Origin of the sequence: Moritella sp., assembly GCF_013215705.1 — a bacterium.
Taxonomy (GTDB): domain Bacteria; phylum Pseudomonadota; class Gammaproteobacteria; order Enterobacterales; family Moritellaceae; genus Moritella.
Genome location: NZ_JABSQR010000026.1, coordinates 1 through 57,671 on the forward strand (window position 1 = coordinate 1; position 57,671 = coordinate 57,671).

Here is a 57,671-nt window from a genome sequence, read left to right on the forward strand (position 1 = left end):
GTGGCCATGACGGGACTTGAACCTGTGACCCCAGCATTATGAATGCTGTGCTCTAACCAGCTGAGCTACATGGCCATCTTAAATCTCATTCCGACTAGCAGTTAACTGTTTCGTTGGAACGGGGCGCATTATGCTAATTACAGCCAAGTTCGTCAACTATTTTTTAGTTTAAAAACATTTTTATCTACGCCTGTTGAAATTCTGTACGAATCCTGTTCTCACTCTATGCTATTTGTAGCAAAACTGCAATTGTTGATAATTTAAAGCGTGTATAGCCAATCATTATTATTGTAATTGAGTTTAATGATTTATTCGATATTTGCTTCTGTTAATCAATACTAAGTGGTGTTATTGAAATAGGGTGTAAGGAGTGCTGAACCAAAAAACGCTGGCAATTGCCAGCGTTTTATTATGCTACTTTAGATATAGTTTTAGATATAACTAAAGGCGTTTAGCATAAGTAAAATTATACGTTGAAACGGAAATGCACCACATCACCATCTTTAACTATGTAGTCTTTACCTTCTAGACGCCACTGACCTGCTGTTTTAGCGCCAGCTTCGCCATTGAATTCGATGAAAGAGTTGTAACCGACAACTTCTGCACGGATGAAACCTTTTTCGAAATCAGTGTGGATCTTACCCGCCGCTTGTGGTGCTGTTGCATTTACAGGGATAGTCCATGCGCGCACTTCTTTAACACCAGCAGTGAAATAAGTCTGTAGTTCTAGCAGTTCGTAACCGGCACGAATTACACGGTTAAGACCGGGTTCTTCAATACCCATGTCTTCCATGAACTCTGCACGCTCGTCGTCTTCAAGTTCAGCAATGTCTGATTCCATTGAAGCACAGATAGCCACGACTACGGCATTTTCTGTTGCAGCAAGTTTGCGTACTTGATCTAAGTGTGGGTTATTTTCAAAACCCTCTTCATCAACGTTAGCAATGTACATGGTTGGTTTTAGCGTGAGGAAGTTCATGTAATCAATTGCGGCTTTTTCGTCTTTAGTTAACTCTAAAGAACGGACCATTTCACCTTCAGCAAGGTGAGCAAGGATCTTTTCGATTACGGGTAGTTCAAATTTAGCGTCTTTATCGCCGCCTTTGGCTTTTTTAGCTAAACGTAGGATGACCTTTTCACAACTATCTAGATCGGCAAGTGCTAATTCAGTGTTGATAATTTCGATATCATCTAATGGTGAAATTTTATTGTTAACGTGAATGATGTTTTCATTTTCAAAGCAACGTACAACATGACCGATTGCATCAGTTTCACGGATGTTTGCTAGGAATTTATTACCCAGACCTTCACCTTTTGATGCGCCAGCCACTAAGCCTGCGATATCAACGAATTCCATCGTAGTTGGCAATACGCGTTCTGGGTTTACGATCGCAGATAGTGCATCTAAACGCTTATCTGGCACTGGAACCACACCCGTATTCGGCTCGATTGTGCAGAATGGGAAATTGGCAGCTTCGATACCAGCTTGTGTTAATGCATTAAATAGTGTTGATTTACCTACGTTTGGTAAGCCTACGATACCGCATTTAAAACCCATGATTTTTACCTTCTTTGCTATGTACTAAAATTGGTTCACACAGTTAATTATTTACCTGTATGTGTTTAATTATTTCTTTTTTTATTAATTATTGCGCTTTAAACGTATGTAAACGAGTCATCGCTTTGGTCATGCCGTCTTTAGCTAAAATATCGATACAGCGCACTGCTTCATCAATTGCCGCATCCATTTGTTCTTGTTCTTTGGCTTGTGCTTTGCCAAGTACGTAACCGGTTACTTTGTCTTTATGGCCTGGGTGACCAATGCCAATACGTAAACGGTAGAATTCTCTGCTGTTGGCCATTTTACTGATAATGTCTTTCAGACCATTATGACCGCCATGGCTACCACCTTGCTTGAATTTAGCCACACCTGGAGGTAAATCCAACTCATCGTGGACCACTAATATTTGCGTTACATCAATGCGGTAAAATTTGGCTAAGGCGGATACTGATTTACCACTTAAATTCATGAATGTGGTTGGGATCAGCAAGCGCACATCTTGGCCTGCCACATCAATACGGGCAGTGTAACCAAAATATTTCGCTTCTTCACGTAATTGTGTGTTGTGCCATTTTGCTAATTCGTTAATAAACCAAGCACCAGCGTTATGACGTGTGCGGCTGTATTCTTGTCCTGGATTAGCCAGGCCGACAATTAAACGAATGTCGTTGCTCATGGTATACCTATATTACTGTAATGATTGTTTAATGAATGTTCGAGCCAGTCGAACCTTACTCATTGGATAAAAAACGCGCTATTTTACCTTGTGTCAGTGCAAAGCTCAACTGACGTATTCACCAAGTTGGATGATAGCGTGTTTATGATTTAGGTATTTGCTGCTTAGAGAAACAAAAAACCGAGTCTGGTAACACCAAACTCGGTTTTTATTGCACTGCTTAAATTAAATGATTGGCTAATTTAATTAGTTAAACATTGCTGAGATAGATTCTTCGTTGTTAACGCGACGAATTGCCTCTGCGAGCATAGGGCTAAGGCTCAATACGCGTACGTTCGCGAGTGCTGCTACTTCTGGAGACAGTGGGATTGAGTCTGTTACCACGATTTCATCAATGCAAGAATCACGTAGGTTCTGTGCCGCGTTACCTGAGAAAACAGGGTGAGTCGCGTAAGCAAATACACGTTTCGCGCCATTTTTCTTCAATGCGATTGCTGCTGCACATAATGTACCGCCAGTATCGATCATGTCATCAACAAGGATACAATCACGGTCTTTAACGTCACCAATAATGTGCATTACTTGTGCTACGTTTGCTTTTGGACGACGTTTGTCGATAATCGCAAGGTCAGCTTCGTCAAGTAATTTAGCGTTAGCACGTGCACGTACAACACCACCGATATCTGGAGATACAATAACTGGGTTTTCAAGGTTCATTTTTTGCATGTCGGCTAATAATACCGGCGTACCAAATACATTATCAACAGGTACATCGAAGAAGCCTTGGATTTGCTCAGCATGTAGATCAACCGTTAATACACGGTCAACACCAACACTTGAAAGGAAATCAGCTACAACTTTTGCTGTAATTGGCACTCGAGCAGAACGTACACGACGATCTTGACGCGCATAACCAAAGTAAGGGATCACAGCTGTGATACGGCCAGCAGATGCACGACGCATCGCATCAACCATAACGATAAGTTCCATTAAGTTGTCGTTCGTTGGCGCACAAGTCGATTGTAGGATGAAGATATCTCCACCACGTACATTTTCTTCAATTTCAACGCTAATTTCGCCATCGCTAAAGCGACCAACTTTAGCTTTACCAAGTTGGATAAATAGACGTTCTGCAACTTTTTGTGCTAGTTCTGGTGTAGCGTTACCAGCAAAGAGTTTCATGTCGGGCACGGTGTAACCTCAGGTAATCGATGTATTTGGCTGGGATATAATTATACTCCTAAACAGCGGACTGTTTAGTAGAGATCCCCAGCATTAATCTCTTAGAATTCGGTAACAACTTATGTAACATATGTTCGGTGCTGAACTAAAGTTAAAACCTGTCTTACTAAATCATGCAATTCTCTCTTGCTAAATCGTACAATAGCGGCGATTTATTTAAGCCCTTCGCAAGATAAATTTGCATGTGTTTAGGCGCTTTAGCTAATACTACTAATGCGTCAGACTTAGTTTTAAATTCAGAGAAAACACAGCAACCGGAACCTGTCAGTCGAGATGGCGCATATTTTAGCAACCACTCTAATGCTTTTGCAACCTCGGGATGACGTTTTTTCACAGTTACTTCAAAGTCATTTTGCCATTCGTCTTGTAATAACTGATTTAGCGGGCGTTTTGGCGTGTTGCGGGTTAACTCTGGATCGGAAAATAATTTTGCTGTATTGACCTGTGTGTCAGGAACAACAATAAGATAATAGTTTTCATCTACCTCTATGGAGGTCAGTTGCTCACCTATTCCTTCAGCAAATGCGGCATGACCACGGACAAATACGGGTACATCCGCACCAAGTGTTACGCCAATCGCCGCGAGTTGTTCTACATCGAGGTTTAATTGCCAAAGCAGATTTAACGCGACTAAGGTTGTTGCTGCATCTGAAGACCCGCCACCCAGTCCACCACCCATTGGCAGATTTTTGGTTAAGGTAATATCGGCACCAAGTGGTAATGGTGAGTGTGCTTTCAGCGCCATTGCCGCTTTATAGATGATATTGTCGGTAACTGCAATGCCAGGTATATCTGGGGTAATGGTAATGCCATCGCTGTGATTTACATTGATTGCTAACTCATCACCGATATCAACAAACTGAAATAAGGTTTGCAGTTCGTGATAACCATCACTGCGGCGACCATTGATGTATAGAAAAAGGTTTAACTTTGCAGGTGCTGACCAATGACTAATCTTGTGTTGCATTTAACTTCCAGTTGCGAGTGGTGATTTTTATGCGCATATCGGCTTGTTTGATGATGATATTTTTTGGTAACCAAATATTATCGACTCGTTGATATTTAGTATAACTGATGTGCCAGCCGAGTGGATGATTAGCTTGGGTTACTCGGCCGTAATTATCGAGTTGCACATCGTCTGTTAATGGGTCGCCAATGATCCAAGCTCGTAATTCATTTACCGGAATGGGGATTGGACTGAGTTGATTAATCAGTGTTTGTGTATTATGGCCTTGGTATTGGCGGTCATCATCGAGAATTAATGTTGAAATGTTATCACGGCGTTTAATGGTGAGGATATGAATACCAAAGGGACCTGTGAGGTTAATATTGAAATCATTGACAAATTGTTGCCAGTTTAACGTCGCCGAGTTACGTGAATTAGGACTGATGAACGCAATTTGTCCTTGCAGTTGCCAAGTCCGAATAGTTTGTAATTGAATTTGATGTTGCTGCCATAATTGTTGCGGGTTACCTGCTGGAGGTTGTCGCTGTGTCGTCGTACTACAGGCACTCAGTAATATACTAACAATCAAAATGTAAATAGAACGCTGAAATGTCATAAGAGACTCAAAAAAATAAAGTAATGATGATAAAGAGCAAACATGAGCTTATAAAAACAGATATGGTTGATTTTGTCACTTTAAAAATTCATACTTTTTGCGTAGAATAGTCTCCCTATCTATTTTTACAATCATTCACTGTAAGTAATACATGACTCTGTTAGCACTTGGTATAAATCATAATTCGGCACCTGTATCACTTCGTGAAAAGGTAGCTTTTTCACCTGACAATATTGAGGATGCCTTTGCCAGCATTGTGGCGAATGGGGTAGCCTCGGAAGCGGTGATTGTTTCAACCTGTAATCGTACTGAAATATATTGCAAAATTGAGCAAGGCTTACCTGAACGCGTGACTCAGTGGTTAGTCGATTTTCATCGGCTCCCTGCTGATGAATTAGCGGATTGTACTTATCGTTACTACGACGGCGATGCGGTGCGTCATTTAATGCGTGTGGCTGGCGGGTTAGATTCACTGGTATTAGGTGAACCGCAAATTTTAGGGCAGATAAAACAAGCCTTTGCGAAAGCAAAACAGTTGAATGCTGTTGCTCAAACCTTGGATAAGCTATTTCAAAAAACCTTTACTGCAGCGAAGCGCGTGCGCACCGAGACTGAAATTGGTGCGAATGCGGTCTCGGTGGCATTCGCGGCGGTGAGTTTAAGTAAGCATATCTTTGATGATTTATCTAAAACGCGGGTATTACTGATTGGCGCCGGTGAAACCATTGATCTGGTTGCGACGCACCTTGCCGAGCAGAATGTCAGTGAGATGATGGTGGCGAACCGTACTTTATCCCGTGCGCAAGTGCTGGGTGACAAGTTTGGTGCCCGCACTATGACGCTCGAAGAGATACCACATCATTTACATAATGCCGATATTGTTATCAGTTCGACAGCCAGTCCCTTACCTATTATTGGTAAAGGTATGATTGAAAGTGCATTGAAGCAGCGTAAACAAAAACCGATTTTTTTAGTTGATATCGCCGTACCACGGGATATTGAAGAAGAAGTGGGTGAGTTAGGTAATGCTTATCTTTATACCGTCGATGACCTGCAAGGTATTATCGAGCAGAATAAAGAAGCGCGCCAAGATGCGGCTGAGCAAGCAGAGCACATTATCACTGAAGAAGCTCAGCTGTTTTCTGAATGGATAGCGTCATTATCAAGTGTTGATTCTATTAAAGAATATCGTAATTCGGCGATGATTGAAAAAGACATATTACTTGAAAGAGCCATCGCAGCGATGAAAAATGGCACGGATGGTGAGCGCGTGCTTACCGAGTTAGCGAATAAATTAACCAACAAGTTGATCCATGCGCCGACACAAGCCTTAGTGAGTGCGGGTAAGCGTAGTCAAGATGACGAACTATTATTAGTGCGCCGTGTGGTGGGGCTAGAGTCGTAATCACGTCTTTAAAAATAAGCCGTTGTTGATTATCCTTATCCTTATCCTTATCCATTAGCAGCTGCATCCATTAGCAACTGCTCAGTCTATTTCAAATATTGTCACGCTGCGTTGTTATTCCTGCTCGCCTTCGCTTCGCTTGTTGATTGTGCATCTTGAAGTAGCTTGGGTATATATTCGCTAAATCCCAGCTAAATTATCGGAAAGCAATCGACTATTTCCTTACATGTAGGTATCCTTGCCGATCACAACAACGAAATAATCCATATTCAATTGCTGAAGCAGCCTATGTCAGACTTCAGCGATCTATTTAACGGTAATACGAGAGTAAAGATGAAAGCATCGATCATTACAAAATTAGAAGCCTTAATTGAACGTCACGAAGAAGTTCAAGCATTATTAGGTGAGCCAGAGATCATCAGTGATCAAGACCGTTACCGTGCACTAACAAAAGAATACGCGCAATTAGAAGAGTTAGTTTCTTGTTTTAAAGAATACCAAGACGCAAAAGAAGATTTTGAATCAGCTGAAGAGATGCTAAAGGATGAAGATCCTGACATGCGGGAAATGGCTGTTGAAGAATATAAAGAAAGTAAAGCAACGGTGGCGCGTGTCAGTGATGAATTAGAAGTTTTATTGTTACCTCGTGATCCAAATGACAGCAATAACTGTTTCTTAGAGATCCGTGCTGGTGCTGGTGGTGACGAAGCCGCAATCTTTGCAGGCGACCTGTACCGCATGTACAGCAGGTATGCGGAGAAAAAAGGCTGGCGTTTAACAATCATGAACTTAAGCAACAGTGATCAAGGCGGTTACAAAGAAGTTATCGTTAAGATGGAAGGTGACGCAGTATTCGGCACCATGAAGTTTGAATCAGGTGGTCACCGTGTACAACGTGTACCAGAAACTGAATCGCAAGGTCGTATCCATACGTCAGCCTGTACTGTGGTGGTTATGCCAGAGGTCCCTGAGGTAGACGCGATTGTCATTAATACTGCCGATCTTAAAGTCGATACGTTCCGCGCATCGGGTGCGGGTGGTCAGCACGTCAATAAAACCGATTCTGCAGTACGTATTACCCACATTCCAACGGGTACAGTAGTTGAGTGTCAAGACGAACGTTCACAGCATAAAAACCGTGCACGTGCGATGTCAATTCTACAAGCTCGTATTCAAGCGGCTGAAGATGAAAAAGCACGTCTTGAAGAGGAAAGTACTCGTCGTAGCCTAGTAGCAAGTGGCGATCGCTCTGAACGTATTCGTACTTATAACTATCCACAAGGTCGCGTTAGTGATCACCGTATCAATCTAACACTTTACCGTCTAAATGAAGTGATGGAAGGTGAGTTAGATGTATTGATCCAACCTATCATCCACGAACATCAAGCTGATCTGTTAGCGGCGCTTGCTGAAGCTAACTAGGTGTATCGAGAACTGTGAAAACAATTGCACAATTACTGCAGAGGGCTGTCAAGCAGCTCACTGACAGCGAAAGCCCGAAACTGGATGCTGAAGTCATTCTTTGTTTCCTGTTAGAAAAAGATCGCAGTTATCTTTTTACTTGGGATGACAAAGTAATGGAAGATGACATTATTCGTCGTTTTACTGCGCTTATCATGCGCCGTCAGGCGGGTGAACCTGTTGCTCATATTCTTGGTTACCGTGAATTTTGGTCATTAGAATTAGAAGTATCTGCTGATACGCTAATTCCAAGACCTGATACTGAAGTATTAGTCGAACAAGCGCTTGCTTGTATGCCGAGTCACGCTTGCCAAGTATTAGATTTAGGCACGGGTACGGGTGCTATCGCACTGGCTTTAGCCTCTGAATCACCACAAGCGACAGTGACCGCAATTGAATATCAACAAGGCGCGGCTGCATTAGCACGTCGTAATGCCAAACGCTGTGGTTTTGATGTTGCGGTATTGCAAGGTAGTTGGTTTGAACCTTTAAAAGCCAGTCAACGCTTTGATGTGATCGTCAGTAATCCACCTTATATCGACGCGCATGATCCTCACTTAGCAATGGGTGACGTGCGTTTTGAGCCGTTAACTGCGTTAGTTGCTGCTGATAATGGACTTGCTGACTTAAAGCATATTATCAGCCAAGGTTATCAGTTTTTAACCATGGATGGCTGGTTGTTAGTTGAACATGGGTTTGAGCAAGGTGCTGCAGTGCGCGCACTCTTTACCGCATCACATTATCACCAGGTTGTTACGCATAAAGATTATGGTAATAACGATCGTATTACTGTCGGACAACGAAAAGAAGCTTAATCATGAATATTGTTATTCCGCTGCACATCGCGACGCTATTATTAAGCGTGCTGATGTATTTTGTTAACTTTGCCTTCACAGTGAAGCAATCACCATATCTTGAACACGCTGGTTTTATTAAATCACGTAAGGTGATCGATATGATCACCGTGATGATGATTGCGTTAGTGTGTATGGTTTCAGGTCAAGCACCGTTTGTTGATACGGTGATGACAGAAAAATTAGTGTCGACACTGGCTATCACCTTTATGGTGTATATGTCATTACAGCAGGATAAAAATCTATTTTTCCGCTGTGTTGCGTTTGCCGGTAGTATCGGCTGGTTATTTTATGTGTTTTCGTTAGCCGTTTACGGCGAAGCATATTTGCTGAGGTAGTGATGGAATTAGATGCAAATGCAACGCTGACAGAAACAGAACTGGCAGAAGATGTAGCAATAGATAATAACGCTATTGATAGTGATAGTGAGCAGCTTGAAGAATACGATGATGAGCTCGCAGAAGAAGTACTGATGATTGATAACGTCATGCTCGCAACACTATCTGCCATCGAGGAAATAACTGAGAAACCGTTACTCGAGCAGGCGATAGTTGAATTGGATGAGTTAATTGAACTTATCGAAGTTGATATGCAAGGCTTTACCTGTGACGTTGAAAAACGTGACCAGTTATTGTATTTGTTTTATCAACAACTTGGTTTTGCAGGCGATTGGCGTAAGTGGTTAGAGCTAGACAGTGTATTACTCCATAAAGTCATTAGCAGCCGTAATGGCGTTCCTCTGTCACTCGGTACGGTATTCATGTACTTTGCAGAGCATTTTGAAGTGGATGTGACTGGGATCATATTCCCTGGTCAATTTGTATTACGTTTCGGTAGTGAGCAAGACGGAATATACGTTGATCCTGCAGATGGACAAGCACTGAGTCGGCATAAACTGCAGGTTCTATTACGCGGTATTGAAGGTAACCATGCCTTATTATCTGACGATGATTTGTTAGCCGCCAATAATGAAATGCATTATCTGCGCTTATTACAAGTGCTCAAAGCAGCGTTGATCCGTGATGAACATTTTTCCTATGCACTGCGTTGTATTGATTTAATTTTAGAACTTGAACCTGATGAACCATATGAAATTCGCGATCGTGGCTTTTTGTTGCAACAGCTTGATTGCAAGAAACTCGCGAGCGAAGACTTTGCTTATTTTATTGAACAATGTCCAGACGATCCGATCACCCGTGTTTTAAAAGCACAAATAGATGAGCTTGCTGCGACTGATGATACAATTCATTAAAATTAACTGACTTAAAATGGACCTTTTAAGGTAACAATTATGAATGCAAAAATAGTAAAAATTGGTAACGATATTATTTGTGCCAACAATCACCCATTTGTGTTATTTGGTGGTATCAATGTATTAGAAGACGAACTGACGACGTTACGTGCTGTAGAAGCGTATAAAACAGTAACAGATAAACTCGGTATCCCGTTTATATTTAAAGCGTCTTTCGATAAAGCTAACCGTTCTAGTATCCACTCTTTCCGTGGTGTTGGCTTGGAAAAAGGCTTACAAATTTTTCAACGGGTGAAAGCCGAATTTAATGTGCCAATTATTACAGATGTGCATACTGAAGCACAATGTCAGCTGGTTGCTGATGTTGTTGATGTGATCCAATTACCAGCTTTCCTTGCGCGTCAAACTGATTTAGTGCAAGCAATGGCGGCAACTGGTGCTGTGATTAATATTAAAAAACCACAGTTTATGTCACCGCATCAAGTAGGCAATATCGTTGATAAGTTTGCTGAATGTGGTAATGAACAAGTGATTATATGTGAACGTGGTCATTGCCATGGTTACGATAACCTGATTGTAGATCCATTAGCATTTGGGGTAATGAAAGAGCTTACTCAAGGTACGCCAATCATCTTAGACAGTACCCATGCAACGCAACAGCGTGATGCCGGTAGTGCTGCGTCAGGTGGCCGTCGTAAACAAGTGCCTGAATTAAGTTATGCGGGGCTAGCGACAGGTATTGCAGGTCTATTTATTGAAGCGCATGAAAATCCAGCACAAGCACGCTGTGATGGTCCTTCTGCATTACCGTTTGCTAAGTTAGAAGCATTTTTAGCACAAGCAAAAGCGATTGATGATGTAGTGAAGAGCTTTACTGCGATTGATATCGATTAATTTCAGGCATAAAAAAAGCGCTGTAATGATACAGCGCTAAACAACCTTTGACCCGATAATACAAATGTATTAAGAATATGATCAAAGGTTTAAAAATAAGTAGTTTCTACTTAAAGGCCTAAACCAAAAAGTTTAAGCAAACAAACACAACATTACATAACAAAGACTAACTTATATAAATAATACTAATTATCTAAAACATCGAGAATAAGTAAAATAAGTATTATGTCCTATATACATACGCGTACTATAGTAATTTTCTAGCCATATGACAATTGACAAATTATAATGTTTCGCATTAGTTTTTCTCATCTAACTGGACGCCACTATGTCACGCAGACTGCCGCCATTAAATTCGCTACGTGTTTTCGAAGCTGCCGCCAGACATTCTAGCTTCACCCGCGCCTCTGAAGAGCTCTATGTGACGCAAGCTGCTGTCAGCCATCAGATTAAAGCGTTGGAAGAGTACCTTGGAATTAAACTGTTTCGTCGTCAAAACCGGGCGTTATTTTTAACGGAAGAAGGCCAAAGTTATTTTCTTGATATTAAAGATACCTTTTCTTCATTAGTGGATGCTACTGAGCGTTTATTAGCCAGAGGCGCGAAAGGTTCGTTGACGGTTAGTTTACAGCCGAGCTTTGCGATCCAATGGTTAGTGCCTCGATTATCTTTGTTCTCTGAGCTGCACCCTGATATTGATGTACGTATTAAAGCGGTTGATATGGATGACGGTTCACTGACTGATGATGTCGATGTGGCGATTTATTATGGCCGCGGCAAGTGGAAAGATTTAAACGCGCAGAAATTACATACCGAATATTTAGTGCCGGTATGTTCACCGCGTTTACTCAACGGGGTAAAACCACTAAAAACCCCTGGTGATCTTAAGCTCCATACGTTATTGCATGATAGCTCTCGTCGCGATTGGACTGCTTGGTTTAAGCAAGGCAATATTACCGATATTAATGTTAACCAAGGGCCTATTTTTAGTCATACTTCGATGGTATTACAAGCCGCAATACATGGCCAAGGCGTCGCGTTAGGGCACAGTGTATTAGCGCAACCTGAGATTGATGCGGGTCGTCTTGTGCGTCCTTTTACCGAAGTATTAGTGAGTAAGAACGCGTATTACGTGGTCTGCCGCGAAGAGCAAGATGAACTTGGTAAAATTGTGGCATTCCGTGATTGGATGCTGTCTTTGGTCGAGGAAGAACAACAAGACTTTGTGGAGAATTAATTTGCACTGAAGTCACTAAATCCTTGGCGTTATATCGTCAAGGGTTTAGACTGTGCGGCTTTTGTATGCAAACCAGTGCAAGATATGCCGTATTCTGCACTGGTTTGCGTATATACCCAAGCAGCGTCAAGTACCTTGGGTATTTGTTATGTATTAGTAGTCTCGGTATTGTATCTATACTGAGTATATATCGTCAGCCATGTTGATGACGAAAATGAGGTTATTAGAAAATGAATGGTATTTTATTATATTGCCGCCCTGGTTATGAAAAAGAATGTGCCGCTGAAATTCAAGTACGAGCGACTGCCATGGAGGCGTATGGTTTTGCTAAAGTAACGCTGAATTCGGGTTATGTTGTGTTTGAATGTCATTCTGCTGAAGATGTAGATTCAATAGCGAAAAAATTACCACTTTCATCATTGATCTTTGCCCGTCAAATGATCGCACTACATGCACGTGTTGATGATATGCCACTTTACGACCGTGTTAACCCTGTTGTTGCTGCCTGTGAGGGTATCGAATTGATGGGTGAACTCCGTGTGGAAATGCCAGATACCAATGAAGGCAAAGAGTTATCTAAATTCTGCCGTAAGTATACTGTGCCACTACGTCAGTCGTTGCGTAAAGGTAATCACTTATTACCTAAAGAAAATAAAAACCGTCCAGTACTGCACGTGTTTTTCATTACTAATACCAGTGTGTATATTGGTTACTCATACAGCTTTAACAACTCGCCGTTACCTATGGGTATCATGCGTCTTAAGTTTCCATCGAAAGCGCCAAGTCGCTCGACGCTGAAACTGGAAGAAGCATTCCATACCTTCATCCCTGCGGACCAGTGGGATAGACGTATCGGCGGTGCAATGCGCGCGGTTGACTTAGGCGCTTGTCCTGGCGGTTGGACGTATCAGTTAGTCCAACGTAGTATGTTTGTTGTGGCGGTTGATAACGGTGCGATGGCGGATAACCTGATGGAAACCGGCCAAGTGAAGCACTATGAAGAAGATGGTTTCAAATATGAGCCGGCTAAAACCACGATTGCGTGGACCAACCGTAAATTAAACGGTAATAAGGTGAAGGTTCCTGAAAATCCACCGGTTGATATGCTGGTATGCGACATGCTTGAAAAACCAGAGCGTGTTACTCGTCTGATGTGTAAATGGTTATTAAACGCATGGTGTAAAGAAGCTATCTTTAATCTTAAGCTACCATTAAAGCGTCGTTATCATACATTGGAAGACTGTTTGGCTATCTTAGATAAGCAACTTGATGATCGCTTTGTTATCCAAGCTAAGCACCTTTATCATGATCGTGATGAAGTGACTGTACATGTAGCTTGGTCAAACTTTATTCCTGAAGATAAATAAGACAGTAAGGACCATTTTAATCTATGGTCCTTCGCGCTGAATTATTAATGCTTTAAGCCATTAAATATCACGCCCGTGAATGTTTAATGGCTTTGTTATTTAAACCGGAAGCGAAAATAAAGCTGAGGGTCTTTGCCACGTACTTTAATCCCAATAATCGCCCCTTTAATCCCCATATTATAATAAGCTTCGTGTTGTAACATACCGTTGGACTTTACTTTCGTTTTGATTGTCAGCCGCTCATAATCGAGCTGTAGATAAGGGCTGCGTTTCAAGCTGTAGTGTAAATTTAAACTCAGTCTACCTATGTTTTTAAGCCGGGGAATAAAAAGCCGGGTGATATCGGGATCAATCCACATATTGAGAAGCTGAAGTTGCGCGGTTCGTTTGCGTTTATGGTTACTTTTTTTGATCACCAATAACGACTGTTTGAATTCAAACTGCGGTGTAGGCTGTGTTAAAGCGGCCAATTGAGTTTGCTGCTGATAGGCAGATAATTGCTGTCTTGTTATTGCTGTCCCTAACTGACTTTCCGTGGCGAATGTAACCCTGCTTAATAAACCGATTAACAGTATCAAAAAAAGAAAGTTAGATATCATATATCACCAAAGTTGCTGATGAAAACTTAACTATAGCTCGGTATGAATAAATTACTAGGAAGGCAATAGGCTGTAATGAGGACTTGTTTGATCGTGTCGTGCGAAGATGCTGGTGGATGATAAAGCTGAATATCAGCTGCTTAACAGGTCAAAATATGAAGGTTAAGCAACTGAATTATTCAATGAGTAGAATTAGGTAAGCTCAGACTCATCTTGCGTTTAAAAACCGTTATAGGCGTTCTAAAATCGCTTGTGTGAAGTCTGTAGTACCGTGCGTACCGCCCAGATCACGTGTTGTTCTATCACCTGATTCAATGACATCACGTACCGCGTTACGAATATTTTCTGCTTCAGTTTTCATGTCTAAGTATTCTAACATTTGAATAGACGCTAAGATCACAGATGTTGGGTTCGCTAGGTTTTTACCGGCGATGTCAGGTGCACTGCCATGCACAGCTTCGAAAATAGCGATGTCTTCACCGATATTTGCGCCTGGTGCCATACCAAGACCACCCACAAGACCCGCACATAAGTCAGATAAGATATCACCAAACAAGTTAGTGGTCACGATCACGTCGAAACGTTCTGGGTACATAACCAAGTTCATGCAAGCGGCATCAACGATCATCTCTTCTGATTCGATCTCTGGGTAACGCTTAGCTACTTCACGCGCTACTTCAAGAAATAGACCGGATGTTGTTTTTAGAATATTGGCTTTATGGATCGCCGTTACTTTTTTTCGATTTTCTGCTTTAGCAAGTTCGTATGCGGCAACACAAATACGCTCAGCACCGGCTCGTGTGATGATACTTTTTGCTTCAGCTGAGCTTCCGTCATCAGCAATAATTTGACCTGCGCCAGAGTACATACCTTCGGTATTTTCACGCACGGTAATAATATCGATATTTTCGTAGCGGCTACGCGTGCCTTTAAAAGAGATGACAGGGCGTAAGTTAGCGTATAAATTAAAATGCTTACGTAATGATACATTGATTGAAGTGAAACCAGCGCCGACAGGTGTCGTTAACGGGCCTTTTAACGCGACTTTATTTTTTTCAATTAAATCTAATGTTGCTTTTGGTAGTAGCTCACCTGAAGTTTGTAGGGCCGCAAGACCTGCATCAGCAAAGTCATATGCGAAGTTACAGCCAGCTTTATCTAAAATTTGAATTGCAGACTCAATAATATCCGGACCAATACCATCACCCGGGATCACTGTAATTCTTGTTTGTGTCATACATATTCCTTATTTAATTGAGCTTACTTTCAAATGAAAATACTTTGTTGCCGTATGGTAACAAAGTATTACTCGATTGTTAATCAGGTGACTGCTGTAATTTGGCTAAATAAAGAGTTTTACAGGGTAGATAACGCATTTGTTAGAGATAGATCCAGATTTTAACTTTTTTTATACTATTAACGCTTAGTGTACACTCTCGATTTCTAACAGTAAGCGTGACTGTCTATGATTAAGGTTGATATCTTAAGTCTTTTAAATTAAAGCCGAGAGGAATATCAATTTTCAACTGGGCTAATTGCTGAGTAATGTAAGCCATCTCTTTATGGGTGTCGAGTTTTTCACGCAGTTTGGGTTTTAACTCTTCACTGGCATAAATAGCATCTAAATTAATATGTTGTGTTAATAACTGGGTTGCCGTTTTCGGGCCAATACCGGCGACACCAGCTAGGTGACTTCCACTGATGCCCACCAATGCCCAATAATCGGCAAGTTGCTGTGGTTGAACGCCAAACTTATCATCGATAAATGCTTGGTCTAACCAACGCTTGTTAAAATAATCACGAATTTGAATATAAGGTGTTAATAATTGGCAGTAGCCTTTATCCGTCGAGATAATGGTCACTTGCTGTTGTTGTGCTGACATTTTAATGGCGAGGGTGGCGATTAAGTCATCTGCTTCATCTTGCTCTGTTAATAACGAGTCAACATTTAATTCCCACAGGTCGTCTTGGATGAGTGAGAGTGCTTGTTGTAAGCTTTCTGGCATCGGTTTGCGGTTGGCTTTGTATTCTGGATAGATGTCATGACGCCAGCCGGTTTGTTCTGCATCAAACACGGCGACAACGTGAGTCGGTGCGGTGATTGATAGCAGTTTTCTCACTGCGTGCTTAATTGTTTCACGGGTTGCGCTAATTTGCGCAACAGGATCGTTACTTTGATTAAGTTGTACTGCATGTACTCGACGGATCAGGTTTAACGCATCGATAATTAATAAGTGATTTTGGGTCATATCCGTGTTTCGTCAAAGTTAGCTAGGTTTAATTATTTCATAACAAGGCTCATATTTACTACCAGGAAGCTTCATTCTGTTCTGTTTTATGAAGTTTTTTAATAAATTGTCCATTAATTGCATTAATTTTGGATCACCTTGCAGCTTAAACGGCCCGTTTTTTTGAATTGCTTTGATCCCTGAGTCTTTCACATTACCGGCGACAATACCTGAAAAGGCTTTACGCAGGTTCATCGCCAGCACTTCAGGTGCTTGTTCAAGGTTCAGATTTAAGGCTGCCATGTGTTGATGGTCGGGGATAAACGGCAGCTGAAAGTCTAACTCAACTTTGAGACTCCAATTATAAGAGTAGGCATCGCCAATCGCCCGGCGGTACTCGTAGGTTTTTTGCATGGCTTTTTTCATGATCTGCGCGGCACTTGGCGCATCATCAATAATAATTTGATAATATTTTTGTGCATCAAAACCCAACGTCGCACCGATAAATTCATCAATCGTGGTAAAATATTTTTCACTTTCTTTGGGACCTGTCAGCACGATAGGCAGAGGCTGGCGTTTATTTTCGGGGTGCATCATGATGCCAAGTAAATACAATAATTCTTCAGCGGTGCCTGCGCCGCCTGGAAAGATGATGATACCGTGTGAAAGGCGAACAAAGGCTTCTAAGCGTTTCTCGATATCCGGTAAGATCACTAATTCGTTGACGATAGGGTTTGGTGGTTCTGCTGCAATGATGCTCGGCTCAGTTAAACCCAGGTAACGACGTTCTTTCACGCGTTGTTTCGCATGACCTACGGTCGCGCCTTTCATTGGTCCTTCCATTGCGCCGGGTCCACAACCCGTACATATATTCATCTCGCGCAAACCGAGTTCATGACCCACCGCTTTGGCATATTCATATTCAGGTGAACGAATAGAGTGCCCCCCCCAGCAAACCACCATATTCGGATCTGAATCTGATTTGATCACGCGCGCGTTACGTAAAATGGAAAATACTTGGTTGGTTAAAAAAGAGGATAATTCTTTTTTTGGTACCGGGAGTTTCTCAATGTAGCTATGTACATAAAGAATGTCACGTAACACTGAAAACAGATGTTCTTGAATACCCCGGATGATCTCGCCATCGACAAAGGCCTGTTCTGGTGCGTTGTGCAGTTCGAGTGTGACGCCACGTTCCTGTTGTACAACACTGATATCAAAATTTCGGAATGCTTGTAAAATTTCACTACTTGAATCAGTACGAGAGCCGGAATTTAATACAGCTAGCGAACAATTACGGAATAGTAAGTATAAATCGCTGGTGGCTTTTTGTTGCAATCGGTCGACTTCAAGCTGTGATAGCAGGTCCATACTACCCACAGGTTTGATGTGTGTGATCATAAGCTAAACTCCTGTCAGAGACGTTGGTGATAAGCAGGTATAATCGGTAATTAGAGCATGATTATGGCGAACCTTATCACCGCTGGTCTCATTAAGTTTAGATCCTAATGATAACTTTATCTCGCCCCGAACTTTTTGCTTCATATAACGCTTTATCTGCACGCTCGAAAGGGTCAACAGTTTCCTTATCATCGAGTGAGAATTGCGTGACCCCAATTGAGATGGTAATTGAGATCTGTTTACCTTTAAATCTAAACGGTATATTTTTGATAGTATTACGTAGTTTATCTAACATAACCTGTATTTCACTTGGCGCTACGTCGGCCAGTAATAACACGAATTCTTCGCCACCAAAACGGGCGATAAAATCTGAGCTTTTAATTGATTTTTGTAATGCGCGAGCCACGATCTTAAGTGCCTTATCACCGGCGATATGACCAAAACTATCATTGATATTTTTAAAGTGATCAATATCGATCATCGCGATGGTGGTATTGGTTTTATAACGTTGCCAACGTTTAAATTCAAGCTTAAAGCGCTCATCTAATGCGGTACGATTATAGACTTGTGTTAACGAATCTAGGTAGAGTTTATGCTGTTGTGCTTCGAGTCGTTGTGTATGCAGTAAGGTTTCTTTTTTAAGCTGTTCAAGTTGACTTTGAACCGCTTGAATTTGTTGTTCTAGCAGGAGCTTTTCTTGTAGCAATTGCTGTTGTTGTTGGATACTGCTGGATATTATTTCTAAACCCTGTTGCACATGTAACTTAGTTTCTGCTAAGTTGTCACTGGTGCTGATATCAAGTTCTAAAATATCAATGCGTTCTTTCAGGTTTGCCAATAAACTGATCTGTTTTTTATTGATATTGTTGCTATCAATTAATGAGTTATCAAACTTATAAGCGATGTTATTGAGTTCTTCAACAATGCTATGTAAAAAGGTTTTAGATGCCATACGCTCTTCACGCGCACCCTCAATGATGTTGTTGATGATCTGTAAACAGGTATTAACCAGTTCATGACCGCTAATCCCTTCTAATAAACGCTGACGAATTTTCTTGAGATTTGAACCAAAGCCACCGGCGAAATCAAGTTCATTGATTAAACGTTGTAAATCATCACATATCTTTTCATGGACTGTTGCTGCAATATTATTATTGTTGGTCTCTTTTAAATTTTTGATCGCACTATGATAAATGCAGAAGAGTGATTGAACCTTAGTTTGTAATACGGTCACGGCCGTGGCTTTGGGTTCCGCTAACACTAATTGCAGTTCTGCAGTGAGTTTAGGATCGTGTTGTAATAAATTAATTAATGATGTAGCTGCTTGAGATACGGCACTATCAGCAATTTTTAAGGTATCAGATAATACGTTAGGTTGTAGCATTACCTGACGTTCAACCTGCTTGATTTGGGTGATTAGCTCATCGTCAGAAGCGCTACGTTCAAGAGTTGCTTTCAGTTTGCTCACTTCAATGTTTAGATCGTGATCGATACCTCGTGTTGCACCAAGCAAACGATTAATAAATGCTAATAACATTGCGGTGTTAATTTTTGTGTAGCCGTTAGCATCACGTTGTCGTGTTGCTGAATGCGAATCTTGTGATATCTGCATGAAAACTCTTCACATTGGTTAAATCAAAGATGAAGATTAGCTTACCATTATATATACATCTATAAAATAGTTTGCTCCTAAAATGTAAGCTTACAGCCAATTAATATCATTTTTGTCAGTTGATGATATTACTTTTACTAAGCCTTTTTCGATTGCCTGCTTTGAACGATTCCAAATATCACCATGGAAAAATGCCGGTTGTGTATAGGTTAGTGCGCTTAATTGCACCCAACTATTTTGCTTGTTTTTACGACTTAGTTGCGTAGCACCTGACAAGGCTAAGGTCGCAATATTTAACAGTTTTTTGCTGTCTATTGCGGTAGGGTATTTGAATAAGAAAGGGTGGGAAACCATCCCTATCGAAATATCTTTGTTAAAATTAAGTTGGCAATCAAACTGCTCGAACCAGTCTAAAATATAATTAGCTATGATCGCCGGGTCATAATTTTTGTTTACTTTTCTAACCAATAATAACTGCGTATCATTTAACTGGAATAAACGTTCTGAATCATGAAGTTGTTGTAACAAATAAGTGCCTAATTCGGTTTCGATTTTATTGACGAGTGAAAGGCTATATTTCTGACGTAAAGGTTGCAAAAAATCGAGACTGATAATGGCACAGCTATGGACGCTGTTTTGCTTATCGGTATATTCCCAATCAGAGTAAAATCGTGCTTCTTGTAGTGGTGTCGGGATATATTGTTTCAGACTGTTGATATTATTTAGGCCAGTATTGGGATGAATGTTGTAGTTATTCTCGAGCTGTTCGACATCTTGTCGTTGTGATTTCATTTTTTGATTATTGACGTAGTACAGATAAAGAATAATCAGCATAATTGCTGCCAGTAAAAACACGTTAATCATCAAATTATGTTTTGCTTGTTTAAGTTTGGTTACTTGTTTTTGTAGCTGGTCTATTTTTTGCGATTTTATTTCATTATTTTCTTTGTGTTGATTGGAGACGGGCAATGCCTTTTTTGCGTCAAAGTTAGACAGTTTATTGTAACGCACGAACTGTTTATAGCTATCGAGTGCTTTGGCGTATTGGTCGGTTTCTTCATAGGCGGTGGCGAGGTAAAGATAGACGGTTTCGAACTGTTTGCTATTGTTAAGTTTACGGGCTATCACTAACGCTTTATTTAAACGTGTTAATGCCGCGTCGTAATGTTGCTGCTGGATCGCTAAATTAGCCAGATGTACGAGCGATTCAAGTAATAAGGTGCTTTGGCCATTAGTGTAAAACAGTTTTTCAGCATTGGATAAATACTGTTCGGCCAAGCTAAAGTTACCCATTTGCAGGTAGGTCTTGCCAACTTCGAAATAAACGGCGTTTAATCTGTTCTTGTCATTAAAAATTTTCAGTAAATCTAAGGCGTTAAAATAATAAACTAACGATAAGTTATATTCTTTAATTTTGCGGTGCATACTGGCAAGGGCTAATAAAGAATCAGACAATTGCAGTTTGTTACCGAGGTTTTGATAATATTGCGCGGATTGATTGGCAAAGTTGATTGCCAATTTAAAATTATCTTGAGCAATATACGCCTGACTCATTTTTTTAGTCAGTAGACCATTCAGTGTATCGTTATTATCAAGCAATTTCTGTAGGGCTTTATTGTAAAAATTTATCGCCAAGGTTAAGTTATTTTGTTGCTGGTAATTATAACCAATAGCATAAGCAGCCCAAGCTGCATTATTTGTTAATGGTGCTTTGGCTGCAAACGTTTGAGCTTCGCGAAACAGTGCCATTGACTCCTCGTAATTGTTGAGATTTAGCGCTATTTCACCAGCAATAATCTTGAGGGTAAAATAACCGTTTGCTGTCGGATTATAAGTATTGTCAGCAACACTGCTGAGTACTTGCTCAATGGTTTCTTGGGCAAGTTGAAAATTAGCCAAGGTCGTTGATTGCGCTAGAATATGACTTTTTATTAATAAACTTTGTTGTCTTAAATGTAAGGGAACGTTATGTGTTTTGTTGACGAGCATTTTATCCAGGATGACGACTGCTTGATCGATATTGTTGGCATAGAAATAACATAAGGCTTTTTGTTGTTTAATCAGTACGAGATCAGAAGGGGTGACCGATTTTTCTCTGATTTGACTCACACGTGAAATAGTGCTGAATACGTCTTTTTTTTGTATTTGCAGGTACTCATCAATAATTTGAATGCATTGATAAGGTTGGCTGTATTGTACTACTTGACTGCGTTTTAGCTCATTAGGCAACATGAGCTGGTTAAATAAGCTTGCGGTTGCAGTGGTGCTAAAGAGAATAAATGCAAGAACATAAAAAAAACGTAAGATCATGTGTTTCATATCGACTAGAAAGGCAGCCATCACATTCTTATGATTACATGTCCTTATTAAATATTAGCCTTCCTTTGCTAATTTAGGCCTCGGTCTGAGTGAGGTTGAAATTGCTATACCCAAGTTATTTCTGCTCATCTCCCGTAGGGCAAGCCGACCGAAGGCATCTTCGGCGTTATGAAGTCTTGAATATACTCTTCATTCGGTTTGCTGATTGTGCATCTTGAAGTAGCTTGGGTATATATGATCAATAAGGGAATTTATATACCCAATTGATTGCAGCTGTTAAATACTAAACTATTTTTCTGCTTTTGTTAATAACGGGATATTTAAAAAAAGACCCCGTATATGTCATGTTACTGACGGATTAAGCGAATATTATCTATCTTAGCATCAGAATTGGTTCTAAATGGATTTATATCCAAGCCACCTCTGCGGGTGTAGCGTGCATATACAGTTAATTGCTCTGGTTTACAGAAGTGCATGATATCTGTGAAAATACGTTCTACGCACTGTTCGTGAAACTCATTATGCTGACGGAATGAGATTAAATAACGTAATAATGCTTCTTGGTCGATCTTATTACCCTGATAGGCAATATAAACACTGCCCCAATCGGGTTGATTCGTCACGAGGCAATTCGATTTTAATAAATGGCTGTAAAGTACTTCATCAACGTTATCATTGTTGTCTGCTGCAGATTTTAATAACTTGGCATTAAACTCATAATCCTCGACATCGATATCAAGGTGATCAATACAGCTACCGGTGATCTTGGTAATTTGGCTTGGCGCCTTATCTAAGTCATCAAACACTAGCACTTCAACAGGACCTTGTGCGCATGCTGCTAGATCACGTTGTAGTGTTTCAGTGACTTCATCTGTTGAACCAAAGCGCGTTTGGTTGAAGCTATTTAAGTACAGTTTGAATGATTTTGATTCGATCAAGTTTACTGATGTGGCACAAACTTTCACTTCAGCAACAGCAACAATAGGCTTACCTTTGCTATTTAACCAAGACAGCTCATATAAATTCCATAGATCACACCCGGTGAACGGCAGTTGATCGGATAGTGCCAGATCATCACGATTCAATTGTCTTGGTACCGGTTGTAACAAGCTTGGTTGATATTGAGAGATATACTCCGTTTTTTGCCCTAAGTTTAACTTATCTAGTGCCGTTGAATCTTGGTAACGGTTTGCTGGTGTCATGGTTACTTCTCGTCTGTTGCAGATAATTTACTTATCAATAGCCAGATTGTAATAAATTTTACTGCGGAGTGATATGCTAGAGCAGATTTAATCATTTTTATGGGGAATGTAATGACTGTAGCTGTAACCGATGCGCTTATTGCTTTTTATGCACGCTGTGAACAACTGTGGCAAGCACAAGACTACTTACCACAACAAGAGTTCGATCCTGAGTGGGATTCACCGTGCTTTATTGAAGCGTCGACTAGTGTACAGTTACGTGCTGAACATAAAGCTTGGTTGCCGGTGAAACGTGATGAGATAACGTCATTTAGTAATATTGAGTCGGCGCTAAATATTGAGCTTGATCCGCAGATCGCCGATTTTTTTGGTGCTTATTTTAGTGATCACATGCCCGCTAGTTTTAATGATGAGGTCATTGAATTGGTACAGGTGTGGAGTGCAGCTGATTTTGACCGCTTACAAGAAAATATGATTGCGCATTTGATGATGAAAAAAACATTAAAGCAGCCGCCAACACTGTTCATTGCTAGCTGCGTCGATGAGATGCAGATTATTGCACTAGACAATGTCAGTGGCGAAGTGGTGCGTGAAACCTTAGGTAAAGGTATTACAGCGGTATTAGCCCCTGATCTGGCTAGTTTTATTAGTCAATTAACACCGGTGTTACTCGAGCAATAAATAGCGGCTCACTGTCAGTCTACAGTGACTGTTATTGCTAACGTCTCATTGTGACTACATGCAGCATACTACCAAGGTAAGTTGGATAATAAGCGGCAAGGGTCGCATTTAAAATCAAAGATACCGTGTAATGGTGTTGTTAGTTTCCATTCGCCATTACAACTTGGGCAACAGCGTTGTTCTGTTTCATCTGTTTGTTTAGCCGCATCAGCTAAATGATAAAGATAATAATAGGTGGGTGTATTGGTTTGTTGTTCAATATCTTTCGCCAATTGCCAGCCGGTATTATTTAACGGGCTGTTTATATCCGTTAATACGTCGCTACATGCTTGTTGTAGCGTCGTGCCGTGCATTTGTAATTCATCCGTCGAGCTCCAATCCACTTGCCAGCGTAACAGCGCTTGATGATCGTTTGCTTTCGGTGTTGGCAATTTGTACAGTGGGATCGGCGCAAGATGTTCACCGCAACGCAAAGGTGAGCAAGTGCTTAGGTAATGGGTGTACAGTACTTGCCATTCAGGCTGTTGACAAGGGTCGGTATTATCTGAATGTAAATCCATGCCTGTCAGGCGGATTTTAGGCGCGAGTAAACCGGCCTCACTCAAGGTCTGTAAGCATTTTTCAACAATACTTGAATGATGCCTTGGATGTAAACTTTCTTCTTCGGGACAAACAACACGGGTAATAAAGACGCCGTCATCGATACTGGTTGGAAATTCACGACCTAATATTTGGCCGTTGTAACGTAAGGCATCAATAAGTTGGGTTATGGCGCCATCAACAGCTTCAATGGTGGTGTCTTGGTAACATTCAAAAGTCAGTTCTGCAGTAAACAAGGTAGTCTCTCTGTGCCAGTTATTGTGTTAATAATGCTTTTTTTAATGCGGCTATTTCGGCTTTTAGTTCGTTCATTTCTTGACGTAGTGGTGCAATCTCTTCGCGTACTGATGCGATAGCGGTCGTAATAAGCACTGCGGTTGGGTTTGCTACATCTGTGCTGGTGGTTGTAGGTGTATTTTTTGGTGGCACGATTGCATTCGGATCAAAACGCCATTTTTTCAGAGTCTCAATAATATCGCGCATAGTTGCTGGTTGTACGAGTCGTGATTTAATCAGTGCCATTGAGGGCTTCTTGCCTTCGAGAGCCAGTTGGTTTGCGGCATCGACAATATGTTGTAGGCTCATGGTATTTCTTCCTTAGTATCCTAGTCGTTGTAATTCTGGTTTTCATCGGTGACAGCTATATGTCAGGCTATCAACGCAGCATGGCATCAAGGTGGTCAATGACTTCTGCCCAGTCGGCATCTTCGTAAATTGATTCTTTGAGAAACATCGCTTGAGAGTTGTTCCAAAACGGGGCTTCAAATAGTAATACGCCCGCGTCGAGTTTATGCTGACTAATAAAGCGTTTCATGCTTAATTCATCATTATCTAACCCAAGTTGCGCAAATAACAGTTCTAAGGTTTGCGTGGCTAACAGCATCATCTGGCTCCAGTGTTTTTTTTCAGTATAGCCAGAGATGAGCAACAACGTTAGTTTATCACGGTTAATCTATTGCATAAGGCGGGACGATAAACTCTAAGACAGTTGGTCCGGCCATCACAAGGCAAGCTTGATAAGCATTTTCACCATTGCTACTAAACTCGAAATTAAATTTATAACGAAATAAACTGCCTTTGTGCGGATACCAAGAAATACCGGCTTGTGCCGTTGATAACCATTGTAGTTGTTGCTGTTGGCAATATTGCTTGATCAGCGCATTGGCTAATTCTGCTTGTTTACGCAGGTGTGAAAAGATCACAACCCCGATAAACCCAACGACGATGACTAACAAACTGCCCATATTTTAATCACTCCGTGATAGCTGTTTTATTATTGATGCTTTGCCAGCAGTGCTGGTTATGCTTAGCTGCGTTGTTGACGAAAACGCTTAGCTACGTTGCTGGCGAAACAGTAGGCCAATTGCGCTGCCAAGGGTATTGGTGCGGTTTGGATTACGCAACATGGCTAACACTTTATTACGTAGACTTGGTATTGCAATTAAGTCGGAGAACAGATAAATAAACAGTTCTTGACCTTGCTGTTGTTGTACCGCCGCTTCAAAGAATGCCAATAGTCGTGCTTCGTCATCAAGATCATGCCAGCAGCGACCAGCTAATGCGACAATCGTTTGGCTAATATCGTTATGTTTAAATAACGCAGGGTAAAGGTCTGTGCGTAGTCCCTGTGCCGGTGCGCTTGATAATGCACGGATTAGCATAGATAGGCGTACATCATTTGGTGTCGCTAATGCGGCTTCTTGACTAATTAATGTTGCGATTGCTTCACTTATTACCGTTGGCAGGGCTTCGTGCTCAAGTGCCAGGCAAAGTGAATATAATGGCTCTGTGGGTAATTTTGGTAATGCAGCGGCGACGTGCTGCGTATTATTATCACGATCTAAGCGCGCAGCGATATCGCAAATACCTTGTACACCCACTTCTTGCCACTGCTCAAATCCAAGCTTATTGGCAAAGTAGTTATGCGCCGTTGGATAGTATTTACTTTCTGGGCGAATGAAATCACGGTTGATAACGGCATTTAACATCGCCACTTTATCTGTGCTTGGTTTAAATACATACGGATTTGTTGCGAGTTGTTCTTGCTGTTCTTCACTTGGGGTCTTTTCTAACATCAGACCAAGCGATTCAACTACCATGTTAAGGAAGACATTACGCGTCCCTTGGATGAGTAGACCTTGCTCATCAAGTGGGAACTTAAGAAACCAGATGTAGTGCTGATTATGTTCGTTTTTGTTCCAGAAGGTAATGGCAAATTGAGCATGGCGTTGCAGTGGCGCAGGGTAAGCTTGCTGTGCCGATTCAAATTGCATAAAGTCGTCGGTAGAAATTTTGCTGATCTTACGGCCCATGTCATATACGCGAAACTGAGTCTTTGCTTGTAACAGAAATTCCGATAGCGTATTGAGGGTATGCGTATTTGCCATGATCTAATGTATCCGAGTTAAAAGTGGGGCCTAAGTATTGGCGTATTATACGCAAACCTTATCAAGATGCGAATGAGATTACGATGCGCTTTTGTATCTGGTCGCTGCTGGCGTATAATGCTGCTAAATTTGTTTCATGAGATAATAGTATGACGATCTATCTGCAGGTCCAGCAGTTATTAGCGGCGATTGAAGCTGAATTAAAAAATACGTCATTGTGGAATAAGGTTCCGCCAAGTACAGACGCGCTTGCGAGTACCACGCCATTTTGTATTGATACTATGGCTTTTGCAGATTGGTTGCAATTTGTGTTTTTAGTGAAAATGAGCAAGCTGGTAGCGATGCAAATGCCTTTGCCTGAGAATATGGCGATACAGCCAATGGCGGAAGAAGCCTTCAAACCACAGACCGCGGATACCCGTAAATTGTTAAGCCTGATCTTATCGTTTGATCAGTTGTTAAATAAAAATAGTTAAATACAGCTAGTTAGGTAATAAAGCATAATGTTAGATATTTTATATCAAGATGAATACTTGGTGGCGATTGATAAACCGGCGGGTTTGTTGGTGCATCGCAGTTGGTTAGATAGTCATGAAACGCAGTTTGCTATGCAGATGGTGCGTGATCAGATTGGTCAGCATGTTTATACTGTGCATCGTTTAGATAGACCCACATCAGGCGTGTTGTTATTTGCATTATCAAGCGAAGTAGCAAGGCAGATGAGCGAGATATTTCAGGCGCATGCGTTAACCAAACGTTACCTTGCGGTGGTGCGTGGTTGGATCAATGAGGCGGGGACGTTAGATTACGCCTTAAAAATAGAGCTGGATAAGATTGCCGATAAACAAGCCACGCAAGATAAGGACGCGCAAGAAGCGGTAACGCATTATAAACCCTTGCATCAGGTTGAAATTCCGTATGCGATAAGTAAAAATCACCCGACGAGTCGTTATTGTTTAATGGAGCTTGAGCCACAAACCGGTCGTAAGCATCAATTGCGTCGTCACATGAAGCATTTATTCCACCCTATTGTGGGCGATACTACCCATGGTGATGGCCGTCATAATGTGTTTTATCGTGAGCACTTTGAATTGCCACGTCTGTTACTAATTGCAAAATCATTATCTTTTATCCATCCGGTAACTGCCCAACCAGTGCATATTGAAGCCGCTGTTGGTGACGAAGTATTAGGGTTATTCGAGCAATTTGGCTGGCCTGCACAAGAAAGTGACTATCACCCGAAAACACCCGTAGAATAGCGCGTTGTTAGGCTGTTAACGTACCGATAAACTTAGGTTACACTTCGTTACGTAAGTTTATCGGTAAAGCTGTTATGGTTGTTGGTTGTATTTTATTTCATAAATCTGCGCTAACACGCCAATCCCTATCGTTTTACTGTGTTATTGGCTAAATATCCGCTTTGCGGTACATTTCCTAAAACAAAAAACGCCTATGCAATCACCTTGGTTGTTTATGTACTGACTCCGGCATTAAAAAGTTGCTCCAATTGTACCGTTTTGTACCATTGTGAGTGGCTATTCAAATCTAAACAGCCGATCCGCTAATTGTTATGAGTATTGTTTTTAGCAGGCTATAGTTAACGCAACAAAGGAAGCTAACCATGCATCCTCAACAAATTTCAACTGTATCAGGTCGCTGTTGCAGTACCATTTAGTTTGTTCACTATTAGGAGTGAGAGATGAGTAACGCATTTGCAAATCTACAGAAAGTAGGTAAGTCATTAATGTTACCCGTATCGGTGTTACCGGTTGCTGGTATTTTATTAGGTGTTGGTGCCGCTAATTTCAGTTTTTTACCTGAAGTCGTTTCACAATTAATGGAACAGGCCGGTGGTTCAGTGTTTGGCCAAATGGCTCTACTATTCGCTGTCGGTGTGGCCTTAGGTTTCACTAAAAATGACGGTGTTGCGGGCCTTTCTGCCATTGTTGGTTACGGTATTATGACGGCAACGCTAAGTGTTATGGCTGGCGTTATGGGCGTCGATAAAATTGATACTGGTGTACTTGGTGGTATCCTTGCTGGTGGCTTAGCGGGTTGGGCATTTAATAAATTTTATCGTATTCAATTGCCTGAATACCTAGGTTTCTTTGCTGGTAAACGTGCAGTGCCGATTATCACTGGTTTCTGCTCGATTGCCCTTGGTGCATTACTTTCTGTTGTTTGGCCTCCAATTGGTTCAGTTATCGCTACTTTCTCTGATTGGGCTGCGCACCAAAATCCAACTGTGGCATTTGGTATTTACGGTGTAGTTGAACGTGCACTTATCCCATTTGGTCTTCACCATATTTGGAATGTACCATTCTTCTATGAAGCTGGTACTTGTAGTAACAATGCAGGTGAAGTGGTTCATGGCATCATGACTTGTTTCCTAACTGCTGATGATGCATCACGTGCTGCAGGTAATGGTTTCGGTCAACTTGCTGGTGGTTACTTATTCAAAATGTTTGGTCTTCCTGCTGCTGCTATCGCCATTGCACATTCAGCTAAACCTGAAAATCGCGCTAAAGTATTAGGTATCATGGCATCTGCTGCATTGACATCATTCTTAACGGGTATTACTGAACCAATTGAATTTGCATTCCTATTTGTTGCGCCTGTACTTTATGTTATTCACGCTTTACTTGCTGGTTTAGCTTATGTAATTACGAACTCAATGGGCATTATTCATGGCCATACGTTCTCGAATGGTTTCATTGACTTCATTGTTCAAGCCCCACACGCTCAAAAAATGCCATTACTTATTGGTATCGGTATGATTTATGCGGTTGTCTACTACGTTGTATTCCGCGTCGTGATTAAGCTGTTAGACCTTAAAACACCCGGTCGTGAAGATGAAAGTGAAGAAGTTGCTGCTGCGCCTGTATCTACTGATGCAATGGCGGCGGAACTGGTTGCTGCATTCGGTGGTAAAGATAACATTACTAACTTAGACGCCTGTATCACGCGCTTACGTATTAGTGTTAACTCGATTGACAAGGTAGACAACGAGAAGCTGAAAGCACTAGGTGCAAAAGCTGTTGTCGTTGTTGGTTCCGGTGTACAGGCTATCTTCGGCACTAAGTCTGATAACCTACGTACGGATATGGAACACTATATCAATACGCTATAACTAAACATTCAGCCTGTTCTAGGCTGCTGAGACGAAAATGGCATCAATAATTATGCCATTTTTTTCTCTGTGACTCTGTATTCCTTCTGTTCTGTATTTTACCATCCTTGAAAGATACAACTTAACCGACTCTGAGATAGATCTGGTCATCATGCATTATCCATTAAAAGGTGTTTCATGTTAAAAAATATGTCACTCAAAAATAAACTCGCACTATCAGCTAGTCTGGCCATTATATTGGGCGGAATACTGGTCGCTTCAGTATCATTTTGGTCTTCGTTACAACGTTTAGATGTTGAAATTGAAGAGCGATTAAAAGGCTCTTCAGCTTCATATAATCAATACGTTGCCGATTGGATTGAATCGAAAGGCGTCATTTTAAGTTCGTTGTCTGATGATATAGCGCCGGAAACGCTTGAGAAATATTTGCAACAAATGGCGCGTTCGGGAGAGTTTGATAATGTATTTGCTGCATTTCCAGATGGCAGTCAAAAGAATGCCAATGGGATCATACTACCGGCAGGCAATGATGATCCTCGCAAATGGGGCTGGTACATTAATGCTAAAGCGGATCCTTCCAAAGTGTTTATGGATAATCCAACGGTTGCGGCGGCTACCGGAGCCAATGTGGTCTCTTTAGGTAATTTACATCAGTTGCAAGGACAACCCGTCGTGATTGGGGCTGATGTGGAAATTAATGATATTTTACAGAGCATGAAAGCCGTCATATTACCTGGTGATGGTTATATGTTTATTGGTAATCAGCAAGGTACTATTTTTGCTCACCAAGATATTAATTTATTGAATAAAAACATTGCTTCGTTAGGTCTGGATTTTGCTGAGATCCAGAAAATATTACGTGCTCCCCATGTTGAAAAAATAAAGGTTAATGGCAAAGACACCATCGTTTATGCCGAATCGATTAAAAATAATGATTTATTTATTATTATGGTCGTTGATTACAATTCCGCTGTAGCACCTTTGTACGCCGCAATATGGAGCCAAGCAATTGCCACGCTTGTTGTTGTTGTCGTTTGTACCTTTTTATTCAATCTGTTGTGCGGTATGTTATTTCAACCGCTGCGAAGCGTATCTGATGCGCTGGCTTTGATTGCGCAAGGTGGAGGTGATCTTACCCAGCGCATTGAGATCTATGCCAACGATGAAGTGGGTGATTTAGCCAATAATTTTAATATGTTTGTAGGTAGTCAACAACAATTAATCCAGCACATTCGTACTCAATCGGAGACGTTAATAACGGAATCCATCGAAGGCGAGCGTCAGGCTAATCAATCTGCGAGTGATCTTAACCATCAACAGCAAGAAATTGAAATGGTGGCGACGGCTGTGACTGAAATGGCTTCTGCAACTCAGGAAATTGCTTCGCATGCAGAACAGACTGCCAGAGCGGCACAAGATTCGACAGGCAGTACCCACGAAGGACGCCAGTTGGTATTAAACTCAAAAAATTCAATCAATAATTTGGCCTCTGAAGTGTCTGAAGCGTCGAAAGTGATTGCTGACTTAAGCCAGCATGCTCAGGACATATCAACCATACTCGCGACCATCCAGGGGATTGCAGAACAAACCAACTTATTGGCACTGAATGCTGCCATTGAAGCGGCTCGAGCTGGTGAGAAAGGACGTGGCTTTGCTGTTGTAGCGGATGAAGTTCGTGTGCTATCACAACGAACACACTTATCTACAGAAGAAATTAAAGCAACGATTGATACTTTACAATTGACGACGGCAAAAGCGGTTAATCTCATGGACAGCAGTTCGAAATTGGCTGTTTGCTCAGTAACCGATGCAGATCAAGCTGCCCATGCATTGGAAGAAATTAATAAGTCGGTGTTATTAATCAGTGATATGGCGACTCAGATTGCCACCGCTGCTGAAGAGCAGACGCAGGTCACTAGTGAAATTTCACAGAATGTTATTTCAATTAAAGATGTGACCGATACGTTAGCGTTAGGTGCCAGCCAAAATCTAGTTCAATCGCAACAACTCAATCATCAAGCGAGCGAACTAAACGGCAAGGTAGCCACCTTTATTGTGTAAGAGAGTGGAAAATAAATTGCAGTGATGTAAACCTGATGCAACAAATGATGTATACCGTTCACCAAGCTATTCGACTCATGTCATGCATCAGCACGATTTTCAGGGACAAAAAAGCCCAGCATTACTGGGCTAACAATTTATATAAAGCGGATAGTTATTTACACAAAAATAATCGCTATTATATAAAAAAACTAGTTGTTTGAGTGTAGTTCTGCGTTTAGTTCAACCGCTGATTTATTGGTTAAACATTCAATCGTGCCTGAGATTGAATTGCGACGGAATAACAAGTCATCTTTACCCGCCAAATCACGTGCTTTTACAATTTCGACGGCTTGATTACTTGCATCTAATATTTGTACTTTAGAACCTGCAGTAATGTATAGACCAGACTCGATAGTACAACGGTTACCCAGTGGAATACCTAAACCAGCGTTGGCACCCAGTAAGCAGTTTTCACCCATAGAGATAACTAATTGGCCACCGCCACTTAATGTCCCCATGATAGATGCACCGCCACCGATGTCAGAACCGTTACCAACCATCACACCAGCTGAGATACGACCTTCAACCATGCTCACACCTTCAGTGCCAGCATTAAAGTTAACAAAACCTTCATGCATGATCGTTGTGCCTTCACCAACGTGAGCGCCTAAACGTACACGTGCAGTGTGAGCAATACGTACACCTTTAGGTACCACGTAATCTGTCATCTTAGGGAACTTATCAACACAGCTTACTGTTAATACTTCACCGGCAAGACGCGCTGCAATTTGGCGCTCTGCAAGTTCAGGTAAATCAATCGGACCTTGGTTAGTCCATGCAATGTTATGCAGTAGGCCAAAGATACCGTCTAATACAGTGCCATGTGGCTTCACTAGGCGATGTGAAATCAGTTGAAGCTTTAGATAACCTTCTGCCACAGATGCTGGCTTTTCGTCAGTTGCAAGCACAACAAGCACTAGCGGTTGTTTACTGTTTGCTGCTGCCGTTGCAAATTTAGCATTCGCGGTATCATCATTGGCAGTGAATGCCGTTGCAAGTTGCGCTGCTTGTGCTGACGTTACTTCAATAACTTTATTCTGCCCTTGATAATTAACGACTTCGCTAATATCGGCAACCAGTTTATCACTTGGGTTTAGCAGCGGGTTTGGGAAAAAAGCTTCGATAATTTTACCTGTTGTATTTTTAGTAGCACTACCGAAAGCGAGTGAGAAAGTGGCCATAACTGAGAAATCTCCATTTAAAATAAGGGCGTGATATTCATACATCACGCCAGACTTTTATATATTACTGTTAGTTCTATCACATTTGTCTTTGTTGTTTCAAAGAAAATTGTCATTGTTATTTTCAGCGTAATTAGTTATCGGCCAATTCGGTGATCAGATTATGGCGTAATTCTGCTTGCTGTTCTGGTGAGAGCGGTTGATTGTTATGACCCGAAATAATAAAGAAATCTTCTGCGCGTTCACCAATCGTTGAAATTTTGGCATTATGCAGCACAATATTTTCGGAGCTCAAAATAGCACTGATCCGGGCCAGTAATCCTGGGGTATCTAAGGTGATGATCTCGACAAAGGTACGTTTTTTCTTGGTGGCTAAAAACGTCACTTGGGTTTTTACTGAGAACGGTTTTATTTGCCGTGGAATACGCTGTTTTCTTAATATCGGCGCTTTACCTATCTTTAACACCGCCTCTAATGCTGCTTGCAATGCATAGACACGATCCGGGGCGAGGAAATCACCGGTTTGATCCAAGATCACGAAACTATCGAGTACATAACCATTACGGCTTGAGGTGATTTTCGCATCATGAATGTTTAAGTTTTTATTACCTAAGGTAGATACAGCCGAAGCGAACAAATGCTTATTGTCTTTGGCATAGATAAACACTTCATTACCACCGCGGGTACTATTCTGACTGATTAGCACCAAAGGAAGTGTCGGGTCCTCATGATTGAGGATACCTGTGGTATGCCAACAGATCTGACTTGGATCATTACGCAAAAAGTACTCAGAACGGAATGTGTTCCACAATGCTTGGATCTGCTCGAGACTAAAGCGGCTGTTTTCTAAAAAGGCCAACGCTGTATCTTTATTATTGCGGATCCTGAATTTAGCATCCAGCGGATTTTCTAAGCCGCGACGCAAAGCTTGCTGCGTTAAGAAGTACAATTCACGCAGCAGTGAACCTTTCCAATTATTCCATAAGCTATCATTAGTGGCACAAATATCCGCAACAGTGAGGCAGTAGAGGTAGTTTAAATGTTCTTGATCACCAATGGTTCGGGCAAATTCGGTAATGATCTCGGGATCATGAATATCACGGCGTTGCGCGGTGACCGACATCAATAGATGGTATTTGACCAATCGGGATACCATTTTTCGGTCGGCCTTGTTGATCCCGTGCTTCTTACAGAATGCACGTGCGTCTATGGCCCCTATTTCGGAGTGATTACCTTTTTGGCCTTTGCCTATATCATGGAAAATAGCCGCGATGAGTAATAATTCTGGCTTTTCTAAACGCGGGTATATCTCACAGCATAATGGGTGAGTTACTTTGGTTTCGTCGCGTTTAAAGGAATCAATAATTTTGACTAAACGATGAGTGTGTTCATCAACAGTATAGTTGTGGAATAAATCAAACTGCATCTGCCCGAGAATGCGACTCCACTGTGGTATATAGGCGGCGATGACACCATACTTATGCATTAAGGTAAGTGCTAAACCACTCGCATTAGGGTGTTTAAGTAGCTGCATAAATTGTTCACGGCATTCGGGAATATCTTCTAACCACATCGTTAGCTTGCGTCTTGCATCGCGTAATTCACGTATAGTAGCGGCATAAATACCTGTGATATGTTCGTTATCGGCAATATGATAAAACAACTCAATAATCGCTCTGGGACGACGGGTAAATAGATCGGTGCTGGTGGTATCTATTAAGCTGCCGCGCAGCTGAAAGTCCGCGGTGATATTACGCACATCCATCCCCACGTGTCCGAGGATCGCTTGGTTAAATAGCTGTAACAGCATTTCATTGAGTTCGGTAACGCGACGAATTGTTTGGTAGAACTGCTTCATCATAGTTTCAACAGCCTGATTGCCTTCACCGCTATAACCGAGTGCTTCAGCGACCGTGGTTTGTCTGTCGAAGAGCAGGCGGTTATCACAGCGTTTTAAACCAAGGTGCAGCGCAAAGCGCACTCGCCATAAGAAATTCTGGCAACCTTCCAGCTCGTGGTATTCACCTTTGGTTAAAAAACCATGATTGGTTAATTCTAAGAAACTGCTCGAACCGAAATGGCGACGGGTGATCCACAAAATAGTTTGTAAATCGCGTAACCCACCAGGGCTGCTTTTAAGGTCAGGTTCTAAATTATATGATGAGCCTTTGAACTGGTGATGACGCGCAAGCTGCTCTTCATGTTTGGCTTGGAAAAAATCTTGGCTTGGCCAAAATGTCTCAGGATCAATGATATCCTGTAATTGTGCGTAAGTGTCTTCAGAACCTGTGATCAAGCGCGACTCTAAGAGGTTGGTCGCAATCGTGATATCCGCTAGCCCTTGTTCTAAGCATTCATCAATGGTGCGTACGCTATGACCCACCTCTAAACGTAGATCCCATAACATGGTGATAAAGAGTGATATTGCTTGCTCTTGCTCTGGTGTTAAGACGGATGCAGTGGTGATGAGCAAGTCTATGTCTGATTTAGGATGCAATTCGCCACGACCATAACCACCAACCGCGACGAGTGCTAATGCCGGATGAGTCGAGAGGCTGAATTTTTGCCAAAGTCGATTGAGTAATTGATCCATGTATTCTGCACGGCAAGATACTAACGCAATAATATCATCACCATCAAAGAAGCGTTGTTCAAGCCAGGACTGAAATTCTTGCATGTGTGATTTACAATGACTAAGTGTTAACTCTTCATCTGAGAGTAATGCGGGAACATATTGAGTTGGATCCATGCGACGCCTTCCTGGAGTTCGATAGAAAAATGGGAACCGCAGGGTGCAGTTCCCATGTTTACTGATGATAAAAATAGCGTTTATTTACGACTCGTTTTAAGGTACGTGTACTAGTTCTTCAAGATACGTGGGATTGTTTCTTCATCACGTAATGTCATAATTTCACAACCGTCTTTAGTGACAACGATGGTATGTTCCCATTGTGCTGAATTTTTATTGTCTTTGGTTAATACCGTCCAGTGATCATCGGCAACGTGGTTGTGCTTTTTACCCGCATTGATCATCGGTTCAATCGTGAAGCACATACCTTCTTTAAGTATTAGGTTCTGGTTGCTTTCGTTGAAGCGTGATTTGTAATGTAATACTTGTGGTTCTTCATGGAATTTTTCACCAATGCCGTGACCACAATATTCTTCTACGATGGAATACTTGCGTGTTGGGTTGGCTTTATTGTGAGACTTGATTTTTTTCTCAATGATCTCGCCAATGCGGCTTAAACGTGTACCCGGTTTTACTTGACGTAAACCTTCGTATAACGCTTCTTGTGAAATGCGGCATAATTGCTTATCACGTGGTGACACCTCTCCAATTAAAAACATCTTTGAGGTATCGCCATGTAGGCCATCTTTGATCACGGTAATATCCAAGTTAATAATGTCGCCATCGACTAATGGACGATCACTTGGTACACCATGGCAAACAACGCTGTTAATTGATGTGCAGATCGATTTTGGAAATGCAGTATCATCATTTTCATCGTAGCTTGGGTAAAATAATGGTGCTGATAATGCGTCGTTTGCTAAAGTGAATTCATGGCAACGATCATTTAACTCCTGAGTGGTCACCCCGGCAACTACAAACGGTTCTATCATTTCTAGTACCTGTGCAGCTAAACGGCCTGCAACGCGCATTTTTTCGATTTGATCTTCAGTTTTAATGATTACGCTCATTTTTCACTCTTCAATATATAGGTGTTTTGTTTTATAGCTATGATTGTAACGCTAATGCGAGTGATAAGCATAAATTTTTCTCTGATACTCGGGTGCTTATTCACGTTATTACTATTTATAGGTATTTAAGACAGAGACATAATTAATTTTATGACGAGAAATATTGCTATAACCCGTTAAAATGAAGCATGCGTGTTACGTTAAATCTCGAATTTTGCGGTAAAAAGAGCACCGCAAAATTTGTGCTATTTATCTAAATATGGTATAAAGCGCGCAATGAATTTAGTAAATGTCAGTAACTGGTTATTTATTAAATCTCATACACATAAATTTATATAAATCACACACACATCGTCACATTTGTCGGGGTGCTTTTATTTTGTTTGTTAATTGCCTGCTTTAGCTCGCTTTTAGTTAGAAATAAAGGTCGAAAAAATGGGATGTGTGGAGGCCTAACCCCATACAAATTTAAGGAATTTAAAATGTCTACAGTATCAATGCGCGATATGCTACAAGCCGGTGTTCATTTCGGTCACCAAACTCGTTACTGGAACCCTAAGATGAAGCAATACATCTTCGGTGCTCGTAGTAAAGTACATATCATCAACCTAGAGCAAACTGTTCCTCTATTCAACGACGCACTTGCTTTTATCAAGAACGTTGCGGACAAAAAAGGTAAAGTTCTTTTCGTTGGTACTAAAAAAGCTGCTGGTGAAACAATCAAAGAAGCTGCACTTTCATGTGACCAGTTCTACGTTGATCACCGTTGGTTAGGCGGAATGTTGACTAACTGGAAAACAGTTCGTCAATCAATCAAACGTCTTACTACTCTAGAAGCACAAGCACAAGACGGTACATTCGAGCAACTTACTAAGAAAGAAGCTCTAATGAACACACGTGAAATGATCAAACTAGAGAAAAGCCTTGGTGGTATTAAAACTATGGGCGGTTTACCTGATGTTCTTTTCGTAATCGATGCTGACCATGAGCACATCGCTATTAAAGAAGCTAACAACCTAGGTATCCCAGTAGTTGCTATCGTTGATACTAACTCAAACCCAGACAACATTGATTTCGTTGTACCTGGTAACGATGATGCGATCCGTGCTATCAAACTTTACGCTGGTGCAGTAGCTTCATGTGTAAATGAAGGCCGTAATCAAGACATCGCAGCACAAGCTGAAAGCGACTTCATCGAAGAAGCTAAATAATACAGCTTTTCGATTTAATCGATGCTCTTATTAACTAAGTGCACTATTTAGTTAACAGGAGCCGTATGGCTCCTGTTTTTTTTTGTATAAGAAATTGAGGAAATTACCCATGGCAATTACTGCTGCAATGGTTAAAGAACTGCGCGAACGTACAGCTGCAGGCATGATGGATTGTAAGAAAGCTTTAGTTGAAGCTGAAGGCGATATGGAACTTGCAATCGAAAATATGCGCAAATCAGGCGCTGTAAAAGCGGCTAAAAAAGCGGGCCGTATTGCTGCTGAAGGCGTTGTAAAAACTAAAATTGCTAACGGCGTTGCTGTTCTAGTTGAAATCAACTCAGAAACAGATTTCGTAGCAAAAGATGTAAGCTTCCTAGCATTTGCTAACCAAGTTGTTGACGTTGCTCACGCGGGTGAATTTAACACTGCTGAAGCACTACTAGCTGCTAAATATGACGCTGAATTAACAGTTGAAGAAGCGCGTGCTAACCTAATTTCTAAAATTGGCGAGAACATCAATGTTCGTCGTTCAGTTATAGTTAAAGGTGATAACATGGCGTCTTACATACATGGCGGCACTATCGGTGTTGTTACTGTACTTAAAGGTGGCGATGAAGCATTAGCTAAGAAAATTGCTATGCACGTAGCAGCAGCTAAGCCTGAATTCGTTACACCTGGAGATGTGCCTGCATCTGTAGTTGAAAAAGAACGCGCTATCCAAGTTGAAATCGCTGTAAACAGTGGTAAGCCTCAAGAAATCGCTGAGAAAATGGTTGTTGGCCGTATGAAGAAATTCACTGGTGAAGTTAGCCTTACTGGTCAAGCTTTCATCATGGAGCCGTCAAAAACTGTTGGTCAACTTCTTAAAGAAGAAGGCGCAGAAGTTGTAACATTTATCCGCATCGAAGTGGGTGAAGGTATTGAGAAAGCGGAAGATGATTTCGCCGCTGAAGTTGCAGCTACAGTAGCAGCAGCGAAAAAAGCATAATTTAATTATTGCTGAAGATTAATACAGACCGCGGCTCAGGCTGCGGTTTTTCCACAATTAGGATAAAGAGATCATTATGACTACCAACCCGAAACCTGCATATCGTCGTATTTTATTAAAGCTTAGCGGTGAAGCGCTGATGGGAGACGAGAATTTTGGTATTGACCCTAAAGTGCTGGACCGCATGGCACAAGAAATCAAAGAAATTGTTGAGTTAGGTGTTCAAGTTGGTTTGGTTATTGGTGGCGGAAACCTATTCCGTGGTGCAGGTCTGGCTGAAGCGGGGATGAACCGTGTAGTGGGCGATCACATGGGCATGTTAGCAACTGTGATGAATGGCTTAGCAATGCGTGATGCACTTCACCGTGCTTATGTGAATGCTCGTTTAATGTCTGCAATTGAATTACGTGGCGTATGTGACAGCTATAACTGGGCTGAAGCAATTAGCTTATTAAAAACTGGCCGAGTAGTAATTTTCGCTGCGGGTACGGGTAACCCATTCTGTACAACGGATTCTGCTGCGTGTTTACGTGGTATCGAAATTGAAGCTGACATTGTATTGAAAGCAACAAAAGTTGACGGTGTATACTCGGAAGATCCAGTGAAAAACCCTGATGCTGAATTTTACGCTACTCTTGATTATCGTGAAGTTGTAGAAAAAGAACTTAAAATCATGGATTTATCTGCATTTACCATGGCGCGTGACCATGATTTACCGATGCGTGTATTTAACATGAATAAGCCAGGTGCTTTACGTCGTGTTATTATGGGTGAAGCTGAAGGCACATTGATTTCAAATCAAGCAAAGAAATAAAACTGGATCTCAAATTCAGTAAATAAATACAATAGTTTAAAGTTTAGAGGGATTATAACAAGACCTCTAAATTGAATTGATTTACACTAAATAAGTAAATTCTCATCGATAAAGCAATGCTGACCATTGCTCGACAAATTTAAGGAAGACGTTGTGATCAACGAAATTAAAGATGACGCTCAGGCCCGTATGGGCAAAAGTATCGACGCATTGAAAAGTCAACTATCTAAAGTTCGAACTGGCCGTGCACACCCAAGTATCCTAAACGGTATTACCGTTTCTTACTACGGAACTAATACACCACTTAACCAAATCGGTAACGTTGGTACTGAAGATTCACGTACATTAAGCATTACTGTATTTGATGCAACAATGGTTAAAGCCGTAGAAAAAGCAATCATGATGTCTGATTTGGGTCTTAACCCACAGTCTGCTGGTACTAATATTCGTATTCCATTACCTGCACTTACTGAAGAACGTCGTAAGAGCTTAATTAAAGTTGTACGTGCTGATGCTGAACAAGGCCGTGTTGCTATCCGTAACATCCGTCGTGATGCTAACGGTGATATCAAAGCACTACTAAAAGAAAAAGAAATCGGTGAAGATGATGATCGCCGTGCACAAGATGAGATCCAAAAAATGACTGATACCTGTATCAAGCAAATTGATACTATATTATCAGACAAAGAAAAAGACTTAATGGAAGTGTAATTTACTTTACGCTTTTTAAGACGCCGTGTTTCGATACGGCGTTTTAATTTTTAATGGATAATGATCGTAATGGTAAACTCAACTGAACTTGAAACGTTAGTTAATGACTCTAAACCTAAGCACGTTGCTATCATCATGGATGGCAATGGTCGTTGGGCGCAGCAGCGTGGCAAAATGCGTGTTAAGGGCCACCACGAAGGTGTTAAGTCTGTTCGTCAAGTTGTGAGTAGTGCATTAGCAATCGGGATCGAGTCGTTAACGTTATTTGCGTTTAGTAGCGAAAACTGGCGTCGCCCGGAAGCGGAAGTTAGTATGTTAATGAAATTATTCATGACAGTGTTAACGCGAGAAGTTAAAAAGCTGCATAAGAATCAAATTCGCCTAAAAATTATTGGTGATGTCTCTGCATTTAGTTCTGCCATTCAAACCAAGATTTCTGAAGCTGAAGCGTTAACGTGTAATAACACCAAACTAACGCTCAATATCGCGGCCAACTATGGCGGTCAATCTGATATAGCAAATGCCGCTAAACAGATTGCTATCGCGGTTCAAAGCGGTGAAATAAGCTTAGATCAAATTGATGATAAAATGCTGGGGCAACATATTGCTATGGCAGAACAGCCAGCCGTCGATTTGATGATCCGTACTGGTGGCGATCACCGAATTAGTAACTTTTTGCTGTGGCAGTTAGCTTATGCAGAATTATATTTCACTGACATCCTATGGCCAGATTTCGACAATATTGCCTTTGAAGATGCTATTTTTAATTTTGTGAATCGAGAACGTCGTTTTGGCGGCACTGGCGAACAGGTCAGAGCTATTTTAATAAAGCAGCAATAAATACATATAAATAAACGCTTAGATAGAATTCTGGGCGTTTTTTAATAGGAGCACAACTTTTGCTTAAGCAACGAATTACCACCGCATTAATTTTAGCGCCATTAGCGCTTGCAGCTATCTTTCTGTTACCTCTACAGTGGTTTGCGCTTGCCATCGCGGGGGTGTTTATCTTAGCCACCAAAGAGTGGGCGGTATTGGTCGATAAACATAACAGTAAATTACCGAATGCGCTCATTGTGGGCTTCTCACTTATTCTGGGTGCGACATTATTAGTTATTCCACCCGATGTGCGTAATATCTGGCACGTCAGTAATGGCGAAATAGTATTGGTACCGTTAGTCAGTGGTATTTTAGTTGTTGGGGCTGTGTGGTGGTTAATTTGTGCTGCGTTAGTGGCTACGTATCCAAACAGTGCCAAAGCATGGACTAAAAATACCCTGGTGAAAGTTGTCCTTGGTCTGGTGACCTTGGTGCCGTTTTTCTGGGCGATGTTAGCTCTACGCTCTTATGATTATGCCCACGACCAGCTGTCGGGTGCATGGTTAGTCATGCTAGTGATGTTCTTAGTATGGGGCGCTGATTCGGGTGCTTACTTTATCGGTAAAAAATTCGGCAAGAACAAACTGGCGCCAAAAGTGAGCCCTGGTAAAACGCGCGAAGGCTTTTTTGGTGGTATTGTGGTATCAATGATTATTGCGCTAATTGCTGCAGTTGTGATGGCCGTTTTACCTTCAGGGGAACTTGATAGCAGTAAGCTTGTCATAGTCCTGTTCACGTGTTTTGTTACGTCAATTTCATCAACATTAGGTGATCTTAACGAGAGTATGTTCAAACGTGAAGCGGGTGTAAAAGACAGTGGTACCTTATTACCCGGTCACGGTGGTATTCTTGACCGCATTGATAGCTTGACGGCTGCATTACCGGTATTTGCTGTTATTTACTTAGTTTGTTTTTAAAGGAGCGTTATTGTGATTGGATTAACGATACTGGGTGCTACTGGCTCAATTGGTAAAAGTACCCTTGCAGTTATTCGTCAAAATCCTGAACGCTTTCGGATCCAGGCTTTAACCGCTAATCGCAATGTTGCTGAGATGCTGGCGCAATGTTTAGAATTTAAACCTTGCTATGCGGTGATGCTCAATGACGTTGCGGCAGCTGCGTTGGCGCAACAACTAAAATCACTTAACTGTGCTACGGAAGTGCTGTCTGGCATGGACGCGTTATGTCAGGTTGCCGCGCTTGATAACACTGACATGGTGATGGCTGCTATTGTTGGTGCCGCAGGGCTTATGCCAACCTTAGCCGCCGTTCGTGCCGGGAAACGTATTCTGCTTGCCAATAAAGAAGCGCTAATAATGTCTGGCGCATTATTTATGGAAGAAGTAAAAGCCAGTGGTGCTGAATTATTACCGATCGATAGCGAACACAATGCAATTTTCCAAGCTATGCCGCTGGCGGTACAAACTAACCTGGGTTTTTGTGATCTGGTTGCAGAGGGCATAAGTAAGATCTTATTAACCGGTTCTGGTGGTCCATTCCGTTATAGCGAGATTGCTGATTTAGCTGCGGTTACACCAGCACAAGCTTGTGCACATCCGAATTGGTCAATGGGTCAGAAGATCTCCGTTGACTCCGCCACCATGATGAATAAAGGCTTAGAATATATTGAAGCTAAGTGGTTATTTAATGCTGACGAAGCGCAGATCCAAGTTGTTATTCATCCCCAGTCTGTTATCCACTCTATGGTGCAATATACAGATGGTTCGGTAATCGCACAAATGGGTGAACCAAATATGTGCACCCCAATTGCCCATGCTATGGCTTATCCGCAGCGTATTCCTTCCAGTGTTAAACCTCTCGATTTTTTCGAAATGGGTGAATTGACCTTCTTGAAACCTGATTATGCGCGTTACCCTTGTTTAAAATTAGCCATTGATGCTTGTTATCAAGGCCAAGCGGCCACGACAACATTAAATGCAGCAAATGAAATGGCGGTAGACGCTTTCTTAACTGGGCAGATTGGTTTCACCGATATTGCCCGTGTAAACTGTACCGCCTTAGATGGGATGACTGTTTCTGAACCTGATAATATTGATGCATTGGTTGATATCGATGCAATGGCGCGAATCGACGCACAACAAATAATAAACAGAGTAGCAAAATGATATCGTCTTTATGGAATTTAGGTGCATTTATTGTTGCACTGGGTATTTTAGTTGCTATACACGAATTTGGTCACTTTTGGGTAGCGCGTCGCTGTGGTGTTAAGGTATTACGCTTCTCGATTGGTTTTGGTAAAACGATATGGATGCGCACGGGTAAAGATGGCACCGAATATGTGATCGCAATGATCCCGCTTGGTGGCTTTGTTAAGATGCTCGATGAGCGTGTTGATGACGTACCTGAAGCATTAAAATCACAATCATTTAATCGTAAACCTGTGCTAGCGAGGATCGCTATTGTTGCCGCTGGGCCGTTAGCAAACTTCGCGTTAGCGATTGTGGCGTTTTGGCTTATGTTCATGATTGGCGTGCCGAGTGTAAAACCGGTGATTGGTGAAGTTGCTCCGCATTCTGTTATGGCAAAGGCGGGGGTGACCAATAAAGCGATTATCACCGCGATTGATGGACAAGCAGTTCAAGATTGGAATGATGTTAGTCTTAAATTAATTGAACACATGGGCGAGCCTTCGATGGCGATGCAGTTATATCTTGAGGACACTAACTACACTGTATCTCGACAAGTTGATTTACGGGATTGGCAATTTGATCCGGAACGTGAATCACCGATTAGTAGTATGGGGTTAACGCCTTATCGACCAGCTGTGAGTCAAGAGTTAGCGGAAGTCATTAAAGGCAGTGCGGGCGAAAAAGCGGGTCTATTAGCGGGTGATAAAATCATTGCCGTTGAGCAGCAAGCTATTGATGATTGGTCTGTGTTAGTTGCCATAATCCAGCAAAGCCCTGATCAAGTGTTAGCTGTCACTATCCTTCGCAATGGTCAACAGTTAGCATTAAATGTGATACCAACAGGCAAACCTGGCCCCGATGGTGTGTTAAAAGGCTATTTAGGGGTTGCGCCTGTTGTAGCCAGTTACCCCGAAAATTATCTTGTTGATATTCAATATGGTATTCTAGATTCGGTACACCAGTCTGTGGCGCGAACTTGGCAGCTTACTGCGCTGACATTTAAGATGATTGGTCGTTTAGTGACCGGTGAACTTTCGCTGAATAACTTAAGTGGACCGATTTCTATTGCCAAGAGTGCTGGTGCTAGTGCTGATTATGGCTTGGTTTATTTCTTAGGTTTCCTTGCCTTGATTAGTATTAATTTAGGTTTAATGAATTTAATGCCACTGCCTGTACTGGATGGTGGCCATCTAGTGTATTACACATTTGAATTGATCACAGGTCGACCTGTATCTGAAAAGATCCAAGAAGTCGGTTTTAAAATTGGTTCAGTCATGATTATGCTATTAACGGGACTTGCCTTATTTAATGACTTTGCTCGTTTATAAGTCATTGAATTGCGTTTTAGGGATTATTTACTCAGAATGATAATAAATAAATATTTAGTTGGCGTACTATTTTCAAGTGCTTGCTTATTTACCAGTACGGCAGCAACTGCAGCTGTAAATAACTTCATTATTGAAGATATTCAAGTCGAGGGCTTACAACGTGTCACGCTAGGTGCGGCATTATTGAATATCCCATTGCGAGAAGGCGATAGCGTCAGTAGCCGAGATACCGCGTTAGCTGTAAAAAAACTCTACGCATCAGGTAATTTTGATGATATTGAATTGTATCGTGACGGTGCGACGCTCGTCTTTAAAGTAACTGAATTACCGACTATTAGTAGTATTGAGTTTGTGGGTAATGAAGCGATCCCTGAAGAACAATTACAAGAAAGCCTTAGTTCATCCGGTATTCGTGTTGGTGAGCCTATCGATCGTACTATTATTCGTTCTGTCGAGCAGGGGTTGCAAGAATTCTATTATGGTGCGGGTCGTTACAGTGCGCAAATTAACACCATTATGACCCCTTTACCACGTAACCGTATTGACATTAAATTTAGTTTTGTTGAAGGTAAATCAGCGGAAATTAAACAACTTAATATCTTAGGTAACACCGTTTATTCTACGACAGAATTGAAGCGATTATTTGAGCTGAGTGATGTTGTGCCTTGGTGGAATTTTATGGCTGATCAGCAGTATCAAAAACAGCTGCTCGCTGGTGATTTAGAAAAACTACGTAGTCATTATGTTGATAACGGTTATATCCGCTTTAAAACGGAGTCAACACAAGTATCAATGACGCCAGATAAACAAGGTATTTATATCACCCTTAAAGTGAATGAAGGTGCGCAATATAAGCTGGGTAATATTATCTTAACGGGTGACCTACTAGACAAAGAACAAGCGTTACGTGGTTTATTAGCACTTAACTCTGGTGAGTTATACAGCGGTGCAAGTGTAACGGCAACGGAAGAAAGTCTCAGTCGTTATTTAAGTCGTTTTGGTTACGCTTATCCAAAAGTATCTACTTATCCAGAAATCAATGACGAAAAACATACCGTTAACCTCACCATTGCTGTTGAGCCGGGTCCACGAATTTATGTACGTCGTATTAACTTTGCCGGTAATGACGTCACTAAAGATGAAGTATTACGTCGCGAAATGCGTCAAATGGAAGGTACTTGGTTATCTAACCGCTTAATTGACCGTTCTAAAGTTCGTCTAAATCAGCTTGGTTTCTTTGAAACAGTCAATACCAATACGGTACGAGTACCCGGTGAGATGGACGTGGTTGACGTTAATGTGCAAGTGAAAGAACAGCCTGCCGGTTCATTTAATGCAGGTATTGGTTATGGTTCAGAGTCCGGGTTAAGTTTAAATGCCGGTATACAACAGGATAACTTTTTTGGTACAGGTAACAAAGCGGGTATTAGTGTCAGTACTAATGACTACTCGACAAATGCCAGCTTAAATTATACCGACCCATATTTTACGGTTGATGGCGTGAGCTTCGGCGGTAAGGTTTACTTCACGGATTTTGAAGCATCAGAAGCGGATATTGTTGATTATAACAACCGTACTTATGGTATATCGGGGTCCTTAGGCTTTCCGGTCAACGAAAATAATACCTTAAGTTTTAGCTTAGGTTATGAGTGGAATAAGATCTCGCAAACTACGACGTATGCTCAAACAGAGCTCTTTTGGAACATTTATGATGAGCAGCGTGATACGGATGGTAACTTTGTGGTATTCCAGGGCTTTGATGTGTCAGCGTCTTGGCGCCGCCGTACCTTAAACCGCGGAGTATTTGCGACATCGGGTTCAGAACAAAAAGCGAACTTTACCATGACGGTACCGGGTTCGGATGTACAGTATTTTAAAATGAGTTTTGATAACAAATATTATGTACCGTTATCAAGCAATCACCGTTGGTCAATATTGATGCGTGGCCGCGTAGCTTACGGTAATGGTTATGGTAAAACAGACGGTGGCAGTGATCATATCTTACCGTTTTATGAAAACTATTATGCCGGTGGTTTCTACTCAGTGCGTGGTTTTAACAGCAATACCATTAGTCCAAAAGGTATACAGACGACCCCAGGTACAGGTAATAATAGCGGTAATGAAAAATATGTAACAACGGACTCTTCCGTTGGTGGTAATGCCTTAGCAACAGCCAGTTTGGAACTTATTTTCCCAACACCATTTTTAAGTGAAGAATATGCCAACCTAGTGCGTACTACAGTGTTTGTTGATGCGGGTTCAGTATGGGATACTGAATTTAATTCAAGTGACTATCGAAGTGAAGACTGTGAGAAAGGTTGTGAATACTTTGGCGATTATTCTGATCCTGCGCGATTACGTGCTTCTGTGGGCGTTAGTTTGCAGTGGTTATCACCAATGGGGCCGTTAGTATTCTCACTGGCCACGCCATTGAAAGAGTACCAAGGCGATAGAACCGAAGTCTTTACTTTTAATATCGGTACCACTTTCTAAGCTAACTCATATTGATAAAGTGCGTACTTTCAGCACTGAAAGTACGCTTTAAATTGAAAATTCACTAGGGACTAAAATGAAAAAATTTATTAAAGCAACGGCATTGGCACTCACTCTAGGTGCATCATTTACTGCAAGTGCAGCGGGATATGCGGTTGTTGATGCAGGTAAGATCTTACAACAATTACCACAACGTGAAGCGATTGGTAAACGTTTAAACGAAGAATTCCAAGTGCGAGCTATCGAACTGAATAAATTACAAAAAGAGTTAGTATCATTAAACGAAAAGCGTCAACGCGATGCGGCATTAATGACCTCACAAGAACAAACTAAACTGGTTCGTAAATTAGAAGAGTTAAATGCGCAGCTAAAATTAAAAGGTAGAGCATTTAAAGAAGATCAGCAGCGTCGTGGTCAAGAAGAAAATAACAAGTTGTTAGTATTATTACAAAGCGCGATTGAAACAGTTTCTAAGCGTGAAGGTTATGATCTTGTGTTCACTAAACAAGCCGTGTTATTTGTCGATCCAAAATTAGATATCTCTGACAAAATAATACAAGAATTAAGCAAGTAATTATATTTTACAGCGCAACAAATGTAGTAAAATAGCAGCAGAATTTTTATTGAATAGAAAGGTTTCACATGGCAATGACGTTACAACAAATAGCAACGGCAATTCAAGCTGAGTTACACGGCGATGGCAGTATCGAGATTAGTAGCATTAATTCGATGCAAAATGCACAGCCAGGTAGTATTACTTTTTTAAGTGATAGTAAATACAGCGCCCAATTAGCGACAGTTGCAGCGTCTGCCGTTATTGTTAAACCGGATGATCTTGCCGCATGTAATACCAATGCATTGGTCATGAAAAACCCCTATGTTGGTTTTGCTTTAGTGGCACAGTTACTTGATACCACACCAGCACCAGCTACAGATATCGCCCCGAGTGCGGTGATTGCTGAAGATGTGGTGCTGGGGGATAATGTGGCTATTGGTGCTAACGCGGTTATCGAGACTGGCGTAACACTTGCAGATAACGTGATAATTGGTGCCGGCTGTTTTATTGGTAAAAATAGCCGCATTGGTCAGAGCACTAAATTGTGGGCAAATGTTACTATTTATCATGATATCACCATTGGCAGTGATTGCTTGTTCCAAAGCGGCACTGTCATCGGTGCCGATGGTTTTGGTTATGCCAATGATGGTGGCCGTTGGATCAAGATCCCACAACTCGGTCGTGTTATCATTGGTGATCGCGTTGAGATTGGTGCGTGCACTACGATCGATCGTGGCGCATTAGATAATACCATTATTAGCGACGGCGTGATTTTAGATAATCAATGTCAAGTCGGGCATAATGTAGAAATAGGTGAAAACACCGCGATCTCAGGTGGTACTCTGTTAGCAGGAAGCTTAAAACTAGGTAAACAATGCATGATTGGTGGAGGTAGTGTTATCAATGGTCATATGGAAATAACCGATAACGTTAATATCACAGGTATGTCGATGGTAATGCGTCCGATTGATAAAGCGGGTCTTTATTCATCGGGTATTCCGGCACAAGCCAATCGTGAATGGCGTCGTCAAACTGCCCGTATAATGAAAATTGATGATATGCATAAACGACTATCTAAATTAGAAAAAGCTAAATAAACAAAGCTTCTTTGCTACAGGAATGAAAATTTTGAGCGAACAAAAAAATACAATTGAAATACAAGAAATCATGTCCTTTCTACCACACCGGTTCCCGTTCTTACTGGTTGACCGTGTATTGGATTATGTACCGGGTAAGTCGATACATGCAATTAAAAATGTATCGGTAAATGAGCCACAATTTACCGGCCATTTCCCAACGAACCCTATTCTACCGGGTGTTTTAATTTTAGAAGCCCTCGCACAGGCTTCGGGTCTGTTAGGTTATAAATCTGATGGCGGCCCTAGTGATAATGAACTGTATTATTTTGCCGGTATCGATAAGGCGCGTTTTCGTAAACCTGTGGTGCCTGGCGATGTAATGCATCTACATATTGAATTAATTAAAGAACGCCGTGGTATTGGCTTTTTTACTGCGATTGCAAAAGTTGACGGTAAAGTAGTTTGTGATGCGGAGATCATGTGCGCAAGACGAGAGGCCAAATAGTGATCCATGAAACAGCTATTGTGCATGAAAGCGCAAAAATTGGTAACAATGTAAAAATTGGTCCTTGGACTACCATTGGCGAAAACGTTGAGATTGGTGATGATTGTGTGATCGCTTCTCATGTGGTTATTAATGGTCCTTGTAAAATTGGTAAGGGCAATCGCTTTTTCCAATTTGGTTCAATTGGTGAAGAGTGCCAAGATCTAAAGTACGCGGGTGAAAACACCCGTCTTGAGATCGGTGATAACAACGTGTTCCGTGAAGGCGTTACCATTCACCGTGGAACAGTACAAGACCAAGGTTTAACCAAAATTGGTAGCAATAGCTTGTTTATGGTGAATGCGCATGTTGCGCATGATGTGATCATCGGTGATAACTGTATTTTTGCTAACAACGCGACATTAGCGGGTCACGTACACATTGGTGACTTTGTGATCTTTGGTGGTCATGCTGCGATCCACCAATTTGGTAAAGTGGGTTCTCATGCCTTTATTGCCGGCGGTTCGGTTATCATTAAAGATATTCCACCGTATGTAATGGCATCGGGTCACCATGCGAAACCTTTTGGTATTAATTCTGAAGGCCTTAAGCGCCGTGGTTTTGATGCTGAGGCAATTAAAGCCGTTAAGCGTGCTTACCGGGTATTATTCCGTCAAGGTAATACCGTAACCGAAGCGTTAGTTGCATTAGAAGAAAGTGCCAATGAACAACCCAGTGTTGCTTTGTTTACAGAATTTTTAAAAACCAGTGAACGTGGTATTATTCGTTAATCGTATTCTTTATAGATAGCTTACAATGACAACGAAACCATTACGTATTGGTATTATCGCCGGAGAAGTCTCCGGCGATATTCTAGCTGCCGCCCTGATCAAAGAAATTAAATCCCGTCACCCTGATGCCATTTTCGAAGGTATTGCTGGACCTCGCATGCAAGCGCTTGGTTTTAATACACTGTTTGAAATGGAAGAGCTATCTGTATTTGGTCTAGTGGAAGTGCTGGGTCGATTACCACGATTGTTTAAAGTAAAACGGGAAGTTCTTGCCCATTTTAAACAAAACCCGCCCGATATCTTCATTGGTGTCGATGCACCCGATTTTAATATTCCCATTGAATTAAACTTAAAAGCAAACGATATAAAAACCGTACATTATGTCAGCCCTTCTGTTTGGGCATGGCGTCAAAAGCGTGTATTCAAGATTAAAAAAGCCGTGGATATGGTGCTCGCCTTTCTGCCATTTGAAAAAGCATTTTATGATGAATATGATGTACCCTGTCGCTTTATTGGCCATACTATGGCCGATTCCATTCCATTGGAAGGCGCGGATAAACAGGCTGCTATTGCAGAACTAAAACTCGATCCTAAGCAACGTTACGTGGCTATCTTACCGGGTAGCCGTGCTGGTGAAGTCGGACTATTGTCGGCAAGTTTTTTAGAAACAGCTATTTTATTAAAACAACGTTTTAGTGACTTAAAGTTTGTTGTGCCGATGGTGAATGAACAACGTAAAGCACAGTTTCTCGCGATTAAGCAAGAAATAGCCCCGGAGCTTGAGGTGATCGTGCTCGATGGTCATGCGCGTGAAGCAATGGCGGTTGCAGATGCGGTACTCTTAGCATCTGGTACTGCCGCGCTCGAAACCATGCTGATGAAGCGTGCAATGGTGGTGGGTTATCGTGTTAAGCCGATTACGTATAAGATCATGCTGCGCTTGATGAAAGCACCGTTTGTGTCATTACCAAACTTGTTAGCAAAAAAAGAAATTGTCGCCGAGCGTTTACAAGATGATTGCCAACCCGAGATATTGGCAGACGAAATGGCCAAACTATTAGAAACAGACAATGCTAAACTGATGGCACACTTTACCGAGCTACATAAATTGATCCGTTGTGATGCGGATAAGCAAGCTGCGGATGCCGTGCTTGAATTGATTAATGCTAAAAATAATGCAACGCTAAAGACAGGTAAATAATATGTATGATGAAGTAATTTACCCTGAGGGGAAACTTGTTGCTGGTGTTGACGAAGTAGGTCGCGGCCCATTAGTCGGTGATGTTGTCACCGCTGCTGTGATATTAGATCCTAACAATCCTATTGTGGGGCTTACTGATTCAAAAAAATTAAGTGACAAGAAGCGTCAATTGCTCTTTCCTGAGATTAAGGAAAAAGCATTAGCGTGGAGTATTGGTCGTTGCAGCCCAAGTGAGATTGATGAACTTAATATCTTACAAGCAACTATGGTGGCAATGCAGCGTGCGGTTGCTGGACTTGCTATGCAACCAGAGCATGTGTTTATTGATGGTAATCGTTGCCCCACATTACCGATGCCTGCAGAGGCCATTGTGAAAGGCGATTTACGCGTGGCAGAAATAAGTGCAGCGTCGATCTTAGCAAAAGTAGTCCGTGATGCTGAAATGGATGAACTGCATGAACGTTACCCTGAATATGGTTTTGCGCAACATAAGGGTTATCCAACCAAAGCCCACATGGAAAAGTTAGCTGAGCTTGGTCCAACAGAAGAATACCGTAAAAGTTTTAAACCTGTGCAACGTGCGTTAGGTTTATTAAAATAAAGTCTGGTGGCTTCGCGCCACTTTACCGTTATTGTTTTTAATTTTATTTTTATCTACTCTCAATTAGCAGAAAGTCTTAATTATGGCAGAACCTCGTTTTATTCACCTGCATTTACACTCTGAATTCTCGATGGTGGATAGCTTAGTACGTATGAAACGTCTAGCGCCCCGTTTACAAGAACTCAATATGCCAGCGATCGCATTAACCGATCAAACCAATATGTGTGCCTTGGTTAAATTCTATGGTGCGATGCAAAGGGCCGGGGTTAAACCCATTCTTGGTGCGGATTTTTGGGTGCAGAGTGAAGAGTATCCAGAAGAGCAGTTTAAGCTAACCGTATTAGCCAAAGATAATAAAGGTTATAACAACATCACGGTGTTGATCTCCAAAGCTTACAGCCGTGGCCATGTTGATGGTCGAGCTATTATTGATAAAGCTTGGTTAGCTGAGCATGCCGAAGGCATTATCTTATTATCTGGTGCGCGTAATGGTGATATAGGTAAAGCTCTATTAAAAGGTAATGATGCATTAGCGCGACAGTGTTTACAGTTTTATCAAACTCATTTTGCGGATAGTTATTATCTTGAATTGATCCGTACCGGACGTCAGGATGAAGAAGCTTATCTGCACATGGCAGTTGATTTTGCCCGCCAGCATCAGTTACCTGTTGTTGCCACCAATGATGTGGTGTTCTTACATGCAGATGAATTTGACGCCCATGAAATTAGGGTCTCAATTCATGATGGTTATACACTAGAAGATAAACGTCGTCCTAGGCTATACAGCAAAGAACAATACTTACGCAGTGAAGATGAAATGTGTGCGTTATTTGCTGATATTCCAGAAGCGCTGGCTAACTCCGTTGAAATTGCCAAGCGTTGTAATGCCACAGTACGCTTAGGTGAATATTTCCTGCCTAACTTTCCAACCGGTGAACTGTCGACTGCAGATTTCTTAGTCAAAGTATCCGAAGATGGTTTAGTCGAACGTTTAGATTTTTTATTCCCCGATCCAGAAGAGCGTGAGCGCCAACGTCCTGCGTATGAAGACCGCCTCAAGATTGAATTAAAAGTAATTAACGACATGGGCTTCCCAGGTTATTTCCTGATCGTGATGGAGTTCATCCAATGGAGTAAAGACAACAATATTCCAGTTGGTCCTGGTCGAGGGTCCGGTGCCGGTTCACTAGTGGCTTATGCATTGAAAATTACCGATCTTGATCCACTGGAATACGAATTACTGTTCGAACGTTTCTTGAATCCAGAACGTGTGTCGATGCCCGATTTCGATGTCGATTTCTGTATGGATCGTCGTGACGAGGTGATTGATCACGTGGCCGAATTGTATGGCCGCGATGCAGTAAGTCAGATCATTACCTTTGGTACCATGGCGGCAAAAGCGGTTATCCGTGATGTCGGTCGGGTACTGGGTCATCCGTTTGGGTTTGTTGATCGTATTTCTAAGCTGATCCCTGGCGACCCGGGCATGACCTTAGCCAAAGCGTGGGATGTTGAACCACGTTTGGATGAAATGTATCGAGGTGATGAAGAAGTTCGCGCGTTGGTTGATATGGCGCGTATTCTGGAAGGTGTAATACGTAACGCGGGTAAACATGCTGGTGGTGTGGTTATTTCACCTACCGTGATCACTGATTTTGCACCACTGTATTGTGATGATTCAGGTAATAATCCGGTTACCCAGTTTGACAAGAACGATGTGGAAGAAGCCGGGCTGGTTAAATTCGATTTCTTGGGTCTACGAACCTTAACCATTATTCAGTGGGCACTGGATATGGCGAATCCGCATCTCGTGAAGCAAGGTAAAAAAGAAATCCGTATTGAGTCGATTGATATTACCGATCGAAGGTGTTTTGACTTATTACAGCGCTCAGAAACTACCGCGGTATTCCAGTTAGAATCGCGGGGTATGAAGGATCTGATCCGTCGTCTAAAACCCGACAGCTTTGAAGATATGATCGCGCTGGTGGCCTTGTTCCGTCCCGGTCCATTGCAATCAGGCATGGTAGATAACTTTATTGACCGTAAACACGGTCGAGAAGACGTATCTTACCCAGATGCCCAATATCAACATGAATCGTTGAAAGAAATCCTCGATCCGACCTACGGCATTATCTTGTATCAAGAACAAGTCATGCAGATTGCCCAAGTTTTATCTGGTTATACCCTCGGTGGCGCCGACATGTTACGTCGTGCTATGGGTAAGAAAAAGCCAGAAGAGATGGAAAAACAGCGTGGTACTTTCAAAGAAGGTGCGATAAATAACGGTGTCGACGGTGACCTGTCGATGAAGATCTTCGATCTGGTAGAAAAGTTTGCGGGTTACGGTTTCAATAAATCCCACTCCGCGGCTTATGCACTGGTATCGTATCAAACGCTGTGGATGAAGACCCATTATGCTTCTTACTTCATGGCGGCAGTTATGTCTGCTGATATGGATAATACCGAGAAAGTGGTGACCTTGGTTGATGAAGTGGAGCGCATGGGACTAACGTTGTTACCGCCTGATGTGAACAAAGGTTTATTCAAATTTAACGTGGAAGAAGACCATACTATTATTTATGGTATCGGTGCGATTAAAGGCGTGGGTGAAGGTCCTATTGATGCCATTATTGCCGCGCGTGAAAGTGGCGGTGAATTCTCTGATCTGTTTGATTTCTGTAACCGTGTTAATTTGAAAAAGATCAGTAAACGTATCATGGAAAAACTGATTTACGCTGGCGCATTAGATAAATTAGGTCCTCATCGCGCCGCCTTACATGCTACATTACCTGAAGCAATGAAAGCCGCGGCACAACACGCGATGGCCGAAGCACATGGTCAAAGCGACTTGTTTGGTATTTTAACTACCGAACCGGAAGAAATTGAAAGTAAGTTTGCTGATGTACCTGAATGGCCTGATAAAGTATGGCTGGAAGGGGAGCGAGAAACCTTAGGTCTTTACCTTACTGGTCATCCAATTAATCAGTATATTAAAGAAGTTAAGCGTTATTCAACCAATCGCTTGAAAGATGTAAAACCGACCGAACGTGGTAAAGTCGTTACCGCGGTTGGGTTAGTTATTTCAGCACAAGTTAAAGTGACGAAGAAAGGTACCCGTATGGGGATCTTAGAGATTGATGATAAAAGTGGCCGCTTAAGTGTGATGTTCTTCTCAGAAGCGTTTGAACGTTATGAGGAATATATCGCCAAAGATCGCATTTTAGTGATTACTGGAGAGGTCAGCTTTGACGATTTCAATGGCGGGTATAAGATGACCGCCAGAGAAGTTATGGATATTGAAGCTGCGCGAGAACGTTATGCGCGTGGTATCACATTGCAGTTAAATGCAGAAAAAATAAATGATACGTTTATGGGTAAGTTTATGGAAACACTTGAACCTTATCGTGCGGGTACTTGTCCCATAAATATAGTTTATCAACGCGCCGACGCGAAGGCTAAATTAACTTTAGGTGTCGAATGGCGAGTATCGCCCACTGATGAGCTTTTATATGAATTAGAGCTGATGCTAGGGTCGGGAAATGTTGATCTTGAATTTGATTAGTGCTGACGTTACAAGATTGTCGTCATTAGCCATTAGCCATAATATTAGATAAGGAAGCAGCGCCTCATGGCCATAAATTTTTTAGATTTTGAACAGCCGATTGCAGAATTGCAGGCTCAGATCAATGAATTAAAACTTGTGACTAACAATACTGATGATGTTGATTTACAAGATGAAATATTTCGTTTAGAAAAGAAGAATGCAGAACTAACCACAAAAATATTCAGTAATTTGAAACCTTGGGATGTCGCTAAGATGGCTCGTCATCCACAGCGTCCTTATACCCTTGATTATATCGAGCATGTGTTTACCGATTTCGATGAACTTGCTGGAGATCGTGCGTTTGCTGATGATAAAGCAATTGTTGGCGGTACCGCGCGTTTAGATGGTATGCCGGTAATGATCATTGGCCAGCAAAAAGGCCGTGATACCAAGGAAAAATTAAGACGTAACTTTGGTATGCCGCGTCCTGAGGGTTACCGTAAAGCCTTACGTTTAATGAAAATGGCAGAGAAATTCAACATGCCGATCATTACCTTTATTGATACTCCAGGTGCTTATCCCGGTGTTGGGGCCGAAGAACGTGGTCAAAGTGAAGCGATTGCACGTAACTTAAAAGAAATGGCTGGGCTTACAGTACCGATTGTTTGTACTGTGATTGGCGAAGGGGGTTCGGGTGGTGCCTTGGCGATTGGGGTTGGTGATCGCGTTAACATGTTGCAGTACAGTACTTATTCGGTGATCTCGCCTGAAGGTTGTGCGTCAATCTTATGGAAGTCTGCTGATAAAGCGCCTTTAGCTGCGGAAGCAATGGGGATCACTGCTGAGCGCCTCAAGAGCTTAGATTTGATTAATACCGTTATCTCAGAACCACTCGGTGGCGCACATAGAGATATACCTTTAATGGCTGCTAATTTGAAAGAGCGCATTAAAGCGGATCTTGCTGAGCTGACACCGCTCGGGCATGAGACATTGTTAGAACAACGTTATGAGCGTCTCATGTCATTTGGCATGTAAGCGGCTATAACGATACATTGTTATAACGCTAATCGAATAATCTTGATTAAACCGCTGATAGCTTATTAGCGGTTTTTTTATATCTATCACTTTTCGGTATATACTGTTCTGGTCTATTCTAACTGTGATGATAACTGTGGTTACTAACGTCGATCTCTTCTCAACATTTCAGCACGCGTTACACTCGTTAACGACAAAACCGATGCAGATTGTACTTGCCTATAGCGGTGGTCTTGATTCTCATGTGTTATTGCATTTACTAGCTCGCTATCAACAGCTATATCCACAACACGCTTATCTTGCGGTACATGTGCACCATGGCTTAAGTGACAATGCGGATACTTGGTTAGACCATTGCCAGCAAACTGCTGCGGCGTTAGGCATTAATTTTATCGCTGAAAAGGTGGTGCTTAATGTTGGCAGTCGAGAAAGTTTAGAAGCACAAGCGCGCACCGCCCGTTATCAAGCGATAGCAAAACATCTCAATGATGGATCGTTATTATTACTTGGCCAGCATCTTGATGATCAGCTTGAAACATTTTTGTTGCAGCTTAAGCGTGGTGCCGGTGTAAAAGGCTTGTCAGCAATGGCTGCTCAGATGCCTTTTTCATTACAAGAAAACTGCCAAATAGTTCGTCCTTTATTGATCCATCCGCAACAAGCGCTGGTGGACTATGCCAGCCAAGTACCATTATCTTGGGTAGAAGATGAAAGCAATAATGACCAGAATTATGATCGTAACTTCTTACGCCATCAAATTATTCCTAGCTTAAAACAGCGTTGGCCGGGTATTGCGCATGCCGTGCATCGCAGCGCAGAGCTCTGCGCTGAGCAGCAGGCATTAGCAGATGAAATTGCAGAAATAGATTTAGTGACTTGTGCGCATTCTTTGAGTGGATTAAATATTGCGGAATTAGCTAAATTATCAAAAATTCGCCGTAACAATGTTATTCGTTTTTGGCTTGCTGCTCAACAACTACCGATGCCAAGCCGTCACCATTTAGATAAAGTATGGTTAGAAGTAGTGAATGCCGTTGATGATGCTAATCCACAATTGAGCTGGCAGGCCGGTGAGTTTCGCCGTTATCAAGGCGTGCTTTATAATCAACAGAAATACGCGGAGCTAAAAGATGTCGTGATAAGGCTTGAACAT

The 57,671-nt window shown here is 41.7% G+C and carries 51 protein-coding genes and 1 tRNA gene (1 of these 52 running past the window's edge); 31 read left to right on the plus strand and 21 right to left on the minus strand.

Going from position 1 to position 57,671, the window contains the following annotated elements:
* Position 1: 1 nt before the first annotated feature.
* The 6 genes from HRT96_RS16155 to lolB form a co-directional block, all read right to left on the minus strand.
* Positions 2-75, minus strand: a tRNA-Met gene (locus tag HRT96_RS16155).
* 391 nt (positions 76-466) lie between these two features.
* The gene (gene ychF, locus HRT96_RS16160) at positions 467-1,558 is read right to left on the minus strand and encodes a redox-regulated ATPase YchF (protein WP_293158806.1); all 1,092 of its coding nucleotides are present in this window, start codon (positions 1,556-1,558) and stop codon (positions 467-469) included.
* Between the two features lie 88 nt (positions 1,559-1,646).
* Positions 1,647-2,237, minus strand: a complete 591-nt coding sequence (gene pth, locus HRT96_RS16165) for an aminoacyl-tRNA hydrolase (protein WP_293158808.1) — start codon at positions 2,235-2,237, stop codon at positions 1,647-1,649.
* Between the two features lie 246 nt (positions 2,238-2,483).
* On the minus strand, positions 2,484-3,428 hold the full coding sequence (locus HRT96_RS16170) for a ribose-phosphate pyrophosphokinase (protein ID WP_293158810.1): 945 nt from the start codon (positions 3,426-3,428) through the stop codon (positions 2,484-2,486).
* A gap of 157 nt (positions 3,429-3,585) precedes the next feature.
* Positions 3,586-4,446 (minus strand): 4-(cytidine 5'-diphospho)-2-C-methyl-D-erythritol kinase, encoded by an 861-nt coding sequence (gene ispE / locus HRT96_RS16175; protein ID WP_293158812.1) that lies wholly within the window; start codon positions 4,444-4,446, stop codon positions 3,586-3,588.
* Positions 4,430-5,041, minus strand: coding sequence for a lipoprotein insertase outer membrane protein LolB (lolB, locus tag HRT96_RS16180; protein ID WP_293158814.1), 612 nt, complete (start codon positions 5,039-5,041; stop codon positions 4,430-4,432). Before lolB ends, ispE begins: the two co-directional genes overlap by 17 nt.
* A 151-nt stretch (positions 5,042-5,192) precedes the next feature.
* Here lolB and hemA point away from each other — a divergent pair, with 151 nt between their 5' ends.
* The 8 genes from hemA to rlmM all read left to right on the plus strand — a co-directional run bounded on the left by hemA (position 5,193) and on the right by rlmM (position 13,511).
* On the plus strand, positions 5,193-6,446 hold the full coding sequence (hemA, locus tag HRT96_RS16185) for a glutamyl-tRNA reductase (RefSeq protein WP_293158816.1): 1,254 nt from the start codon (positions 5,193-5,195) through the stop codon (positions 6,444-6,446).
* A 333-nt stretch (positions 6,447-6,779) separates the two neighbouring features.
* Entirely contained in the window at positions 6,780-7,868 is a 1,089-nt protein-coding gene (gene prfA, locus HRT96_RS16190; RefSeq protein ID WP_293158818.1) for a peptide chain release factor 1, read from the plus strand.
* 14 nt (positions 7,869-7,882) lie between these two features.
* Positions 7,883-8,722, plus strand: coding sequence for a peptide chain release factor N(5)-glutamine methyltransferase (prmC, locus tag HRT96_RS16195; RefSeq protein ID WP_293158820.1), 840 nt, complete (start codon positions 7,883-7,885; stop codon positions 8,720-8,722).
* Between the two features lie 2 nt (positions 8,723-8,724).
* Entirely contained in the window at positions 8,725-9,099 is a 375-nt protein-coding gene (locus tag HRT96_RS16200) for a SirB2 family protein (protein WP_293134609.1), read from the plus strand.
* 2 nt (positions 9,100-9,101) lie between these two features.
* Complete coding sequence (locus HRT96_RS16205; RefSeq protein ID WP_293158822.1) at positions 9,102-10,013, plus strand: tetratricopeptide repeat protein; 912 nt, start codon at positions 9,102-9,104, stop codon at positions 10,011-10,013.
* Between the two features lie 39 nt (positions 10,014-10,052).
* Complete coding sequence (gene kdsA / locus HRT96_RS16210) at positions 10,053-10,907, plus strand: 3-deoxy-8-phosphooctulonate synthase (RefSeq protein ID WP_293158824.1); 855 nt, start codon at positions 10,053-10,055, stop codon at positions 10,905-10,907.
* Between the two features lie 328 nt (positions 10,908-11,235).
* Entirely contained in the window at positions 11,236-12,144 is a 909-nt protein-coding gene (locus HRT96_RS16215; RefSeq protein WP_006030014.1) for a transcriptional regulator GcvA, read from the plus strand.
* 230 nt (positions 12,145-12,374) lie between these two features.
* Positions 12,375-13,511: a 23S rRNA (cytidine(2498)-2'-O)-methyltransferase RlmM gene (rlmM, locus tag HRT96_RS16220; RefSeq protein WP_006030013.1), complete on the plus strand. Its 1,137-nt coding sequence runs from the start codon at positions 12,375-12,377 to the stop codon at positions 13,509-13,511.
* A gap of 95 nt (positions 13,512-13,606) precedes the next feature.
* Here rlmM and HRT96_RS16225 read toward each other — a convergent pair whose 3' ends face one another.
* The 7 genes from HRT96_RS16225 to queF form a co-directional block, all read right to left on the minus strand.
* Entirely contained in the window at positions 13,607-14,110 is a 504-nt protein-coding gene (locus tag HRT96_RS16225) for a hypothetical protein (protein WP_293158826.1), read from the minus strand.
* Between the two features lie 229 nt (positions 14,111-14,339).
* Complete coding sequence (locus HRT96_RS16230) at positions 14,340-15,347, minus strand: isocitrate dehydrogenase (RefSeq protein ID WP_293158828.1); 1,008 nt, start codon at positions 15,345-15,347, stop codon at positions 14,340-14,342.
* A gap of 232 nt (positions 15,348-15,579) precedes the next feature.
* Complete coding sequence (gene xni / locus HRT96_RS16235) at positions 15,580-16,359, minus strand: flap endonuclease Xni (protein ID WP_293158830.1); 780 nt, start codon at positions 16,357-16,359, stop codon at positions 15,580-15,582.
* A gap of 18 nt (positions 16,360-16,377) precedes the next feature.
* Entirely contained in the window at positions 16,378-17,739 is a 1,362-nt protein-coding gene (ppnN, locus tag HRT96_RS16240) for a nucleotide 5'-monophosphate nucleosidase PpnN (protein ID WP_293158832.1), read from the minus strand.
* Between the two features lie 97 nt (positions 17,740-17,836).
* Positions 17,837-19,351 carry a diguanylate cyclase gene (locus tag HRT96_RS16245; RefSeq protein WP_293158834.1) on the minus strand — a complete coding sequence of 505 codons (1,515 nt, stop codon included), beginning with the start codon at positions 19,349-19,351 and terminating at the stop codon, positions 17,837-17,839.
* A gap of 90 nt (positions 19,352-19,441) precedes the next feature.
* A complete protein-coding gene (locus HRT96_RS16250; protein ID WP_293158835.1) occupies positions 19,442-21,691 on the minus strand; it encodes a hypothetical protein in 2,250 nt (749 codons plus the stop codon).
* Positions 21,692-22,017: 326 nt separating this feature from the next.
* Positions 22,018-22,872 carry an NADPH-dependent 7-cyano-7-deazaguanine reductase QueF gene (gene queF, locus HRT96_RS16255; protein WP_293158837.1) on the minus strand — a complete coding sequence of 285 codons (855 nt, stop codon included), beginning with the start codon at positions 22,870-22,872 and terminating at the stop codon, positions 22,018-22,020.
* A 111-nt stretch (positions 22,873-22,983) separates the two neighbouring features.
* Between queF and syd the strand changes: the two genes are divergently transcribed.
* On the plus strand, positions 22,984-23,553 hold the full coding sequence (gene syd, locus HRT96_RS16260) for a SecY-interacting protein (protein WP_293158839.1): 570 nt from the start codon (positions 22,984-22,986) through the stop codon (positions 23,551-23,553).
* A gap of 68 nt (positions 23,554-23,621) precedes the next feature.
* On the opposite strand, the gene HRT96_RS16265 is transcribed toward syd, so the two are convergent.
* From HRT96_RS16265 to HRT96_RS16285, 5 genes are all read right to left on the minus strand, one after another.
* Positions 23,622-24,389, minus strand: a complete 768-nt coding sequence (locus tag HRT96_RS16265; protein WP_293158841.1) for a Zn-ribbon-containing protein — start codon at positions 24,387-24,389, stop codon at positions 23,622-23,624.
* A 19-nt stretch (positions 24,390-24,408) separates the two neighbouring features.
* Positions 24,409-24,738 carry a hypothetical protein gene (locus HRT96_RS16270; RefSeq protein ID WP_293158843.1) on the minus strand — a complete coding sequence of 110 codons (330 nt, stop codon included), beginning with the start codon at positions 24,736-24,738 and terminating at the stop codon, positions 24,409-24,411.
* A gap of 70 nt (positions 24,739-24,808) precedes the next feature.
* Entirely contained in the window at positions 24,809-25,036 is a 228-nt protein-coding gene (locus HRT96_RS16275) for a DUF2789 domain-containing protein (RefSeq protein ID WP_043993550.1), read from the minus strand.
* Positions 25,037-25,100: 64 nt separating this feature from the next.
* The gene (locus HRT96_RS16280; protein ID WP_293158845.1) at positions 25,101-25,397 is read right to left on the minus strand and encodes a DUF3301 domain-containing protein; all 297 of its coding nucleotides are present in this window, start codon (positions 25,395-25,397) and stop codon (positions 25,101-25,103) included.
* Positions 25,398-25,484: 87 nt separating this feature from the next.
* Entirely contained in the window at positions 25,485-26,540 is a 1,056-nt protein-coding gene (locus HRT96_RS16285) for a DUF3549 family protein (RefSeq protein WP_293158847.1), read from the minus strand.
* A gap of 149 nt (positions 26,541-26,689) precedes the next feature.
* On the opposite strand from HRT96_RS16285, the gene HRT96_RS16290 reads away from it, so the two are divergent.
* The 4 genes from HRT96_RS16290 (at position 26,690) to HRT96_RS16305 (ending at position 31,731) form a co-directional block, all read left to right on the plus strand.
* Complete coding sequence (locus HRT96_RS16290; protein ID WP_293158849.1) at positions 26,690-27,016, plus strand: YqcC family protein; 327 nt, start codon at positions 26,690-26,692, stop codon at positions 27,014-27,016.
* 27 nt (positions 27,017-27,043) lie between these two features.
* The gene (truC, locus tag HRT96_RS16295) at positions 27,044-27,799 is read left to right on the plus strand and encodes a tRNA pseudouridine(65) synthase TruC (RefSeq protein ID WP_293158851.1); all 756 of its coding nucleotides are present in this window, start codon (positions 27,044-27,046) and stop codon (positions 27,797-27,799) included.
* 440 nt (positions 27,800-28,239) lie between these two features.
* Positions 28,240-29,670 carry a PTS glucose transporter subunit IIBC gene (gene ptsG / locus HRT96_RS16300; protein ID WP_293158853.1) on the plus strand — a complete coding sequence of 477 codons (1,431 nt, stop codon included), beginning with the start codon at positions 28,240-28,242 and terminating at the stop codon, positions 29,668-29,670.
* Between the two features lie 177 nt (positions 29,671-29,847).
* On the plus strand, positions 29,848-31,731 hold the full coding sequence (locus HRT96_RS16305) for a methyl-accepting chemotaxis protein (protein WP_293158855.1): 1,884 nt from the start codon (positions 29,848-29,850) through the stop codon (positions 31,729-31,731).
* 191 nt (positions 31,732-31,922) lie between these two features.
* Here HRT96_RS16305 and dapD read toward each other — a convergent pair whose 3' ends face one another.
* The 3 genes from dapD to map form a co-directional block, all read right to left on the minus strand.
* A complete protein-coding gene (dapD, locus tag HRT96_RS16310) occupies positions 31,923-32,954 on the minus strand; it encodes a 2,3,4,5-tetrahydropyridine-2,6-dicarboxylate N-succinyltransferase (RefSeq protein ID WP_293158856.1) in 1,032 nt (343 codons plus the stop codon).
* A 133-nt stretch (positions 32,955-33,087) separates the two neighbouring features.
* Positions 33,088-35,703 (minus strand): bifunctional uridylyltransferase/uridylyl-removing protein GlnD, encoded by a 2,616-nt coding sequence (glnD, locus tag HRT96_RS16315; RefSeq protein ID WP_293158858.1) that lies wholly within the window; start codon positions 35,701-35,703, stop codon positions 33,088-33,090.
* A 110-nt stretch (positions 35,704-35,813) separates the two neighbouring features.
* Complete coding sequence (gene map / locus HRT96_RS16320) at positions 35,814-36,653, minus strand: type I methionyl aminopeptidase (RefSeq protein ID WP_293158860.1); 840 nt, start codon at positions 36,651-36,653, stop codon at positions 35,814-35,816.
* A gap of 482 nt (positions 36,654-37,135) precedes the next feature.
* On the opposite strand from map, the gene rpsB reads away from it, so the two are divergent.
* The 18 genes from rpsB to tilS all read left to right on the plus strand — a co-directional run.
* On the plus strand, positions 37,136-37,864 hold the full coding sequence (gene rpsB / locus HRT96_RS16325; protein WP_293158862.1) for a 30S ribosomal protein S2: 729 nt from the start codon (positions 37,136-37,138) through the stop codon (positions 37,862-37,864).
* A gap of 109 nt (positions 37,865-37,973) precedes the next feature.
* The gene (gene tsf, locus HRT96_RS16330; protein WP_293158863.1) at positions 37,974-38,852 is read left to right on the plus strand and encodes a translation elongation factor Ts; all 879 of its coding nucleotides are present in this window, start codon (positions 37,974-37,976) and stop codon (positions 38,850-38,852) included.
* A gap of 76 nt (positions 38,853-38,928) precedes the next feature.
* Positions 38,929-39,666, plus strand: a complete 738-nt coding sequence (gene pyrH / locus HRT96_RS16335) for a UMP kinase (protein ID WP_293158864.1) — start codon at positions 38,929-38,931, stop codon at positions 39,664-39,666.
* Positions 39,667-39,819: 153 nt separating this feature from the next.
* Positions 39,820-40,377 carry a ribosome recycling factor gene (frr, locus tag HRT96_RS16340; RefSeq protein ID WP_293148347.1) on the plus strand — a complete coding sequence of 186 codons (558 nt, stop codon included), beginning with the start codon at positions 39,820-39,822 and terminating at the stop codon, positions 40,375-40,377.
* A 69-nt stretch (positions 40,378-40,446) separates the two neighbouring features.
* On the plus strand, positions 40,447-41,217 hold the full coding sequence (gene uppS, locus HRT96_RS16345; protein WP_293158866.1) for a polyprenyl diphosphate synthase: 771 nt from the start codon (positions 40,447-40,449) through the stop codon (positions 41,215-41,217).
* A gap of 59 nt (positions 41,218-41,276) precedes the next feature.
* Entirely contained in the window at positions 41,277-42,173 is an 897-nt protein-coding gene (locus tag HRT96_RS16350; protein ID WP_293158897.1) for a CDP-archaeol synthase, read from the plus strand.
* Between the two features lie 12 nt (positions 42,174-42,185).
* Positions 42,186-43,382 (plus strand): 1-deoxy-D-xylulose-5-phosphate reductoisomerase, encoded by a 1,197-nt coding sequence (gene ispC, locus HRT96_RS16355; RefSeq protein ID WP_293158898.1) that lies wholly within the window; start codon positions 42,186-42,188, stop codon positions 43,380-43,382.
* A complete protein-coding gene (gene rseP / locus HRT96_RS16360; RefSeq protein WP_293158899.1) occupies positions 43,379-44,734 on the plus strand; it encodes a sigma E protease regulator RseP in 1,356 nt (451 codons plus the stop codon). Before ispC ends, rseP begins: the two co-directional genes overlap by 4 nt.
* 36 nt (positions 44,735-44,770) lie before the next feature.
* Positions 44,771-47,227, plus strand: a complete 2,457-nt coding sequence (gene bamA, locus HRT96_RS16365) for an outer membrane protein assembly factor BamA (protein ID WP_293158901.1) — start codon at positions 44,771-44,773, stop codon at positions 47,225-47,227.
* 76 nt (positions 47,228-47,303) lie between these two features.
* The gene (locus tag HRT96_RS16370) at positions 47,304-47,801 is read left to right on the plus strand and encodes an OmpH family outer membrane protein (protein WP_293158903.1); all 498 of its coding nucleotides are present in this window, start codon (positions 47,304-47,306) and stop codon (positions 47,799-47,801) included.
* A gap of 68 nt (positions 47,802-47,869) precedes the next feature.
* Positions 47,870-48,880 (plus strand): UDP-3-O-(3-hydroxymyristoyl)glucosamine N-acyltransferase, encoded by a 1,011-nt coding sequence (gene lpxD, locus HRT96_RS16375; RefSeq protein WP_293158905.1) that lies wholly within the window; start codon positions 47,870-47,872, stop codon positions 48,878-48,880.
* 31 nt (positions 48,881-48,911) lie between these two features.
* Positions 48,912-49,367, plus strand: coding sequence for a 3-hydroxyacyl-ACP dehydratase FabZ (gene fabZ, locus HRT96_RS16380; RefSeq protein WP_293158907.1), 456 nt, complete (start codon positions 48,912-48,914; stop codon positions 49,365-49,367).
* The gene (lpxA, locus tag HRT96_RS16385; protein WP_293158956.1) at positions 49,367-50,137 is read left to right on the plus strand and encodes an acyl-ACP--UDP-N-acetylglucosamine O-acyltransferase; all 771 of its coding nucleotides are present in this window, start codon (positions 49,367-49,369) and stop codon (positions 50,135-50,137) included. The genes fabZ and lpxA overlap by 1 nt, the downstream gene beginning before the upstream one ends.
* A 25-nt stretch (positions 50,138-50,162) precedes the next feature.
* Positions 50,163-51,338 carry a lipid-A-disaccharide synthase gene (gene lpxB / locus HRT96_RS16390; protein ID WP_293158909.1) on the plus strand — a complete coding sequence of 392 codons (1,176 nt, stop codon included), beginning with the start codon at positions 50,163-50,165 and terminating at the stop codon, positions 51,336-51,338.
* Position 51,339: 1 nt separating this feature from the next.
* Complete coding sequence (gene rnhB / locus HRT96_RS16395) at positions 51,340-51,939, plus strand: ribonuclease HII (RefSeq protein ID WP_293158911.1); 600 nt, start codon at positions 51,340-51,342, stop codon at positions 51,937-51,939.
* Between the two features lie 82 nt (positions 51,940-52,021).
* Complete coding sequence (gene dnaE, locus HRT96_RS16400) at positions 52,022-55,501, plus strand: DNA polymerase III subunit alpha (protein ID WP_293158913.1); 3,480 nt, start codon at positions 52,022-52,024, stop codon at positions 55,499-55,501.
* Positions 55,502-55,567: 66 nt separating this feature from the next.
* Complete coding sequence (gene accA / locus HRT96_RS16405; RefSeq protein ID WP_293158915.1) at positions 55,568-56,518, plus strand: acetyl-CoA carboxylase carboxyl transferase subunit alpha; 951 nt, start codon at positions 55,568-55,570, stop codon at positions 56,516-56,518.
* Between the two features lie 127 nt (positions 56,519-56,645).
* Positions 56,646-57,671 carry the 5' portion of a tRNA lysidine(34) synthetase TilS gene (gene tilS, locus HRT96_RS16410; RefSeq protein ID WP_293158958.1) on the plus strand. It continues 405 nt past the right edge of the window, so 1,026 of the gene's 1,431 nt are visible here — the first part of the coding sequence; its start codon is at positions 56,646-56,648; its stop codon lies off the right edge, out of view.

Excerpts from the sequence above, each read along its gene's own strand:
- ychF (WP_293158806.1), bottom strand. The coding sequence starts at position 1,558 with ATGGGTTTTAAATGCGGTATCGTAGGCTTACCAAACGTAGGTAAATCA.
- pth (WP_293158808.1), bottom strand. The coding sequence starts at position 2,237 with ATGAGCAACGACATTCGTTTAATTGTCGGCCTGGCTAATCCAGGACAA.
- ispE (WP_293158812.1), bottom strand. The coding sequence starts at position 4,446 with ATGCAACACAAGATTAGTCATTGGTCAGCACCTGCAAAGTTAAACCTT.
- lolB (WP_293158814.1), bottom strand. The coding sequence starts at position 5,041 with ATGACATTTCAGCGTTCTATTTACATTTTGATTGTTAGTATATTACTG.
- hemA (WP_293158816.1), top strand. The coding sequence starts at position 5,193 with ATGACTCTGTTAGCACTTGGTATAAATCATAATTCGGCACCTGTATCA.
- prfA (WP_293158818.1), top strand. The coding sequence starts at position 6,780 with ATGAAAGCATCGATCATTACAAAATTAGAAGCCTTAATTGAACGTCAC.
- HRT96_RS16200 (WP_293134609.1), top strand. The coding sequence starts at position 8,725 with ATGAATATTGTTATTCCGCTGCACATCGCGACGCTATTATTAAGCGTG.
- HRT96_RS16205 (WP_293158822.1), top strand. The coding sequence starts at position 9,102 with ATGGAATTAGATGCAAATGCAACGCTGACAGAAACAGAACTGGCAGAA.
- kdsA (WP_293158824.1), top strand. The coding sequence starts at position 10,053 with ATGAATGCAAAAATAGTAAAAATTGGTAACGATATTATTTGTGCCAAC.
- HRT96_RS16215 (WP_006030014.1), top strand. The coding sequence starts at position 11,236 with ATGTCACGCAGACTGCCGCCATTAAATTCGCTACGTGTTTTCGAAGCT.
- rlmM (WP_006030013.1), top strand. The coding sequence starts at position 12,375 with ATGAATGGTATTTTATTATATTGCCGCCCTGGTTATGAAAAAGAATGT.
- HRT96_RS16225 (WP_293158826.1), bottom strand. The coding sequence starts at position 14,110 with ATGATATCTAACTTTCTTTTTTTGATACTGTTAATCGGTTTATTAAGC.
- HRT96_RS16230 (WP_293158828.1), bottom strand. The coding sequence starts at position 15,347 with ATGACACAAACAAGAATTACAGTGATCCCGGGTGATGGTATTGGTCCG.
- xni (WP_293158830.1), bottom strand. The coding sequence starts at position 16,359 with ATGACCCAAAATCACTTATTAATTATCGATGCGTTAAACCTGATCCGT.
- ppnN (WP_293158832.1), bottom strand. The coding sequence starts at position 17,739 with ATGATCACACACATCAAACCTGTGGGTAGTATGGACCTGCTATCACAG.
- HRT96_RS16245 (WP_293158834.1), bottom strand. The coding sequence starts at position 19,351 with ATGCAGATATCACAAGATTCGCATTCAGCAACACGACAACGTGATGCT.
- HRT96_RS16250 (WP_293158835.1), bottom strand. The coding sequence starts at position 21,691 with ATGGCTGCCTTTCTAGTCGATATGAAACACATGATCTTACGTTTTTTT.
- queF (WP_293158837.1), bottom strand. The coding sequence starts at position 22,872 with ATGACACCAGCAAACCGTTACCAAGATTCAACGGCACTAGATAAGTTA.
- syd (WP_293158839.1), top strand. The coding sequence starts at position 22,984 with ATGACTGTAGCTGTAACCGATGCGCTTATTGCTTTTTATGCACGCTGT.
- HRT96_RS16270 (WP_293158843.1), bottom strand. The coding sequence starts at position 24,738 with ATGAGCCTACAACATATTGTCGATGCCGCAAACCAACTGGCTCTCGAA.
- HRT96_RS16275 (WP_043993550.1), bottom strand. The coding sequence starts at position 25,036 with ATGCTGTTAGCCACGCAAACCTTAGAACTGTTATTTGCGCAACTTGGG.
- HRT96_RS16280 (WP_293158845.1), bottom strand. The coding sequence starts at position 25,397 with ATGGGCAGTTTGTTAGTCATCGTCGTTGGGTTTATCGGGGTTGTGATC.
- HRT96_RS16285 (WP_293158847.1), bottom strand. The coding sequence starts at position 26,540 with ATGGCAAATACGCATACCCTCAATACGCTATCGGAATTTCTGTTACAA.
- HRT96_RS16290 (WP_293158849.1), top strand. The coding sequence starts at position 26,690 with ATGACGATCTATCTGCAGGTCCAGCAGTTATTAGCGGCGATTGAAGCT.
- truC (WP_293158851.1), top strand. The coding sequence starts at position 27,044 with ATGTTAGATATTTTATATCAAGATGAATACTTGGTGGCGATTGATAAA.
- ptsG (WP_293158853.1), top strand. The coding sequence starts at position 28,240 with ATGAGTAACGCATTTGCAAATCTACAGAAAGTAGGTAAGTCATTAATG.
- HRT96_RS16305 (WP_293158855.1), top strand. The coding sequence starts at position 29,848 with ATGTTAAAAAATATGTCACTCAAAAATAAACTCGCACTATCAGCTAGT.
- dapD (WP_293158856.1), bottom strand. The coding sequence starts at position 32,954 with ATGGCCACTTTCTCACTCGCTTTCGGTAGTGCTACTAAAAATACAACA.
- glnD (WP_293158858.1), bottom strand. The coding sequence starts at position 35,703 with ATGGATCCAACTCAATATGTTCCCGCATTACTCTCAGATGAAGAGTTA.
- map (WP_293158860.1), bottom strand. The coding sequence starts at position 36,653 with ATGAGCGTAATCATTAAAACTGAAGATCAAATCGAAAAAATGCGCGTT.
- rpsB (WP_293158862.1), top strand. The coding sequence starts at position 37,136 with ATGTCTACAGTATCAATGCGCGATATGCTACAAGCCGGTGTTCATTTC.
- tsf (WP_293158863.1), top strand. The coding sequence starts at position 37,974 with ATGGCAATTACTGCTGCAATGGTTAAAGAACTGCGCGAACGTACAGCT.
- pyrH (WP_293158864.1), top strand. The coding sequence starts at position 38,929 with ATGACTACCAACCCGAAACCTGCATATCGTCGTATTTTATTAAAGCTT.
- uppS (WP_293158866.1), top strand. The coding sequence starts at position 40,447 with ATGGTAAACTCAACTGAACTTGAAACGTTAGTTAATGACTCTAAACCT.
- rseP (WP_293158899.1), top strand. The coding sequence starts at position 43,379 with ATGATATCGTCTTTATGGAATTTAGGTGCATTTATTGTTGCACTGGGT.
- bamA (WP_293158901.1), top strand. The coding sequence starts at position 44,771 with ATGATAATAAATAAATATTTAGTTGGCGTACTATTTTCAAGTGCTTGC.
- HRT96_RS16370 (WP_293158903.1), top strand. The coding sequence starts at position 47,304 with ATGAAAAAATTTATTAAAGCAACGGCATTGGCACTCACTCTAGGTGCA.
- lpxD (WP_293158905.1), top strand. The coding sequence starts at position 47,870 with ATGGCAATGACGTTACAACAAATAGCAACGGCAATTCAAGCTGAGTTA.
- lpxB (WP_293158909.1), top strand. The coding sequence starts at position 50,163 with ATGACAACGAAACCATTACGTATTGGTATTATCGCCGGAGAAGTCTCC.
- rnhB (WP_293158911.1), top strand. The coding sequence starts at position 51,340 with ATGTATGATGAAGTAATTTACCCTGAGGGGAAACTTGTTGCTGGTGTT.
- dnaE (WP_293158913.1), top strand. The coding sequence starts at position 52,022 with ATGGCAGAACCTCGTTTTATTCACCTGCATTTACACTCTGAATTCTCG.
- accA (WP_293158915.1), top strand. The coding sequence starts at position 55,568 with ATGGCCATAAATTTTTTAGATTTTGAACAGCCGATTGCAGAATTGCAG.